We start from the raw sequence: 56,118 nt of genomic DNA on the forward strand, positions 1-56,118 counted from the left end.
CACAAACCAAAACCAGATGGCCTTCCAATGGCCGCAAATTTAAACCGGACAGTAGTGGGACAAGCCCGAGGATGACGTCGAATATGGGGCTAAACGTCAAATCGGCGGGATTCTCCCAAGCGGAATAAAGCCGCTGACCGTGGCGCGGCCACGATCCACAACGAGATCGACGGATGCCCGGTCGCCGCCGCCGGCGAGCGCGCCGAGCAGTTTGCGGGCCGTATCGATGGTGGACTGCAGCTGCGGGAAGACCTGCTTGGCATTGTCCGACCATGCGCCGAGCTTTTCGATTTCCAGCTTGAACTGGCCGGAGAGATAGCCCTCATTGTCGAAGGAGAAGGGGCCGCTGATGCGCATGGTGCGGCCCTCGCCAATATCGGCCACCAGCCGGCGAAGCTCGCCGCTCGCGCCATACAGGCCCGAACTGTCGCTGCCATCCACCATGCCCGCCTTGCCGGCAAGGGTGACATCGGCGATGGCGTTGAGGCGCGGCAGAAGCTGCGGCCAGTCCTTGATGACGGTTGTGGAGTCGGTGAGCGTGATGGCCCCGTCGAGATCCGCGCCGTTCTGGCGCAGATGCATTTCCGTTTTGACTGCATCGAAATCGATGGTCTGGCCGGTGACGGAAGAAACCGCCTGTGCCTTCAGCCCGTCGATGACGAGCGAGCTGCGGTCGATGCCCTTCAACTTGGTGACGATGCTGGACTGCATGTTCTGCCAGGCGGCCGAAATTGTCAGGCCATGGGCGGAACGGATTTCCGCCGGCGAATCGAGTTCCCAGACGATGTGGCCGGGATTATAGACCTGCGCTGCCGAGCGAAGTTCGCCGAAGGAAGCGGAAACACCGTTCTCCTTGTCATCCACCGTCACTCTGGAGCAGAAGAGGCCGATGCGGAAGGGATAACCCTTGAAGGCGATATCGCCGCATTCGCCGCTGACGCTGCGGGCCTGCGAGGGGGCAATGACGTTCAGAACCGTCCGCTTCAGCCTGTCGGCAGCGTAAAACCACCCGGCGGTATAAAGTCCGATGACCACGAGGATGGCGATGGCGAGCCAGAGGAATTTTTTGGCGGTGCCGGATTGGCTTGACGCTGCCATATTGATCTCCGATGAACAGACTTCAGACAATTTCGATTTGGCTTGGGATATGGACGATTTTTGGGTCTTTGGCTACGGTTCGTTGATGTGGAACCCCGGCTTCGCCTTTGAAGAGCGGCAGCAGGCGCGGCTGCACGGGTATCGGCGCTCGCTTTGTATCAGTTCCAACTTTTATAGAGGCACCGAAGAAAAGCCCGGTCTCGTTCTCGGCCTGGAGCGCGGCGGCTCCTGCCTTGGCGTCGCTTTCCGCGTGCGCGGACAGGACCGCGACCCGGTCATGATCTATCTGCGCGAGCGCGAACTGGTGACGAATGTCTATAAGGAGCGGCTGGTTTCCATCGCGCTTTCCGATGGCAGGCGCAGCAGCGCCGTAACCTATGTGGCCGATCCCGCGCATGAACAATATATCGGCGGTCTCGGCGTTGCCGAATCGGCGACCATCGTCGCAGCCGCATCGGGCCGGTCCGGGCCGAATACGGATTATGTCTTCAACACCGTGCAGCACCTGCAGGAGATGGGCATTCGCGATTCCTTGTTGGAGAGCATCGCCAAAAATGTCGGCGCGCTCGCCGCTCAGCCGGCGGCGGTTTCCTTGCCCTGAAGTTCGGCGATCCGCTTCACGGCGGTCGGCGGCAGCGGCAAATGCGGGTTGTTGCGCACGGTTTCCAGCAGCAACTCGTCGCTCGCCTTTTCCGTTACATCGATCAGGCGCTTGAAAAACACATCGGGGTCGAGCCCCGGCTCGATGGCCGGCAGGATACGCACCTTGAAATGGCCGGGATAGCGCATGGTGGAACGGCGCGGCCAGAAGAGGCCGGGATGCATGGCGACGGGAATGACCGGAACCTGCAGATCGCGGTAAAGCCTTGCGATGCCGTAGCGATATTCGGGTTCGGCCCCCGGTGGGCGGCGCGTGCCCTCGGGATAAATGATGAGTTCGCGGCCGGCGGCCATTTCCTCTTTCGCCCGCTCCATCACCTTCAGCATCACCTTGCCGCGTGCGGCGCGGTTGACCGGGATCATGCGCTGTTTCATGGCGTACCAGCCGAACAGCGGAATCCACAAAAGCTCGCGCTTCAGAATATAGACCGGATCGGGAAGATTGGGCAGCAGAGCATAGGTGTCCCAGAAGGACTGGTGCTTGGGTGCGAAGATGCAGCCGGTTTCGGGAATGTTTTCCAGCCCTTCGACTTCGAAGGTGGTGCCGACGATGGTCTTCATCAGCCAGTGGTTGGATCGCGCCCAGTTCTTGGGAATTTCATAGGCGATCTTGCGCGGCAGGATGAAATAGATCGGCGTCAGCACGATCATGCGGACAATCAGGTTGAGATAAAACAGCGTATTGAAAAGAAAAGAGCGCAGCTTGAGCATCAACAGCCTTCCCGGAGCGCAGCCGTTCCGAAGCCCTGGACAGGTCTCGATGCCGGATGCCGATGCCAGACGCCTACACGAAAACAAGGGGCCGCAGCAAGCGCGTTCTCGCCGGTCAGGAAGAAGCGCTTGTCGTCTTTATCCGGGAATGATCGGCGGCGGCCTTGCGCAGACCGTCACCCTTGCCGAAGCCGGTGAGGTCGCGTCCCGCTGCCGCCACGAACTTCAGATATTCGTAAAGCATGGTTCTCACCACATCCGGCTCCACGAACCAGTTGGTGCGGGCAAGATCGGCGCTGATGACGGGATAGGCGATGAATTGCGTCTGCGGGCTGGCGCTGCGCAATTCATGCAGGCTGCGATGCATGTGATAATTATTGGTGACGACGACGATGGAGGAATAATTGTGGTCGCGTATCCAGCTTGCCGCCTCACTGGCGTTGCCGATTGTGTCTATCGCCTTGTAGCCCATATCCACGCAGCAGGAAAACATGTCGGATGACCCTTGCGTCATCTTGCGGATCTGCGAGCGGGTGGTGGCCGGGTTGACGCCGGAAATCAGAAGCCGCTTGCCCACGCCGTCTCTCAGCAGGCCGACCGCCTGTTCGATGCGCTGATAACCGCCGGTAAGCACGATGATGGCATCGCCTCTTGCCCCCTCCGGCGGACGCATGGAGGCGACGGAATCGGCAAACCACAGGAAACCGCCGGAAAATGCGCCGAGCACAATGACGCAAAGCAGGATGATGGCGCGAATAAAACGGCGCAGAGGACCGCGCCGCGACAACAGGCCCTTTCTGGCCGGTCGCGCTGTCGCCTGATCCTGGTCCATCCGACTCACAAACATTCCTCCTGAATACTCGCCGATTAAGGCAAGGAACAGGCATTTTTGTCCACCGTCTGCAGGTTACATCCGGCTTGTGACGCTTTCAGTCTCACCGCAGGATTCCGGGGTGTTCTCACGATGCAAGACCGTCACTTTTCGATGGATCGGAGCGGACGCGGTCGATATCGTCGATGGTGCGGATGACGGTCACGCGGGCCGTAATGGTGGTCAAAAGCGCGATGATGATCATCGTCATGGCAATGCCGAAATAGCCGCCGAGACCGACCGAAAACGAGCCGAAAAGCGCGCTCGCCTGATCGCTCTGCGGCGTGGCGACCGTGCTCGATTGCCAGAAACCGGCGACAAGGAAAACCGCCGCGGCCAGGGCGCTGCCCGCCGCCGCCCCCTTGAGACTGATCTTCAGGAAATGTTTCTGGAATTCGCGCGCTACAAAACTGCTTTCCGCGCCAACGAAGTGCAGCACCTCGACGATATGCCGGTTGCCGGAAAGCGCGCCGCGCGTCGCAAACACCACCGTCAGCACCATGGCGGTGAAGACGAGGATAAGAACGCCGACCCCAATCATAACGGTGGTTCTGGCCATGGAGACCAGCCTGTCGACCCAGGTGCGGTGGTCGTCCAGAAACGCCTGCGGAATCTCCGCCTTCAGCATATCGCGCATCGCCTGGAAATCGGGCGGATTGTTTTCGTCGATGGTGATGACGACGAGACGCGGCACCGGCAATTCGGAAAGATCGAGACCGCTGCCGAGCCAAGGCTCCAAAAGGCGCGATGTCGCCGCATCGTCGAGGATGGTGCCATCCCGCGTGCCGACGAAGGTGAGCGCCAGGTTGCGCGCCTTATTCAGCGCCGCATCCATATCCAGCCCGTCCTCGGGCTTGATCTGGATGGTGATCTCACGGGAAATCTGGCTCTGCCAGGTGGCGGCGGTGGCGCGCACCATGGAGACGGCGCCCAGCGTCAGGCAGGCGAGAAAGGCCATGATGGCGATGACCACCATCAGCGCATTGCCCTGAATATTGGAGGGCGGCAGGATGGGCGCCATCGGGCGAATGCGCATGGGCGGGCGCTTCGGCTGCGCCGTTTCCGGCTTCAATTGTTTGCGGTTGATCTCATTCATAGATGTCGAGCCGCCCTTCGGTCAGGATCATTCGGCGCGCATCGATCTGGTCCATCAGGCCGAAATCATGGGTGGCGATGACGACGGCCGTGCCCAGCCGGTTGAGTTCCAGAAACAGGTTGAGAAGGCGCTTGGCCATCGGCGGATCGACGTTGCCGGTCGGCTCGTCGGCAAGCAGTATTTCGGGCTGGTCCATCAAGGCGCGGGCAATGGCGGCGCGCTGCTTTTCCCCGCCGGAAAGAATGGCCGGCAACACATTGATGCGTTCGCCGAGCCCCACCCACTTCAGCAGCTCGATCACATCGTTGCGATAGGCGCTCTCTTCCTTGCCGCGCACACGCAGCGGCAGGGCGACGTTCTCATAGGTCGTCAGATGATCGAGCAGCCGGAAATCCTGAAATACGATGCCGACGCGGCGGCGCAGCATCGGCAACTCGCTGCGCGGAATGCGCGACACATCGCGGTTGAACATGCGGATATTGCCGCGTGTCGGCTGCAGCGACATTAAAAGCAGGCGGAGCAGCGTCGTCTTGCCGGCGCCCGACGGGCCGGTCAGAAACTGGAACGAACCCTTGGGGATATCGAAGGTCATGTCCCTCAGGATCTCGGGTCCCATGCCGTAACGCAACCCGACATTTTCGAAATGGATCAACGGACTTCCAGTCTCTTCGTTTCGTGGTGGTTCGCAAGCCGCCGGCGCGTGGGGTTCGGATGTCGGGGTTTAACCCGGATCCGGCAGCCTGTGCGAGCCGTTTTTGCGAAGCATTAACCAATTAAACTTAAAACTTGGCAGGATTCGTTGCAATGCCCAGTTTTGCGGGCCGGAAAACCTCACCCAGGGAATTCTATGGCTATGTTCCGTTCATCTCGCCGGCAAGCGGCATTCGATTTCGACCTCCTGATGCCGGAAACGCCGGTGCGCCGCACGGCGCGGGCGGCAAATCCCGACCGCGATGTGGTAGACGCGGAATTTGTCACCATCAAGGAAAACCGTTCGCGGCAACACGGAAACGACAATCGCGGTGCTGCGCGCCGGCAGGCGGCAAAACCACCCGTCACCATCGGTGTGCTCGGCCTCGCTTTCATCGGCTGGCTGGACCGTAGATTGTCCCGTCTTTCGGCGGATGCCTATTCGGCGCTAGTGGCGGGGCTTGCGATTTTCGTCTTCGTCTGTTCGGGCGGTCTTTCGGTGGTCGTGCCTGAAAAGCCGGCTGTTGCCGCTTCGGTGAACCCGCTCGCCATTTCCCATGTCACCGTGACCCCGATGGAGGCGGATGGCATGGATACTCTGCTCATCAACGGCATTGTCGAAAACAATGGCGGCAATCTCGAAGAGGTGCCGGCCCTCCGCGCCGATCTCTTCGCCGCCAAGGGACAACTGGTGGCCAGCATGGTCATCGAACCGCCGGTGAAGGAGATGCAGCCCGGTTTCAGCCACGGTTTTTCGGCAAAGTTGCGCCATCCCGGTGGAAAAACGCCTGAGATCAAGCTTTCCTTCGTCGAGGCGGGTGCGTCCGAACGCTGATTGTGCTAACGCGTGGTCTTCGTATTTTTACTGAAAGGTAAAATCGGCAAGGCGCAGCACAGGAGTAAGAATGCCCGTCGTCCGTGGAAAAAACATCGAGCCGCTTTATACCGCCGAGCAGATCGCCGAGCGCAATCGCGACATGGCCAAGCACATCGCCAGCGGCCCGACCAAGGATTTACTGGTCATTGCCGTGCTCAAGGGATCGTTCATTTTCGCGGCCGATCTTATCCGCGCGCTGCATGACAGCGGCCTTGCCCCTGAAGTCGAGTTCATCACGCTTTCGAGCTATGGCACCGGCACGGTTTCGCAAGGCGTCAGGATCGTCAAGGATATCGACAGCGACGTGAAGGACCGCGATGTCCTCCTGATCGACGATATTCTCGAATCCGGCCGCACGCTGCGTTTCGCCAAGGAACTGCTTTACGAGCGTGGCGCCCGCAACGTCACCATCGCCGTGCTGCTCGACAAGAAGGTCAAGCGCAAGGAAAATCTGGAGGCCGATTATGTCGGTTTCGAATGTCCGGATTATTTCGTCGTGGGTTACGGCATGGATGTCGCTTATGCCTTCCGCGAACTGCCCTTTGTCGGCGTCGTGACCGGCGACGCCTGAGCATATCTGCCGTGCCGGAACGGCACAGGACGGAGACGCCTCATTAACCATTCACCCAGCGAAGGGCTGGGTGTTTACCTCTTGAAAAGAGGAGCCTGCGATGTTGCTCACGGCTGGAAATGATGCCCAGGAGCAATGAGTAATGGCGAAGATTCTGATTACCGAAGACGAGGATGCATTGCGGGCTTTCGTCGCTCGCGCGCTGCGTCTCGACGGTCACGAGACCCATGAGGCGGCGGATGGCGAGCAGGGGCTGGAAAAGCTTCAGGAAACCAGTTTCGATCTTCTTCTCTCGGATATCCGCATGCCGGTCATGGATGGCATCGAGCTGGCGCACCGCGCCGCCGAACGCTTCCCGGCCATGCGCATTTTGCTGATGACGGGTTATGCCGAGCAGCGCGAACGGGCTGACGATCTGGCGACGAAGATTGTGGACGTGGTTTCCAAACCCTTTGCGCTTCCCGATATTCGCAAGGCCGTGGCGCGGGCGCTTGCGGCCTGAGCTACAGGATTGCAGAGATTAAAGGGCGGCCGTCGGGCCGCCTTTTTTGTTGATCAGCCCCCTGGCTCAGCGCAGTTCCTGCCTCCGTCATTCCGGCCTTGAGCCGGAATCCAGCCAGCCCAAGTCCTTGGGCTGAAAGAACTCTTTCCGCCGCGCAGACGCGCGTCTGCTGGATGCCGGATCAAGTCCGGCATGACGGAAACTTTAGCTTCTGAAACAGGATGTGACGAGGCGCACCATTACCTGTGCGAACCCTCACCGAATATCCAGCAACCGCTCCAGATAACGCCGCTCCACCTCGCCCGGCGGATTGTTGCCGAGCTTGTCGCGGATCGCCTCGAGGATTTCGCGGGCGCGCTGCACGTCGATTTCGTCCGGCACCTTCACCTGATCGCCGAAATCCGGGCCGGTGGTGCTGCGCGGACGGCCAAGCGGATCACGGCCGTTCTGGCCGCCCTGGCCCGCCATGCCCTCCTGACCTTGCCCCGGCTGCTGGCCCTGCTGGCGCATGGCCTGCATGATCTGGCCCATCATGTCCTGTGCGCCCTGCCGCAGCGCATTCAACGCATTGCCCTGTCCTTCGACAGCCTGTTCGCCCTGGCCCTTGCCCAGCGCCTCGCCGGCGCCTTGCATTTCCTGTTGCGCCTTGCCGAAGTTTTCGCCTGGTTCCATACCGAGATCGCGAAGGCCATGCTGCAATTCGCCGAGCTGCTTGCCGAGCGCATCCTGCTGCGCCCGCAGGTTTTTCAGCGCCTCGCGTAGCTGTTCAGCGGTCATCTGGTCGCTCGGCTGTTGTCCGCCCTGCTGACCATTTTGACCCTGTTCGCCTTGCTGACCCTGCTGCGGCTGCTGGCCGTTTTCGCCCATCTGCTGGTCGTTTTCGCCTTCGCCGCCCTGTTGCGGGTCGCCGCGCTGCATCCGGTCGCGCAGCGCCTGATCCAGCTTGAAGGTCTCATCCATCAGCTTCTGCTGCTGTTGCAGGATTTCGCCCAGCTTGTCGATCTGCTGGCGCATCTTGCTGCTCTGCTGCTGCCCCTGCTGGCCCTGACGCTGCGGGCGGCCCGCCTGCAGATTGTTCATCATGCGCTGTAGCTGCGAGAGCATTTCCTGCGCGGCGTCGCGATTACCGGAGCGGGCGAGGTTCTCGATCTGGTTCATCATGTTTTCCAGATCGCGCTGGCGCAACACGTTCTGCGTCTGCTGGTTCATGTTGGCCTGCGGCGCATTCTGCATGCGCTGGGCAAGCTCGCTCATGAACTGCTGCATGGCCTCGCGCAGTTCCTGCATCAGCTTGGCGATTTCCTCGTCGGAGGCATTGCGCTGAAGCGCTTCGGAAAGCGCAGTCTGCGCATCGCGCAGGCGCCTTTCGGCCTGTGAAAGATCGCCATCCTCGATGCCGAGCGCGATCTCCCAGAGGTAATCGGCCGTATCCTTCAGCATTTCCTCATTATAGGCGAGGCGCATGCGGGTCTGCGCCGACTGCAACAGGAGATAATGCGTGGTGTTGGGAATGGTCTCTTCCGGGCGCAGACCGACCGCCTCGTTATAGGCAATCGCCTTCGGCATCTGGCGCGTATCGAGCGAGAAGATCTGCCGCTGCTCGGCAATGGAGGCTGCCAGCGGTTCGGAGAAATTGCGGCCCGGCAGCACCATTTCATGCGCGGGGCTGCGGCCGGTCTGGCCGGCGCCGTCCGTCGCCACCAGCGTGATGCGCACGCGTTTTCCCGCCATCGGATGTTCGGTCAGGTTGCGGCTGGTCAGGCCCTTGATCTCGCGATTGTTCTGCCGCGGCAGATCGAGCTTGAATTCCGGCGGCGGATAAAGCGCGGTCGCACCTTCCGCAACGCCAATCGGCTCGATGATGGCGTGGGCTTCCTTCAGCCCATAATCGTCCTTGGCGGTAAAGCCCACTTCCAGCGCGCCATTGACTGCGCGTCGCGGCATGTTGTCGAAGGCGATGCTGGGCGGCTGGTCGGGAATGACGTTGAACACCCATTGTTCGCCATTCGCGGTGATCATGCCACTCTCGGTAACATCCAAAGCGAAAGTGCGCGGCGCGACGGGCTGATCCGCCGAACGAACCGGCGTTTGAACGGCGACATCGCCGCTTGCGCTGTCGGCACGTGCCGCTTCCGGCGCAAGCTTTTGCAGCGCGCCCGCCATTTCAGGCTCGAAGGTCACTTCCTCGCCGCCATCGCCGCCGGTCATGCGGATCGTCAGCTTGGAGGATTGCGGCACGGAAACCGCATCACGGTTGGTTGCATCGCGTCCGGTCAGGAAAATCGGCGCGCGGCCGGTATAGGATGGCGGCGTGACCCAGGCATCGAGACGGATATCCGGATTGAGCGGACCGACAGCCGGTCGGCTGCGGAAGGCATCGGCAATCGTGCCCGCGCCGTTGGAATAGGAGAAACCGAAGGCGGCGGCCACAAGAAGGGCGGGGACGGCGCGCAGCGCCAGACGGTCATAACGGGCGATATCGGGTTTCGGCAGGCCGGCATTCAGCGCGGCGATGCGCTCCGCCATGCGGATCTGATGTTCTTTCCACAGCGTTCGGGAAAAAGGCGTGTCGAAGGCCGGTTCGTCCTCCTGCACGCCAACCGGCTGGTGCGCGAGACCGTTGCGGTCTTCAAGCAGGCGGGAGGCATCATTATCCGTCGGCCATTTCAGCCGCAGGATTGGCAAAAGCGTGGCGATGAAACTGAAAACAAGCACGAAAACAACGCCGAGCCGCAGGAAATCCGGCATCTGCCGGTAAAGACCGAACCAGGCAAGCGCCAGAAACACGGCGGCGATGGAGAGCGGCCACAGCGTTTTCGGCGCAATTTTTTCCGAAAGCAGTACGATTTTAGCGAAGAAGCGCTTGGCGGCAACCCGGCGGGCAAGGTCCGGCCGCTGCGCGAACGCGCCGGTCGGGCGCTTTCTGCCTGTCCTGTCCTCTCCGGCTGTGGTCATCAATCCGTTCTCCCGGTTCTGGCCACGTCGAACGCCATTCCCGGAACGGCGAGCTGTTTCATGTCACGGAGCAAGGATAACATTCTTTGTGGCGAAGACGAGGGCACCCAAGCCCTCACCCCCATTTTTTAGGCAGCTTCGCTTGATTGTGATCGACCAACCGGCGATGCAGGCGAGATCAATCGAGCCAGGCGGGCACGGAATCGAGCGCGATCAGCTCTTCATAGGTGCCGCGCGGACGGATGACGTGGAACTTGTCTTCCTTCACCAGCACTTCCGGCACCAGCAGGCGCGAGTTGTAGGTGCCGGCCTGCACCGCGCCGTAAGCACCTGCGGAACTGACGGCGATCAGGTCGCCCGGCTGCGGCGCAGCCATCTCGCGGTCGAGCGCCAGATAGTCGCCGGTCTCGCAAACGGGGCCGACGATATCGGCCTTGATGCGTGGCGTGTTCTCTGCCGGCTGCACCACCGGGCGGATGCCATGATAGGCCTCATAAAGCGTCGGGCGGATGAGGTCGTTCATCGCGCCGTCGACGATTACGAAGGTCTTTTCGCCGCCGTCCTTCACATAAATCACCTCCGTCACCAGAATGCCGGCATTGCCGACAATCAGGCGGCCGGGCTCGGTGACGATCTTGCAGTTGAGGCTCTTCAGTTCGTTCTTGACGATATGCGCATAGGCATCCGGCAGCGGCGGCGGATTATTGTCATCGCGATAGGGGATGCCAAGACCGCCGCCAATATCGACGTGGCTGATCGTGTGGCCGTCAGTGCGCAGCGCCTCGACAAGTTCGCGCAGCAGCCGGAAAGCATCCTCGAAAGGCTGCAATTCGGTGATCTGGCTGCCGATATGCATGTCGATGCCGGTCACTTCGATGCCCGGTAAGGTGGCGGCATGGGCATAGACCGCGCGGGCGCGCTCATAGGAAATGCCGAACTTGTTCTCTTTCTTGCCGGTGGAAATCTTGGCGTGGGTGCGCGCATCGACATCCGGATTGATACGGAAGGAGACATGCGCCCGCTTGCCGACTTTCACGGCGCGCAGGTTGAGGACTTCCAGTTCCGGCTCGGATTCGATGTTGAAACAGTAGATGCCAGCTTCCAGCGCATAATCCATTTCCGCAACCGTCTTGCCAACGCCGGAAAACATGATGCGGCTTGCCGGAACGCCGGCTGCGAGTGCGCGGCGCAATTCGCCGCCCGAGACGACGTCGATGCCCGCGCCGAGCTTTGCCAGCGTCTTCAAAACCGCCTGATTGGAATTGGCCTTCATGGCGTAACAGACCATGGCGTCCACATCCGCAAAAGCTCCGGAAAACACCTTGTAATGGCGCTCCAGCGTCGCGGTCGAATAGATGTAGAATGGCGTGCCGACCGCCTTGGCGATCTCGGGCACAGGCACGTTTTCGGCGTGCAGCACGCCGTCGATATAGCCAAAATGGTTCACAGGCTTTTATCCGTCAGAGAAGCTTGTCGAGAATGAACGGCCGTTCCGCCGTCGCCGGCTTTGTCTCCGTTCCGTCGGCATTGCGCTTGTTGCGCATTTCGACCGGCGTGCTCGGCGGGTCGATGTCGCCCTTACGCCCGCAGGCGCTGAGAACAAGGCTGACGGCGAGCGTCATGCCGATGGGAACGATGAGTTTGCGCGCGGTTTTTGAAAGCATGGGCCTGTCCAAAGGAAATATGTGCCTCTCTGATAACGAAAAACAGGGCGCTTGTGCACCCTGTTTCTTGTGATCACAGCGTAACGCGATTTTATCAGTTGCGTCCGCGCCACCAGGCGATCTGCTTCTTCACTTCGGAAGGGGCCGTGCCGCCGAAGCTCACGCGGCTGGCGACCGATGCCTCGACGGAAAGAACGTCGAAAACGCCCTTGGTGATGCCGGGGTGGATGGCCTGCAATTCCTCCAGCGAAAGATCGGCAAGATCGCAGCCCTTCTTCTCCGCCAGCGCCACGGCATTGCCGGTCACGTGGTGGGCATCGCGGAAGGGCAGGCCCGCTTCGCGCACCAGCCAGTCGGCAAGATCGGTAGCGGTGGAATAGCCTGAACCGGCGGCGGCGCGCATGCGGTCCTTGCGCACTTCAAGGTCGCGGATCATGCCGGTCATGGCGGCAATCGCCAGTTCCAGGCTCTCGGCGGCATCGAAAACCTGTTCCTTGTCTTCCTGCATGTCCTTGGAATAGGCGAGCGGCAGGCCCTTCATCACTGTCAGAAGAGCGATCAGCGAGCCGTTGATGCGGCCGGTCTTGGCGCGCACCAGCTCGGCGGCATCAGGGTTCTTCTTCTGCGGCATGATCGAGGAGCCGGTGGAGAAGGCATCCGACAGGCGGATAAAGCCGAATTGCGGCGTCGACCAGATGACGATTTCTTCGGCGAGACGCGACAGGTGCGTCGCGCAGATGGAAGCGATAGACAGGAATTCCAGCGCGAAATCGCGGTCGGAGACGGTGTCGATGGAGTTGCGGGTCGGCTCGCGGAAACCGAGCGCCGTGGCCGTCATGTGGCGGTCGATGGGATAGCCGGTGCCGGCGAGTGCGGCCGCGCCGATCGGGCTTTCATCCATATGCTCGATGGCGTGGCGCACGCGGGCGCGGTCACGGCCGAACATTTCAACATAGGCCATGCAATGATGGCCGAAGGTGACGGGCTGCGCTGTCTGCAAATGGGTGAAGCCAGGCATGACCGTATCGGCATTTTCTTCGGCGCGGTCGAGGAAGGCGGCGATGAGGGCCGTCAGCATACCCTCGGTCTTCTGCAGTTCTTCCTTGACCCACAGGCGGAAATCGAGCGCCACCTGGTCGTTGCGCGAGCGGGCGGTGTGCAGGCGGCCGGCGGCGGGGCCGATCAGCGTCGCAAGCCGCGCTTCGATGTTCATGTGAATGTCTTCGAGCTTGCGCGAGAATTCGAATCTGCCGGATTCGATCTCTGACAGGATCGTGTTCAGGCCATCGGTGATCTTGTCTTTATCTTCCGGCGAAATAATGCCTTTAGATGCCAGCATGGCGGCATGCGCCATAGAGCCGCGGATATCCTGGGCGTAAAGCTTCTTGTCGAAGCCGATGGAGGCATTTATTTCTTCCATGATGGCAGATGGCCCGGAAGCGAAGCGTCCGCCCCACATCTGGTTGGAGGATTTCTGATCTGTGCCGTCAGCCATGTTCGCAGTGCCCTGGAGTATTCGATGACAGAAAAAAGGCCGTTCAGGCTTCCTTCCGCCAAATTGGTTGCAATTGCTGCCGTTGCCGGTGTCTTAAGCGGCGCGGGCGCGGTCTGGTTCAGGCATATTGGGTCTGAGAGCCCGGTTCAAGGGGCAGCGGTGACTGACGCCGGTTTATGTGAGGGGGCGGCGAACCGCATCGCCTCGCTGAAGCCGTTTCTGAAGGGGCAGGTGGCGGCCATGTCGGCCACGGACACGCCGCGCATCATTCCCCTCTCCTTCAAGGGGCCGCAGGCGCAGGATATGACGCTTGCCGATCTCAAGGGTAAGGCGGTTCTTCTCAACCTCTGGGCCACATGGTGCGTGCCCTGCCGCGAAGAGATGCCGGCTCTGAACGCGCTTGAAAAGGAAAAGGGCGGTAACGCTTTCGAGGTCGTGGCCGTCAACATCGATACCGGCGCGGATGAAAAACCGAAAGCCTTCATGGATGAATACAAGATCGATGCCCTGAAGCACTACCGCGACAGTTCCATGGGCGTCTTCAACGTTCTGAAAAAGGAAGGTCTCGCCTTCGGCCTGCCGGCAACCCTGCTGCTGGACGAAAACGGCTGCCTGCTTGCGGCCATGAACGGTCCGGCGGCGTGGGACAGCGAGGATGCCAAGGCGCTGGTATCGGCGGTGAAGGCTAAATAATTTTTAAATCCGTGCGGGAGGGTTTTCCCTCCCTCATCCGGCATTCGGTCAGCGCGTCGGAACCGGCGTCTCGCCGCGATAATCGTAGAAGCCGCGGCCTGATTTGCGGCCGAGCCAGCCGGCCTCGACATATTTGACCAGCAGCGGGCAGGGGCGGTATTTGCTGTCGGAGAGGCCGTCATGCAGCACCTGCATGATTGACAAACAGGTGTCGAGACCGATGAAATCGGCAAGCTGCAGCGGTCCCATCGGGTGGTTCGCGCCGAGCCGCATGGCGGTGTCGATGGCTTCCACCGAGCCGACGCCCTCATAAAGCGTATAGATTGCCTCGTTGATCATCGGCAGCAGGATGCGGTTGACGATGAAGGCCGGGAAATCCTCGGCGACGGTGATCGCCTTTTCCAGCGTCCGCACATAATCCTTTGCCGCATCGAAGGTCTTTTCATTGGTGGCGATGCCGCGCACCAGTTCCACCAGCTTCATGACCGGCACCGGATTCATGAAGTGAATGCCCATGAACTGTTCGGGACGGTCGGTGGCGGATGCAAGCCGGGTGATGGAGAGGGACGAGGTATTGGTGGCGAGCAGCGCCTCGGGCTTCAGGATCGGGCAGACCTGCGCATAAATCTTGCGCTTGATCTCTTCGTTTTCCGTCGCGGCCTCGATGACGAGGTCCATGGCTGCCAGATCGTTGATGTCGGTCGAGCCGCTGATGAGCGCCAGCGCCTGCTTGCGGGCGTCGTCGGAAAGCTTGCCGTTGGTGACCTGGCGGGCGAGATTGCCGTTGATCGTGGCAAGACCGGCCTCGATGCCTTCCTTGGAAAGATCGTAGATATGGACCTTGTAGCCGGCAATTGCGGAGACATGCGCAATGCCGCATCCCATTTGACCGGCTCCGATGACACCGATGTTCTTAAAGGGGGCGGTCATAGGCTGGTCTCCTCTCAGGGATTTTGTCTGCGTTATTGCCGGCGATGTTACGCATATCGCCGAAAAAGAGAAGGCGGCGCGTTTAAAAAACGCGCCGCCTCCAATTTATGCTTAAATTACAGCGATTTTTCGAGTTCCGGCAGCGCCTCGAACAGATCGGCGACGAGGCCGTAGTCAGCCACCTGGAAGATCGGCGCTTCCTCGTCCTTGTTGATGGCAACGATGACCTTCGAGTCCTTCATGCCGGCCAGATGCTGGATGGCACCCGAGATGCCCGCAGCGATATAAAGCTGCGGCGCAACCACCTTGCCGGTCTGGCCAACCTGCCAGTCGTTCGGCGCATAACCGGCATCGACAGCCGCACGGCTGGCGCCAACGGCAGCACCCAGCTTGTCGGCGACGGGAAGGATGACTTCCTTGAACTTCTCCGAAGAGCCGAGCGCGCGGCCACCCGAGATGATGATCTTGGCCGATGTCAGTTCCGGACGGTCGGACGAGGCCAGAGCATCGGAAACGAAGCTGGAAAGGCCGGGGTTTGCGGCCGCGCCGATGGTTTCAACCGCTGCCGAACCGCCTTCGGCCGCTGCTGCAAAGGCGGTTGGACGCACGGTGATGACCTTCTTCGCATCGGTCGCCTGCACCGTCTGGATGGCGTTACCGGCATAGATCGGCCGCTTGAAGGTGTCAGGGCTGACAACTTCGATGATTTCCGAGACCTGCGCAACATCGAGAAGGGCGGCCACGCGCGGCGTCACGTTCTTGGCCGAGGCGGTGGCCGGGGCGATGATGACGTCATAAGAAGGGGCGAGCGAGACGATCAGCGCCGCCAGCGGTTCTGCCAGCGCATTGGCATAGGACGCGTCGTCGGCGAGCAGCACCTTGGATACGCCGGAGAGTTTCGCGGCAGCGTCGGCGGCACCCTTGGCGCCTGAGCCAGCGACCAGCACATGGACGTCGCCGCCGATTTGCGTTGCCGCCGTCAGCGTCTTTGCCGTCAGGTCGGAAAGGGTTGCGTTGTCGTGTTCTGCCAGAAGAAGAATGGCCATAAGAATATCTCCCTTTTCCGAAACCTTAGAGGACGCCGTCGGCTTTGAGCTTTTCGACCAGCTCGGCAACCGAGCCGACCTTGATGCCGGCCTTGCGGCCTGCCGGCTCTTCGGTCTTCAGCACCTTCAGGCGCGGCGAAACATCGACGCCGAAATCGGCCGGCGCCTTTTTGTCGAGCGGCTTCTTCTTCGCCTTCATGATGTTCGGCAGCGATGCATAACGCGGCTCATTGAGACGAAGATCGGTGGTGACCACGGCGGGAAGCTTCAGCTCCACCGTCTGCAAACCGCCATCGACTTCACGGGTGACTGCGACCTTGCCATCTGCGGGCACGACCTTGGAGGCAAAGGTGCCCTGGCCCCAGCCGAGCAATGCGGCCAGCATCTGGCCGGTCTGGTTCGAATCGTCATCGATTGCCTGCTTGCCGACGATGACGAGGCCAGGCTGTTCGGCTTCCGCCACGCCCTTCAGAAGCTTGGCGACGGCGAGCGGCTCAACCGTTTCATCGGTCTCGATCAGGATGGCGCGGTCGGCGCCCATCGCGAGCGCGGTGCGCAGCGTTTCTTCCGCTTTGGCCGGGCCGATGGAGACGACCACAACCTCTTCGGCCTTGCCGGCTTCCTTCAGGCGCAGCGCCTCTTCCACCGAGATTTCGTCGAACGGGTTCATCGACATTTTCACATTGGCAAGCTCAACGCCAGAACCATCGGCTTTCACGCGGATCTTCACGTTGTAATCGACGACTCGTTTAACGGGGACAAGGATTTTCATCGGCGGCTTTCCTCAAACTCCTGTCCGCTTTGGCCAGTTGACCGCGCGGACCTCCAAAAACAGGTTGGCGACATGGATAAGCATTTTTCCCGCAATTACAACGGAGCAATCTTCATTATCACATGCACGTAAGGCATATCTTACGTTGACGTTCACGTAAATACTCTATCTCTTTCACAAGAGCTCATCTGCTCCCGTCATAGCCCCGTTCGATTTGCGACAACCCCGCCGTTTGCGACGGATTCTTGAACTGCGCCGCCCTCGGCGGAACAATGGTGCGGTCAAACAGGGGAACGCCCCGCCTGCGCATGAAAATCACCATGATTGCGCCCGCCATGATGCCACCCACATGCGCGCCCCAGGAAACGTTTTCCTCGAGCCCGAGCGCCAGCATCAGGAACTGCTGGCCGATCCACAGCGCCAGCGGAATGAAGGCGGGCAAAGGAAGCGGAATGCGCATGAGAACCAGCACCCAGACGCGCACCCTGGGATGCAGCAGGAAATAGGCCGCGACGACGCCCGAAACCGCACCCGAAGCGCCGATCAGCGGCCCTTCGGAGGTGGGGGCGACGAAACCGTGAAACAGCGCCCCGGCGATGGCGCAAACGATGTAGAAAATCAGAAAACGGAAATGGCCGAGCGCATCCTCGACATTGTCGCCGAAGACCCAGAGAAACAGCATGTTGCCGGCGAGATGCCAGAAATCGAGATGCAGGAAAGCATAGGTGACAACGGTCAGGTCATCAGGCACGACCTGCAGGGCGGGTTCCAGATAGGCGTAGTCGAACACCACTGCCGGAATGAAACCGAGGCCGAGGGCTGCGGCATTGGCCTGCGTGTCGCTGGCCAGCACCCCGGTAAACAGCCAGACCAGCACATTGACCGCGATCAGGCCGATTGTGACATATTGCAGCCGGATATGTTTGAGGGAATTCGCATCGTGCAGCGGTATGAACATCGAACGCCCTTTGGTTGCGTCATTGAAACGCTTTAGCGGTTCTTGCCGGGAACCCACAATATATCGGCCTTGCCGGCATCATTGGCGAAGCGGGCGGCGACGAACAGGAAGTCGGACAGGCGGTTGGCATATTTCAGCGCCGCCGGGCTGACGATCTCATTCTCAGTGACGGAAAGTTCCACCATCAGTCTTTCCGCGCGCCTGCAGACGGTGCGCGCCATATGCAGGCTGGCCGCCGCAGCACTGCCGCCCGGCAGCACGAAAGAGGTCAGCGGTTCAAGGGCGGCATTGAGATCGTCGATTTCGTTTTCCAGCCGCGTGACCTGGCTTTCGACGATGCGCAGCGGCTCGTAGGAAAGCGGTTCGCCGCTGTCCGGCGTGGCGAGATCGGCGCCGAGATCGAAAAGATCGTTCTGGATGCGGAAGAGCATGGCATCCAGCTTTTCCATCCCGCCCGTATGAAGCCGTGCGACACCGATGGCCGAATTGGTCTCATCCACCGTGCCATAGGCCTCGACGCGAAGATCGTGTTTCAGGCGGCGCGGGCCGGAAACCAGCGCCGTGGTGCCCTTGTCGCCGGTACGAGTGTAGATCTTGTTCAGCTTCACCATGTCAGCGGCCACCGCCGGTGAGCCAGAGGGTGAACATGATCAGCACAATCGCCACGGCCTGCAAAAGCAGGCGAAGCTGCATCAGCTTGTTGGAGCGGTTGGCGTCCTGTCCCTTCAGCATGTTGAAGAGGCCGCGTATCAGCACGATGACGACGAGGCCCATGAAGATAAGGGCCAGAACGGTGGTGAAGCCGGACATGCGGTATTACTCCTCCTCAATCGAATCTGCGCAGCAGACGATAGAAAAGTCCGGCAGGCAAGAGCCGTTTCAGCACAAGCCCCTGTTTGGCGGGCACGGTAACGGGATAATGCGGTTTCGGCCTTTTGGCGGTCAGGGCATGTTTCAACACGGCATAAACGGCGTCCGGGCCGAGCTTGTGGCGGTTGACGGGGCCGGAACCATCCATGCGCGCCAGCTGGCGTTTATATTCCGCCGCATGGGCGGAATTTTCGAGATCGATGTGCTCGTTGATATGGGCAAGCGCCGTCGCGGTGAATTTCGAGGTGATCGGCCCCGGTTCGATCAGGCTGACATGGATGCCGCTGCCCTGAAGCTCCATGCGCAGCGTGACGCCCAGCCCCTCAAGGGCGAATTTCGAGGCGGTGTAAGCGCCGCGATAGCGATAAGGCACAAGGCCGAGGATGGAGGAGCAATTCACGATGCGCCCCGCACCCCGGGCGCGCATGAAGGGAATGACCCGCCGTGTCAGATCGTGCCAGCCGAAGACATTGGTTTCGAACTGCGCCCGCAGCGCCTCGACAGGCAAATCCTCCACCGCGCCCGGCTGGCCATAGGCGCCGTTGTTGAAAAGCGCATCGATGCGGCCGCCGGTCCGGGCTGCGACGGTGTCCACCAGCGCGGCGATGGTTTCCGGCTTGGTGTAATCCATGATCAGGGTCTCGATGCCCTGGTTTTCAAGCGCCGCCATGTCGGCGATGCGCCGCACGGTGGCGAAAACCCGCCAGCCGTCCCGGTGGAGCGCGCCGGCGCAATGGGCGCCGATGCCCGAGGAGCATCCGGTGATGATGATGACGGGTTTTTCAGACATTTGCCGCTCCGGGAAACCGACTGTTGCTCTGGCCCGATTGCCCGGCCCGTTAAAATCCGATCGCGCGAAATCCGTGCCCTTCTGGAACCGAAAGGCCAGCTTGCGCGCTGTACAAAGCGAAGCTGATTTCCCATATTCGGCTCGAAGTTACAAATGAAATGCCGATGAATGGAGGTGACATGGTTGCCGCAGTGCGCCTGGCAGGCAAGGTTGCCTTCGATGCCTATTCCCATTTCGCCGAGGATGACGGCTGGGCGATGGCGAGCCATATGGCGCTGTCGATCCTGCTGGCCCTGTTTCCGTTCCTGATCTTCGGCACGGCTCTTGCCGGTTTTCTGGGGGCGGACCAGTTTTCCGAAACGGCGGTGCATCTGATTTTCGACACCTGGCCAGCGGCGATTGCCGGGCCGCTGGCGGCGCAGGTGCAGCAGGTGCTGACCATTCCGCGCGGCGGGCTGCTGACGATTTCGGTGCTGGCGGCGGCCTATTTTGCGTCCAATGGTGTCGAGGCGTTGCGCATTTCATTGAACCGCGCCTATCGTGTTACCGAAACGCGCTGGTGGTATGTCACCCGCCTGCTCAGCCTGCTTTATGTGCTTATCGCCGTCGTGGTCTTTGCCGGCATCAGCATCGTACTGGTCGCCGTGCCGGTCGCCACATCTTTTGCCGAGCAGCGGTTTCCGTGGCTGACGGATGTGCTGAACACCATCTCCAGCCTCGGTCTTTATGGCACCATCGTCGTGCTGACGGCGGGGCTGGTGGCGGCGCATCTGTGGCTTCCGGCCGGCAAGCGCCGCATCTGGGATGTCTGGCCGGGCATTCTCCTGACGATGATCTTCTGGGTCATCGGGGCCGCGATCTTCGCCTATTATCTCTCCACCTTCGCCAATTATGCCGCCACCTATGCCGGTCTCGCCTCGGTGATGGTGGTGCTGGTGTTTCTTTATATGGTCGGCGTCATCTTCATGCTGGGGGCTGAGGTGAATGCCGCGCTGATGAAATACAAGGTCCGCCAGATCATCCGCCGCAATATCGGTGGCAACGGCGCGCGCCGCGGGCAGGTACTAGACGAGACCGACAAGCCGGCGGATATCTGAGGGCGCAGCACCTTCCGAACGAAGGGCGGAAAGCCCGGTGCTGCCTTCGCTTTTCGAGAGCTTGCGCCCGTCCGCGCCCAGGATCAGCCGGTGATGGCGATAGGCCGGCTGCGGCAGGTTCAGCAGGTGTTGCAACAGCCGGTGAATGGCGGTGGCGTGATAGAGATCCATGCCGCGCACCACATGGGTGATGCCCTGCAACGCGTCATCCACCACAACGGAAAGATGATAGCTTGAAGGCGCGTCGGAGCGCGACAGCACCACATCGCCCCAAAGCGCTGGCAGGGCCTCGATCTGCCCCGTCTCGCCGTCGCCGCTCTCTTCCCAGAATAGAGGGATGCCGGCGGCGCGGATCGCCTTTTCCATGTCGAGCCGCCAGGCGTGCGGACGGCCGGAGGCGAGCAGCACATCCCGCTCCGCCCTTGGCCTCTCCCGGTCGATGGCCGGGTAAAGCGGCGCGCCATCGGGATCGCGGGGCCAGAGCCCGCCCTCCGCCTCGAAAGTACGAACGATCGCCCTGGTTTCTCCACGGCTTAGAAAAGCAGGGTAAGCAAGTCCTGCCTCGATCAGCCTGTCCAGCGCCACGCGGTACTCTTCGAAATGCTCCGATTGCCGCCGCACCGGTTTCTCCCAGTCGAGACCCAGCCAGCCAAGATCGTCATAGATCGCCTGTTCCAGCTCCGGGGTGCAGCGCGTCTGGTCGATATCCTCGATGCGAAGCAGAAAGCGGCCGCCATTGTCTCGCGCCATATCGTGGTTCAGGAAGGCGGAAAGCGCGTGGCCGAGATGCAGAAGGCCATTGGGGCTTGGCGCAAAACGGTAAACCGGTTTTTGACGGAGAGGCGAAGGCATGGTTTCTTCTGCCATGTTTTAAAGCACCCTACCAGCCGGCTGGCGGCATATGGAATGACGGACATGAAAATCATTACCGGGATGGACGACATCAGCGAAGGGCTGGAGCATCTCGCCCAACTCGATCCGGCTCTCGGCCTCGTCATCGAAAAAGCCGGCCCGCTGGAACTGCGCATTCATGAGCCCGGCTTTTCCGGCCTTGCCCATATCGTCGTCTCGCAGATGGTGTCGCGCGCCAGCGCCAATGCCATATGGGCGCGTATTTTTGCCGGCACCGGCGGCGCGGTCACGGCGGAAAATTATCTCGGCGCGTCGGCGGAATTGCGCGCCACTTTCGGCCTTTCGCGCGCCAAGGCGACGACACTGGAAGGACTGGCGCGCGCCGTCACGGAAGGGCAGATCGATCTTGACGGCGTGGTGCGCAAGGAGGGGCGTGTGGCCCTTTCCGAGCTTGTTGCGCTTCGCGGTATCGGCCCGTGGACGGCGGAGGTCTATCTGATGTTCTGCGGCGGGCATCCGGATATTTTTCCGGTTGGCGATGTGGCGCTGAGATCGGCGGTGGCTCATGCGCTTGCGCTGGAGGTGAGGCCGGAAGCGAAATGGCTGGCGGAGCGGGCAACAATCTGGTCGCCATGGCGCTCCGTGGCCGCGCGGCTTTTCTGGGGCTACTACGCCAACATCATGCGGCGCGCCATGGTACCGCTGCCCTGAGCGGGTTAAAAATCGGCGATACTGTAGGGCAGCACTCCGCGCGAGAGATGATCGAAATGCAGCTTGCGTTTCAGCGGCGGCACGGCGCGTTGCACGCAATCCACCCTCTCGCAGACCCGACAGGAAATGCCGATCGGTTTGAAGGAGGCCGCATTGCCGAGATCGAGCGTATCGGCATAAACGAAATTCTGCGCGTGTGAAATTTCGCAGCCAAGCGCGATGGCATAACGTGGTCTCTCCGTGTTGAAACCGGCGCCAGCCTTTTCGATCTGCGTGGCGATGGAAAGATAGCGCACGCCATCCGGCGTTTCCGCCAATTGCCTCACGATCCTGTCGGAGCTTTCGAAAGCCTGATGGATATTCCACAGCGGACAGGCCGCGCCGAAACGGGCAAATTGCAGCCGCGTGGCGCTGTGGCGTTTGGTGATGTTGCCGGCGCGGTCGATCTTGGCGAAAAAGATCGGCACACCTTTCATGCCCGGCCGTTGCAAGGTGCTCAGCCGGTGGGCCACCTGCTCAAGGCTCGCGCCGAAACGAACGGCCAGAAGCTCAAGATCGTGGCGCAGTTCCTGCGCCGCCCGGTGAAATTGCCCATAGGGCAGGATGAGGGCTGCGGCAAAATAATTGTGCAGCCCGATCCGACAGATTTCCGCGGCTTCCGCATTGCGGAAACCGGCGTCGGCCAGCACCCTGTCAACCGTTGGACCGGCGTGAAGCTGGGCGATCTGCAATGCAAGCTGAAAACAGCGGGTCGGCGCGGCCATGTAGGAGCTGAGGGCAAGGGTCTTGCCGGCAGGATCGAAGTGCCGGATCAGACCGCCTGCCGCCTCGGTTCGGGTGATATGGATGCCGTAACGGCTCTTCAGATGCGCCGCCAGAATGCCATAGGTCTCGCCGCCTTCAATCTCCAGTTCTTCCGCCAGCTCCTCGGCCAGAAGATCGATCTCGGCAACGTAATTGTCGACGAAGTGGAAGAAATCGCGCACCTCCTCATAGGGGGTTCTTTCCACCTGTGCGGTGCCGCGGCCCAGCCGGTCATCCAGCTGCACCAGCTGCTCGCTGTTCTGGCGATAGGCCTGATGGGCACGTAGCAGCGCATGGGCAAAACCCGGCGCGTTCTGGGCAATCAGCTTCAACTCCTGAAGCCCCGGTTCGTAATTCATGAACAGCGGGTCTTTCAGCGCCTCGCGCACGGCGGAAACCAGCCGGTCGCTTTCACCGGTCGCGAGTTCTGCCATTTCGAGCTGGAATTTTTCCACCAGCGTCACCAGAACGCTGGCCGAAACCGGGCGCTGGTTATTCTCGATCTGGTTCAGGTAACTCGCGGAAATGCCCAGCCGTTCGGCAAATTGCGCCTGCGTGGCGCGGGCGTTTTCGCGAAGGCCGCGAACCTTACGGCCGATAAAGAGTTTTTCCGTCGCCATGTTGCAACTTTGCAAAATTAAACATTGCAAATATTTATGGCACGCATACGCGCACGATCAAGGCTTCTTGGCGAATGTTTTCTGGGCTATTGATCGTGGCACAACGCATGGAGGAAACATGCCCGGCATTCTGGAGCAATTGGAAACGCGGCGCGCTGAGGCGCGGCTCGGCGGCGGCGTCAAGCGCATCGAGGCGCAGCATGGCAAAGGCAAGCTGACGGCGCGCGAGCGTATCGACGTGCTCCTGGATGAAGGTTCCTTCGAAGAGTATGACATGTACGTCACCCACCGCGCGGTGGATTTCGGCATGGCGGAGCAGAAGGTGGCGGGTGACGGTGTCGTCACCGGCTGGGGCACCATCAATGGCCGGCAGGTCTATGTGTTTTCGCAGGATTTCACCGTGCTTGGCGGTTCGCTCTCGGAAACCCATGCCCAGAAGATTTGCAAAATCATGGATATGGCGGTGCGCAACGGCGCGCCGGTGATCGGCCTCAACGACAGCGGCGGCGCGCGCATTCAGGAGGGCGTGGCCTCGCTCGGCGGTTATGCCGATGTGTTCAAGCGCAATGTCGTCGCCTCCGGCGTCGTGCCGCAAATCTCTGTCATCATGGGGCCTTGTGCGGGCGGTGCGGTTTATTCGCCGGCCATGACCGATTTCATCTTCATGGTGCGCGATACCTCCTACATGTTCGTGACCGGGCCGGATGTGGTCAAAACCGTGACCAACGAGATCGTTACGGCTGAGGAACTGGGCGGAGCCTCCACCCACACGAAAAAATCCTCCGTCGCCGACGGCGCTTATGAAAACGACATCGAAACGCTGGAACATGTGCGGCTGCTGTTCGATTTCCTGCCGCTCAACAACCGCGAAAAGCCGCCGGTGCGGCCGTTCCACGACGATCCGGCGCGGCTGGAAGCACGTCTTGATACGCTGATCCCTGATAGTTCCAACAAGCCCTATGACATGAAGGAACTGATCCACGCGCTGGCCGATGAGGGCGATTTCTTCGAGTTGCAGGAGGCCTTTGCCCGCAACATCATCACCGGCTTCATCCGCCTCGAAGGCCAGACGGTGGGCGTCGTCGCCAACCAGCCGATGGTGCTGGCCGGCTGCCTCGATATAGACAGTTCGCGCAAGGCGGCGCGTTTCGTGCGCTTTTGCGATGCCTTCAATATTCCGCTGCTGACGCTGGTGGATGTGCCGGGTTTCCTGCCGGGAACCGCGCAGGAATATGGCGGCGTCATCAAGCACGGCGCAAAACTTCTCTTCGCCTATTCGGAGACGACGGTGCCGATGGTGACGCTGATCACCCGCAAGGCCTATGGCGGCGCTTATGACGTGATGGCCTCGAAACATATCGGCGCGGATGTGAATTACGCCTGGCCGACGGCGGAAATCGCCGTGATGGGCGCGAAGGGGGCGGCGGAAATTCTCTATCGTTCCGAGCTTGCCGATCCGGAAAAGATCGCCGCGCGCACGAAGGAATACGAAGAGCGTTTCGCCAACCCCTTTGTGGCGGCGGAGCGCGGTTTCATCGATGAGGTCATCATGCCGCATTCCTCACGCCGCCGCATCGCCCGCGCGTTTGCGTCGCTGCGTAACAAGAACGTGGAAACCCGCTGGAAGAAACACGACACCATTCCGCTCTGATCTGCTGCAGGGCTGGAAAAATGCTTCGGCCACCTTACTATATGTTTGTTCAGGCGCCCGGATGTCCGGATGTCCTCCCGAAACGCACAAGGACACATTTTCATGGCCGAAAATTCCTCCGCAGATAATTTCCCCGCCGGATATGAACCGCCCAAGGTCTGGACCTGGGAAAAGGGCAATGGCGGCCAGTTCGCCAATATCAACCGGCCTATCGCCGGCCCGACCCACGAAAAGGAACTTCCCGTCGGCAAGCATCCACTGCAGCTTTATTCGCTGGCGACGCCGAATGGCCAGAAGGTCACCATCATGCTGGAAGAATTGCTGGCTGCCGGCCACAAGGGCGCAGACTATGATGCCTGGCTGATCAAGATCGGCGAAGGCGACCAGTTCGGTTCCGGTTTCGTCGGCGTCAATCCGAATTCCAAGATTCCGGCGCTGATGGATCATTCGACGCCTGAGCCGACGCGCGTTTTCGAAAGCGGCTCCATTCTCGTTTACCTCGCGGAAAAATTCGGCGCCTTCCTGCCGAAAGAGGGCAATGCCCGCACGCAGGCGCTGAACTGGCTGTTCTGGCAGATGGGCTCCGCCCCCTTCCTCGGCGGCGGTTTCGGCCATTTTTATGCCTATGCGCCGGTGAAGATCAAATACGCCATCGACCGCTACGCCATGGAAGTCAAACGCCAGCTCGACGTGCTGGACCGGCATCTGGCCGAGAACCGCTACCTGGCGGGTTCGGAATATACGATCGCCGACATGGCCGTCTGGCCGTGGTACGGCAAGATCGCGCTCGGTCAGGCCTATGGCGATGCCGGTGCTTTCCTTGAGGCGGACGGTTACAAAAACGTCATGCGCTGGACGCTCGAAATCGGCGAACGCCCGGCGGTCAAGCGTGGCGTGATCGTCAACAAGACCTCGGGCGATCCGTCCGAACAATTGCATGAACGCCACGATGCCTCCGACTTCGAGACGAAGACGCAGGACAAGATCGGCAGGGCGTAACGAAAGATTAGAGCGCCAAAAGCGCTCTAACTATTTGAATTGGCGCATTTCCGGACGTAAAAGCAAGGCAGCTTTCACTGGAAATGTTCTGGAAGGACAAAAGATGGCGAACCTGCCCGAAATGACCAAACACAAGGGATTTCCCTCCGGCATGCCGAGCACGGGTGTCCAGTTCACCATCCGCCGCGCCAACCCCAAAGGGGTAACGCCTATCAAGATGATACCCCGCCGGGCGCGCAACGACACCAAGGAGCATCGCATCGATGCCGCCTTCCTGCATTCGCTCTGGCACCATTTCGGTGCCGAGCCCTTCGAGCGCGGCAATCTCGACGCCGCCCGCCTCAACCTGCTCTTCGGCCGCGAGGTGGTGCCGGCGGAGAAGAATTTCGACCCGCTTTCCTATCAGGCGATGCTTGTCATTGACGAACGTGTCGCCCGGCAGAACTTCCCGGAATCCTTCGAGAATTTTTTCGAGATTTGAGTGTGCTGTCATCCGCCAACGGGGAATGAAATTCGATGTCGACAGCGACCAGCAAATTTCTGAGTTACGTTCTGCGCCATGCGCCTGAAAGCATCGGCCTGACCCTGGATGCTCAGGGTTGGGCGGATGTCGCAGATCTGTTGGCAAAAGCGAATGCGAGCGGCACGCCGCTCGATGAGGCAGGCCTCTTTTCGGTCGTCGCAGAAAGCGACAAGAAGCGCTTCACGTTGTCGGAAGACGGCCGCCGCATCCGGGCGGCGCAGGGGCATTCCGTTAAGGTCGATCTTGGCCGGCCGCCAGTCGAGCCGCCGCCGCAATTGTTTCACGGTACGGCAACCCGCTTTCTCGATTCCATTCTGCGGGAAGGCTTGCGTCCGGGGGAAAGGCAGCAGGTTCATCTTTCCGCTGACCGGAAGACTGCGATTACCGTCGGACAACGGCATGGAAAACCTGTGGTCCTGATTGTCGATGCCTGCCGGATGTTTGCGGATGGCTGCAATTTCTACCAAGCCGACAACGGCGTTTGGCTGACGGACGCCGTGCCCTTTGCCTATTTGACCCAGTTCGAGGATTCCTCAGCGGAGAGCGATGGGTGACGGGCTGACGTTTGGTAATGGAGGAGGGAGGCGAAATGGGTGTCGGCATATTTCAGATCGATATGGATTGGCTGCATCGCTGGCTAAGGCAGCGGCGTGGCGGCGGTGCTCGTAAGCCCGGCAACCGCAAGCTCAAACCCAGGATGACGCCGGAAGCCGCCCGGCTCGATCACCGGCAGATGTTGCGTTTCATGGCGCTCAATGCGGCAGTTGGCGTGCTGATCGGCGTCTGCGTCGGTGCAGCGCTGATCTTTCTCGACATTGGCGGTTTGGGCGCGCGCATCGGCCGTGCGGCAAATCCGGTCGTGCCCGTGCTGCTGGTCGTCATGCCCATTGCATCCCTGTTCGGCGCGGCCGCCACCGCCTCGGCGATCCTGATGATGCCCTATGAAAAGAAATTCCGCGACGACGATGACGATGCGAGGGGAGAATAACCGCATGATCAAGAAAATCCTCATCGCCAATCGCGGCGAGATTGCCTGCCGGGTCATCAAGACGGCAAGCAAGATGGGCATCGCCACTGTCGCGGTCTATTCGGATGCGGATGCCAATGCGCTGCATGTGAGACAAGCGGATGAGGCCGTTCATATCGGCCCGGCCCCCTCGTCTCAGTCCTATATCGTCATCGACAGGATTCTTGAGGCAATCGTGAAGACCGGGGCGGATGCTGTCCATCCCGGTTACGGTTTCCTGTCGGAAAATGCTGCCTTCGCCGAGGCGCTGGAAAAGGCGGGTGTCGCCTTCATCGGTCCGCCTGTTGGCGCCATCAAGGCCATGGGCGACAAGATCACCTCCAAGAAACTGGCCGCGGAAGCGGGTGTTTCCACCGTCCCCGGCCATATGGGGCTGATCGAGGATGCGGATGAGGCGGTGAGGATCGCCTCGCAGATCGGTTATCCCGTCATGATCAAGGCTTCGGCCGGCGGCGGCGGCAAGGGCATGCGCATCGCTTTCAACGATGCCGAGGCGCGCGAGGGTTTCCAGTCCTCGAAAAACGAGGCGAAATCCTCCTTTGGCGATGATCGTATCTTCATCGAGAAATTCGTCACCCAGCCGCGCCACATTGAAATTCAGGTGCTGGGCGACAAGCACGGCAACACACTTTATCTGGGTGAGCGTGAATGCTCGATCCAGCGCCGTAACCAGAAGGTCATCGAGGAAGCGCCATCGCCCTTTCTGGACGAAGCCACCCGCAAAGCCATGGGCGAGCAGGCCGTGGCGCTGGCGAGAGCCGTCGGTTACCATTCGGCCGGCACGGTGGAATTCATCGTCGATGGCGAGAGGAATTTCTACTTTCTGGAAATGAACACCCGCCTGCAGGTGGAGCATCCGGTAACGGAACTCATCACCGGCATCGATGTGGTCGAACAGATGATCCGTGTGGCATCAGGTGAAAAGCTTTCTTTCGGACAGGCGGATGTGAAACTGAACGGCTGGGCGATTGAAAGCCGGCTTTATGCCGAAGACCCCTATCGCAACTTCCTGCCCTCCATCGGCCGGCTGACGCGATATCGCCCGCCGCAGGAGGGTGCGCAGGAGAACGGAACGGTTATCCGCAACGATACCGGCGTTTTCGAAGGCGGCGAAATCTCGATGTATTACGATCCGATGATCGCCAAGCTGTGCACCTGGGGCAAGGATCGCGGGGCCGCCACCGACGCCATGGGGCAGGCGCTGGATCGTTTCGAGGTGGAAGGCATTGGCCATAATCTGCCCTTCCTGTCGGCTGTCATGCAGCATGAGCGTTTCCGCGCCGGCCGCCTGACGACGGGTTTTATCGCGGAAGAATTTCCGGAGGGATTTTCCGGCGTGGAACCGGATGAGGCCACGGCGCGCCAGCTTTCCGCCATCGCCGCCATCATCCATCAGCGGCTACAGCGCCGCGCAGTCGAAATTTCCGGCACCATCGGCAATCACCGCCGCATCGTCGGTCAGGAATGGGTGGTGTCGTTTGGCGCATCCCGCCACAGGGTTAGCGTTGAAACCGGCACGGATGGTACGGCGGTCCGTTTTGAAGACGGGGCGGCGTTCACCGTCGATACCAGCTGGCTTCCCGGCGAGAGCCTTGGCCTTTTCACGGTCGCGGGTGAGGTTATCGCCGCCAAGGTCGAGCTAGCAGGTGCTGCGATCCGCCTGCGCTGGCGCGGCATGGATATTCGTGCCCATGTGCGCAGCCCGCGTGTGGCGGAACTGGCGCTGCTAATGCCGGAAAAATTGCCGCCGGATACATCGAAACTGCTGCTTTGCCCTATGCCGGGCGTCATCACCGGCATTTCGGTGGGTGAGGGCGATGAGGTGGAGGCCGGGCAGGCGCTCGCGACGGTGGAGGCCATGAAGATGGAAAACATCCTGCGCGCGGAAAAACGCGGCCGCGTTGCCAGAGTGGCGGCAAAACCGGGCGACAGCCTCGCGGTGGATGAAGTCATCCTCGAATTCGAGTGATGCCGCTGCCGTTTTTCCGGAACGCATGTGGGCCGGAGCGGTTTACGGGGTCGGCCCGGCGGGCGGATCGTTCGATTTTTGTCACGATCACCGGCCACAGTGCTAAAATGAAATGCAGAAGGGGAGAGATGCATGTCGGGTGAAAAAACGGCGCGGGATTGGCTGCAGCTTGCCGAGAAAGAGCTGAAGCGTTCACCGGAAACGCTCGTCTGGCACACACCCGAAGGCATTGAGGTGAAGCCGCTCTATACCGCTGACGATCTTCAGAAGATTTCCCATCTGGACAGCCTGCCGGGCTTTGCGCCTTTCACGCGCGGCCCGCGCGCCACCATGTATGCCGGGCGGCCCTGGACCATCCGCCAATATGCCGGTTTTTCCACGGCCGAAGCCTCGAACGCCTTTTACCGCAAGGCGCTCGCCGCCGGTCAGCAGGGTGTTTCCGTTGCCTTCGATCTTGCCACCCACCGCGGTTATGACAGCGATCATCCGCGTGTGGAGGGCGATGTCGGCAAGGCGGGCGTGGCGATCGACAGCGTCGAGGACATGAAAATCCTGTTCGATGGCATTCCGCTCGAAAAAGTCTCGGTGTCGATGACCATGAATGGCGCGGTCATTCCGGTGCTCGCCAGTTTCATCGTTGCGGGGGAAGAGCAGGGTGTGCCCCGCGCCGCCCTTTCCGGCACCATTCAGAACGATATCCTCAAGGAGTTCATGGTCCGCAACACCTATATCTATCCGCCGGAACCTTCGATGCGGATCATTGCCGACATCATCGAATATACGGCGAAGGAGATGCCGAAATTCAATTCCATCTCCATTTCCGGCTATCACATGCAGGAAGCGGGCGCGACGCTTACGCAGGAGCTGGCCTTCACGCTGGCGGATGGCCGCGAATATGTGCGGGCGGCGCTGGCCAAGGGACTGAACGTCGATGATTTCGCCGGCCGCCTGTCGTTCTTTTTCGCCATCGGCATGAATTTCTTCATGGAGGCTGCCAAGCTGCGCGCCGCGCGCCTGCTCTGGTCGCGCATCATGGAGGAGTTCAAGCCGCAGAAGGCGTCGTCGCTGATGCTGCGCACCCATTGCCAGACGTCCGGCGTCTCGCTTCAGGAGCAGGACCCTTATAACAATATCGTCCGCACCGCTTTCGAGGCCATGTCCGCCGTGCTGGGCGGCACGCAGTCGCTGCACACGAATTCCTTCGATGAGGCGATTGCCCTGCCGACGGAGTTTTCCGCCCGCATCGCCCGCAATACCCAGCTTATCCTTCAGCACGAAACCGGCGTCACAAAAGTCGTCGATCCGCTGGCCGGCTCCTATTATGTCGAAAGCCTGACTGACGAACTGGCAGAGAAGGCCTGGGCGCTGATCGAGGAGGTCGAGGCGCTTGGCGGCATGACCAAGGCGGTGGCGGAAGGCTTGCCGAAACGGCTGATCGAAGAGGCGGCAACGCGACGGCAGGCGGCGGTGGACAAGGGCGAGGAGGTTATCGTTGGCGTCAACCGTTACCGTCTGGAAAATGAAGAGGATATCGATGTTCTCGATATCGACAACGCCGCCGTGCGGGCCGCACAAATCCGCCGCATCGAAGAAACGCGCCGCCGCCGCGATGGCAAGGACGTGACCGCCGCCTTGGCAGCACTTTCCGAGATCGCCCGCAGCGGCAAGGGCAATATTCTCGAGGCCGCCGTTGTCGCCGCCCGCGCCCGCGCGACGGTGGGAGAGATTTCCGATGCGCTGCGTGCGGCCTTCGGCGACCATGCCGCCGTGCCGGAGGTGGTGAGCGATATTTACGGCGAGGCCTATAAGGACGAGCCGGAACTTGCCACGCTCGCCGCCCGGCTTTCCGGTGTGGCTGAGAGGATCGGCACCAAGCCGCGCATCATGGTCGCCAAGCTCGGGCAGGATGGGCATGATCGCGGCGCGAAGGTCATTGCCTCCGCCTTCGGCGATATAGGTTTCGATGTGCTGGCCGGCCCCCTGTTTCAGACACCCGTTGAAGCGGCCGATCTTGCCGTCCAGAACAGGGTGCATGTGGTCGGCATGTCGTCGCTCGCCGCCGGTCACAAGACGCTGGCGCCGCAGCTGGTCGAGGCGCTGAAACAGAAGGGCGCGGAAGATATCATCGTCGTCGTCGGCGGCGTCATTCCACGGCAGGATTATCAGTTCCTGCTCGACCACGGTGTCTCGGCGATTTTCGGCCCCGGCACCAATGTCATGGATGCTGCGAACAAGGTGCTCGACCTGCTAGAAGGCATCAGGCGGAACGCGTGAGGGAAAGACGGCCATGTTCGGAAGATTGAATCACGTCGCCATCGCGGTGCCCGATCTCGAAGCCGCCATTGCCCGATACAGGCTGTTGGGCGCAGATGTCTCGGAACCGCAATCGCTACCCGAACACGGCGTGACGGTGGTTTTCATTCAGGCTGACAATACCAAGATCGAGCTTCTTTATCCGCTTGGCGAAAATTCGCCGATTGCCGCTTTTCTCGAGAGAAATCCGGGCGGCGGCACGCATCATCTCTGCTTTGAAGTGCCTGACATTGTCGCGGCGCGCGACGATCTCGTCAAAAAGGGCGTTCGAATTCTGGGGGACGGCGAGCCGAAGATCGGCGCGCATGGCAATCCCGTTCTTTTCCTGCATCCGAAGGATATGGGCGGCGTGCTCTATGAGCTTGAGCAGGTTTCCCAGACATACGGCTGAAACACAGACCCCGTAAGAGGCTGGCCATACGGAGGACGGCGCGCAGCGGCCGTTCGCCTTTGCCGGAACGTGTTTCGTTTGTTTTCTTTTGACATTCGTTTTGTTTTCGTTTTTATGGCAATTGTCTTTCAACGATGGGGGTGCGATCCCCCGACGCTGTCGTGGAGGCTCTATGTCCGGCGAGAATATTTTCGATCTTTTTGTCATCGGTGGCGGCATCAACGGCTGCGGCATTGCCCGCGATGCCGTCGGCAGGGGCTATTCCGTCGCGCTTGCGGAAAAGGGCGATTTCGCTTCCGGCACGTCTTCCGCCGCCACCAAGCTCATTCATGGCGGCCTGCGTTATCTCGAACATTACGAGTTTCGTCTGGTGCGCGAAGCGCTGATGGAGCGGGAAATCCTCTGGGCCATGGCCCCGCATGTCATCTGGCCCATGCGTTTCGTCCTGCCCATCCAGAAAGGCGGCGTGCGCCCGGCCTGGATGGTCCGGCTCGGCCTGTTTCTTTATGACAATCTCGGCGGCCGCAAGCTTCTGCCGGCGACCCGCACGCTTGATCTTCGCAAGGACCCGGCGGGAAAGCCGCTGAAGCCGGCTTTCGCCAGAGCTTTCGAATATTCCGACGGCTGGGTGGATGATGCCCGTTTCGTGGTCCTCAACGCGCGCGATGCGGCCAATCGCGGCGCGACGATCATGAACCACACACGCGTCGTTTCCGCACGGCGCGAAGGCGGGTTGTGGCTCATCGAGACGCTGGACGAAAAAACCGGACGCGCGGCCACGCACAAGGCGCGTATGCTGGTGAATGCCGCCGGTCCCTGGGTGGACAAGGTGCTTTCCGGCGTCTTCGGCCGCAACGACGTGCACAATGTCCGGCTCGTGCAGGGCAGCCATATCATCGTGCGCAGGAAGTTTTCCGATCCGCGCGCCTATTTCTTCCAGAACCCTGATAACCGCATCATCTTCGCCATTCCCTATGAGCGCGATTTCACGCTGATCGGCACCACGGACCGCGATTACAAGGGCGATCCGGCCAGCGTTCGCATCTCTGAGGAGGAGATTTCCTATCTCTGCAACGCGGCCAGCGACTATTTCAGCGAACCGGTCCGGCCGGAAGATATCGTCTGGACCTATTCCGGCGTTCGCCCGCTTTTTGATGACGGTGCATCGAAAGCGCAGGAGGCGACGCGCGATTATGTGCTGAAGGTTGAAGAGACAGCGGGTGAGGCGCCACTCCTCAATATTTTCGGCGGCAAGCTCACCACCTATCGGCGGCTGGCGGAACATGCGCTGGAAAAGATCGGTGCGGCGATTGGTGAAAAGGGCAAGCCGTGGACGGCGGGCTCTCACCTGCCGGGCGGCGATTTCGGCGCTGAGAGATATGAGACGCAGGTGCGGGCGCTCGTCTCCCTTTATCCCTTCCTTGACGGACGCCATGCCGAGCGACTTGTCAGAAACTACGGCACCAAGGCGGCGGAACTGTTGGGCAGCGCCACCGATGTCTCCGGCCTCGGCCGGCATTTCGGCGGCACGCTTTATGAATGCGAGGTGCGCTGGCTGGTTGAGCACGAATGGGCCTGCGCGGCCGAGGACATTCTATGGCGGCGCACGAAACAGGGCCTGCGCCTCAGCAAGGATGAGGCCGCTGATCTCGATGACTTCGTTGCTGTGCTGATTTGTGGCGGGCAAGAGGCCGAGGCCGTGGCGGAGCGGGCCTGAAAATCCGCCGGTTGCCCCGTCAGCTCCCGTAATTCCTCACCGGCCTCTCCGGGCCATCGGCGCTCAGGATATAATCGTCTGCAGCTGAAAGGGCGTGTTCCATGTGCCCTTCGAACACCAGTTCCGGTTCGTTAGGCGCTATGGCGATTTTCGGCATGCCGCCGAAACGCACCGCCTGCGATTGCGCCAGACCCTCGCGCAGGCCGCTTTCCAGAAGATCGAAATAGCGGGTGCCGGGGCCGGTGATGAAGACCGGCATATGGCCATGCAGGCTGAAGAGGCGTGAAAGACCGTTACCGAGCGCAAGTCCGGCGGTGCGGAAGGCGAACCGCGCCATGCGCGCGCCGTTGCGGGCCGAGGCGGCGATCTTGTCCACCTCGGCGATCGGTACGAATTTCGCCGGTTCCGCCTGCGGCGGGGCTTCGAAAGCAGAACGCAGGATGGCGTAAAACCCGGAATAGGCCTCGATGCAGCCTTTGGTGCCGCAACGGCACAGTGCGCCGTCGGCCAGATGCAGCATATGGCCGAAATTGGGGGCGCTGACATCGATTGCGTCGCCCGTCGAGCGGGCGATGCCAAGACCGATGCTGTGGCCGAGCGACAGGGTGACGAGGGCTTCCGGCGCTGAGTTTTCCCGTGCCTGCTCCCGCATCCAGATGGCTTTTGCGGCCAGCAGCGTCTCGTTGTTCAGCGTCACGCGAATGCGCCCATCCCCGGAAACGAGCCGGTGGAAATCAATCCTTTCGTCACCTAGAACCGGCGACCAGACAAGCGTTGCCGTGGCCGCATCCACCAGCCCCTTGCTGCTGATCGACACCTGGAGGATATCGTGACGGTCGATGCGCGAGCGATCGGCAAGTCTTGCGAGGCCAGCGAGGATCGCGCCGCCGAATGTGCCTTTTTCAGCTGTAATCCTCTGTTCGGTGAAGCGGTCCACCAGCTTGCCGGCATAATCGACCAGCGAATATTGCACGCTGTCGGAAGATATGATGACGATGGCGACATGGCAAAAAGCGCCGCGCGGGCCGAAGAGAATGCGTGGCCGGCCGCGGCCGGCAGTCGCGAGCTGCTCTTTCCGCAGAATGAGACCGGCCCGCTCAAGCTCGGTGGTGATGGCGGAGACGGTTGCGGAGGCAAGCCCGGTGAAGGACGACATGTCGGTATGGGAAAGGCTGCCGTGCAGGCGCAGCGCCGCCATCACCGACAGGCTGTTTTTCTGGCGCACCAGTTCCGTACTTGCAATGGCGGACATGGGCTGGGGCATGCTCCCTGAACGGCCTTTTTCCTGTCGTGCTGATCCACTCTGATGGCGCATGCCAGAGCGAAGATCAAGGCACCCGGATGCTGCCCGCAGCCGTTGTTGACAGCATGGGGAATCTCTGACATTAATTTTCTCGACTGTCGAGAAAATTGTGAAACCACAGAGACCGGCAGCTTTTTCCGGGCGTTTTTCCTGCATGGAGGTGTGGGGCTTCGCCCTTACCGGGAGGACATCATGAATTCTTTTGCCAAGCTTTTGGCGGGTACAGCCGTACTCGTTTCCCTGCATACTGCCGCTATTGCGGCCGATCTCGTCGTCGGCGTTTCCTGGTCGAATTTCCAGGAAGAACGCTGGAAAACGGATGAGGCAGCCATCAAGGCGGCGCTCGATAAGGCCGGCGCGAAATACATTTCCGCCGACGCGCAATCATCCGCCGCAAAGCAGTTGACCGACGTGGAATCGCTGATCTCGCAGGGCGCCAATGCGCTGATCATTCTGGCGCAGGACAGCGACGCGATTGGCCCGGCCGTTGAAAAGGCCGTTGCCGAGGGCATTCCGGTCGTGGGTTACGACCGCCTGATCGAAAACCAGAACGCCTTCTACATCACCTTCGATAACAAGGAAGTCGGCCGTCTGCAGGCTGCCGAAGTCTTCAAGGTGAAGCCGGAAGGCAATTACGTCTTCATCAAGGGCTCTTCTTCCGACCCGAATGCGGACTTCCTGTTCGCCGGTCAGCAGGAAGTGCTGAAGGCGGCCATTGACGGCGGCAAGATCAAAAATGTCGGCGAAGCCTATACCGATGGCTGGAAGCCGGAAAATGCCCAGAAGAACATGGAACAGTTCCTGACCAAGAATAACAACAAGGTCGATGCGGTCGTCGCCTCGAATGACGGCACGGCCGGCGGCGCAATCGCCGCTCTCGCCGCGCAGGGCATGGCAGGTTCGGTTCCCGTTTCCGGTCAGGATGCCGATTTCGCCGCGCTGAACCGCGTCGCGCTCGGGACGCAGACGGTGTCGGTCTGGAAGGACAGCCGTGAACTTGGCAAGGAAGCGGCTGGCATTGCGCTGGAACTGGCCGGCGGCAAGAAGATGACCGAGATCAAGGGTGTCTCCACCTTTGAAGGCGGTCCGAAAAAAGTGAAGATGCAGTCGGTCTTCCTCAAGCCTATCGCCATCACGAAGGACAATCTGAACGTCGTCATCGACGCTGGCTGGATCAAGAAGGAAACGGCCTGCCAGGGCGTGAAGGCTAAAACGGTCAAAGCCTGCGATTGATCGAATAGGTCCCGGTTCGGGCGCTGCGCCATGGTTCATGGCGCGGCGCCTTTAGAGCATTTCTAGGAAAAGTAGGCCCCGGTTTTCCGTCCGGAAATGCGCCAGAAAAAAGCGAAAACGCTCTAAGATGTGAGGAGCACCGGCAGTTCATGGCCGATATGACCCAGTCCAATACTACAGCGTCGCAAAAGACGGAAAAAACAGGCTCGATAACGCGCTTCATCAACGCCACCGAGCTGGATACCAGACTGCTCGGCATGGTCGGTGCGCTTCTTCTGATCTGGATCGGATTTCATATCCTGTCCGGCGGGCTGTTCCTGACGCCGCGAAACCTCTGGAACCTCTCCGTGCAGACCGCGTCCGTGGCCGTCATGGCGACCGGCATGGTGCTCGTCATCGTCACCCGCAATATCGACCTGTCGGTCGGGTCGATCCTCGGTTTTTCCGGCATGATCATGGGTGTCATGCAGGCGGAAATCCTGCCGCAGATCCTCGGCTTCGAACATTGGGCCACGTGGATCGTCACGCTTATGGTCGGCATTCTCGTCGGCGGCGCCATCGGCATGTTGCAGGGCTCCATCATCGCCTTCCTCAACGTGCCGTCCTTCATCGTCACGCTGGGCGGCCTGCTCGTTTGGCGCGGCGGTACCTGGTTCATCACCAGCGGCCGCACCGTGGCGCCGATGGATTCCACCTTCCGCCTGATGGGCGGCGGCACCAGCGGTTCGATCGGCGCGACATGGAGCTGGATCGCCGCTGTCATCGCCTGCGTCGCCATCATTGCGGCCATCCTGAACTCCCGCCATCAGCGCCGCCGTTTCGGCTTTCCGTTGCGGCCCGTCTGGGCGGAATATTTTCTGGCCGCGCTGGGCTGCCTTGTCGTCATCGGTTTCGTGGCGGTGGTCAACAGCTATCCATGGCCGGTCAACATCGCCCGCAACTATGCCGATGCCAATGGCATCGCCTGGCCTGAAGGCGGTCTGTTCATTTCGCATGGCATCGCCATTCCGGTGCTGATGGCGCTCGCCGTCGGTGCGGTCATGACTTTCATCGCCACACGGCTGCGTTTCGGCCGTTATGTCTTCGCCATCGGCGGCAATCCGGAAGCGGCCGAACTCGCCGGCATCAAGACCCGCTGGGTGACGGTGAAGATCTTCACGCTGATGGGCGTTCTGTGCGCCATCGCGGCGGCGATTTCGACCGCCCGCCTCAACGCGGCCACCAATGCCCAGGGCGAACTGGATGAGCTTTACACCATCGCGGCGGCCGTCATCGGCGGCACCTCGCTTGCCGGCGGTGTCGGAACCATAGCGGGTGCGATGCTCGGCGCGCTCGTCATGCAGTCGCTGCAATCCGGCATGGTGCTAGTGGGCATCGATACGCCCTTCCAGCGCATCGTCGTCGGTGTGGTCCTGGTCGTCGCCGTCTGGCTCGACACCATCTACCGCGCCCGCGCCAAGTAAGAACCGAGGAGAACTCCTATGACGGACCAAGTCACGCCCCTCGTGGAAATGCGCAATATTTCCATTTCCTTTGGCGGTATCCATGCGGTGGAAAACGCCTCTGTCGATCTTTTCCCCGGTGAGGTGGTCGCCCTTCTCGGCCACAACGGCGCGGGTAAATCGACCCTTATCAAAATCCTCTCCGGCGCTTACCGGCGCGATGGCGGCGATATTCTCATCAATGGCGAGGATGCCGATATCCGCAATCCACGCGATGCCAAGAAATATGGCATCGAAACCATCTACCAGACACTGGCCGTGGCCGATAACGTCGATGCGGCCGCCAATCTTTATCTCGGCCGCGAGCTGAAGACGAAATGGGGCACGCTTGACGATGTCGCCATGGAGGCTTCCGCCCGCGAAGTCATGGGGCGTCTCAACCCCAATTTCCGGCGGTTCAAGGAGCCGGTGAAGGCGTTGTCCGGCGGCCAGCGGCAATCCGTCGCCATCGCCCGCGCCATTCTGTTCGATGCCCGCATCCTCATCATGGACGAGCCGACCGCCGCACTCGGCCCGCAGGAAACGGCTCAGGTGGGGGATCTCGTCAAGGAGCTGAAACGGCAGGGCATCGGCATCTTCCTCATCAGCCACGATATTCACGATGTCTTCGATCTGGCCGACCGGGTCTTCGTGATGAAGAACGGCAAGGTAGTGGGCCATGCCCGCACGCAGGATGTCACCAAGGACGAGGTGCTTGGCATGATCATTCTGGGCAAGGTGCCGCCCGGTGCGGTGCCGGGGCCGGGTGCGGTGGCGCTCTAAACTTGGTGAAATAAAGATATAAAGATTTCTTTATGTCTATTGACATCGTGGCGCCCGTGGTGAGAAATGCGGGTGTCATGGTTCTCCGGGCTTGTTTGTTCGATCCCGGAGCTAAGAGGGAATCCGGTGCGCCGACGATCGGCAAGACCGGAGCTGCCCCCGCAACTGTAAGCGGCGAGCCTTTGTCCAACACGTCACTGGGGTAAACCCCGGGAAGACGGACAAAGGCGACGACCCGTAAGCCAGGAGACCTGCCAGGACAAAATAACGTCCACGGGCGGGGTGTCCCGGTGGTTGCTGCAATGGTCCGGCACAGGCAGGGCCTGCACGCGTCCGCTTTACCCATGCCCCCACAACCAAATGGGGTATGAAAATGCCAGACAAGACCATTCCAGTCGCATCGCTCGGTTTTCCGAGGATCGGACGCCATCGTGAACTGAAGTTCGCGCTTGAAGGCTTCTGGTCCGGCAAGATTTCCGAGACGGAACTGCTCGAAACCGCAGCCAGGCTGCGCGCCGAAAACTGGGCGCTTCAGCGTGGGAAGGGGATTACCCATATCCCGTCCAACGATTTTTCCCTTTACGATCATGTCCTAGATACAGCCGTGATGGTGGGCGCCATTCCATCCCTCTATGGATGGGCGGGTGGAGATGTTTCCCTCTCCACCTATTTCGCCATGGCGCGCGGCAGCCAGAGCGAAGGGCATGCAGGCTGCGGCCATGGGCATGAAGGACATTCGCATCATGGTCAGGGCGTTCCGGCACTGGAAATGACCAAATGGTTCGACACCAACTATCACTACATGGTGCCGGAGGTTTCAGAGGATCAGCACTTCGTGCTCACCTCGCAAAAGCCGGTCGACCACTTCCTTGAGGCGAAAGCGCTCGGTATCCATACGCGTCCGGTCATTCTCGGCCCGGTCACGTTCCTGAAACTCGCCAAGGCGCGCGAGGCAGCCTTCAAGCCGCTCGATCTGCTGGCGAGGCTGCTGCCCGTCTATGAAGAGCTGCTGCGTCGCCTGCGCGTGGCCGGTGCGGACTGGGTCCAGATCGACGAGCCGGTCGCCGTGCTTGATCTTTCCGAGGGGGAGCGTCACGCGCTGGCCGTGGCCTATCAGGCTTTGTCGAAGGCCGCGCCGGATCTGAAAGTCCTGCTCGCCACCTATTTCGGTGGGCTTGAGGACAATCTCGAAGCCGTCGCGTCGCTTCCGGTCGCGGGCCTTCATATCGATCTGGTGCGAGCACCCGATGCGCTGGAGGCGGCGTTAAAAGCGTTGCCGGAAAATCGCGTCCTGTCGCTGGGTGTCATAGACGGCCGCAACATCTGGCGCGCTGATCTCGCTGCAATCATTACCCGATTGGAACCCGCCATCGCGGCACGCGGTGCGGCGGCGTTTCAGATCGCGCCCTCCTGCTCGCTGCTGCATGTCCCGGTCGATCTCGAACTGGAAACCGGCCTCGATGCCGATCTCAAAAGCTGGCTTTCCTTCGCCACCCAGAAGCTCGGCGAACTTGCCACGCTCGGCAAGGCTCTCGGTGAGGGCAAGGTTGCTGTCGCGACGGAACTGGCGGCTGCCTCCAAGGCCGTTGCCGCGCGCGCATCCTCACCGAAGGTAACGGACGCCGCCGTGCAGAAGCGTATTGCGACGATTGGCGAGGCCGACAGGAAGCGGGCGAGCCGGTTTGCCGAGCGGCAGAAAGTGCAGTCGCAGGCCATCGCGCTGCCGCTTTTCCCGACGACGACCATCGGCTCCTTCCCGCAGACGCCGGAGGTGCGCAAGGCCAGATCGGCACATTCCAAGGGCGCGCTGACTGATGCGCAATATGAAAAATTCCTGGAGAAGGAAACCGAAGCGACCATTCGTTGGCAGGAGGAAATCGGTCTCGACGTTCTTGTGCATGGCGAGTTCGAGCGCAATGACATGGTGCAATATTTTGGCGAACAGCTTTCCGGCTTCGCTTTCACCCAGCATGCATGGGTGCAGAGTTACGGTTCGCGTTATGTGCGCCCGCCCATCATTTTCGGCGATGTGTCGCGTCCGAAAGCGATGACGGTTCGCTGGTGGGAATATTCGCAGTCGCTCACCGACAAACCCGTCAAGGGCATGCTGACCGGGCCGGTGACGATCCTCAACTGGTCCTTCGTGCGCGACGATATCGCCAGAAGCCTTACATGCCGCCAGATCGCGCTTGCCATCCGCGATGAGGTCAATGATCTCGAAGCAGCCGGCGCGCAGATGATCCAGATCGATGAGGCGGCTCTTCGTGAAGGACTGCCGCTTCGGCACCGGGACTGGCAGGATTATCTCGGCTGGGCGGTGGAATGCTTCCGCATTTGCTCCAGCGGCGTGCGCGACCGCACTCAGGTTCACACGCATATGTGCTATTCCGAATTCAACCAGATTATCGATGCCATTGCTGCCATGGACGCCGATGTGATCTCCATCGAGACCTCGCGTTCGAAGATGGAATTGCTGGATGCGTTTCGGACCTACAAATACCCGAACCAGATCGGTCCCGGCGTTTATGACATCCACTCGCCGCGCGTGCCGGCGGTTGGAGAAATGGTCGATCTTCTGGCGCTGGCGCGAGAGCAGCTTGACGACCGGCAGCTCTGGATCAATCCGGATTGCGGCTTGAAGACCCGTAAATGGGAAGAAGTGAGGCCCGCTCTGGTCAACATGGTCGCCGCCGCTGCCGAGCTTCGACGCGCGGTGCTTTGATATGAATGGAGGCCCGGCGAGAACCGGGCCTCCATCATGGCTTACGCCTGAAAAATTTGGGGGAGGGCATATGAATGCCTCTCCGGGAGGATGGAGCCAGCCGGACAGGCAGAGAGACCGTTTTCGGGCTGCGACTGGAGATCGGTATGGAAACGCTCAATCCCGGCCAATCTAGGCCGTTGCGAAAGCGCTCAATGCAGATCGGCCTGAGCGAAGGCGCCGACATTCAGCTCTGCGCTTACCGGCGGCAGACCCTGCTGATTGATGTCCTGGGCCAGCGACAACAATGCCATCTCAAGGAAATAGGTCGACATGCCCAGTTCCAGAGATTTCGAGCGCTGGCAAAGATAGGAAACCATCCGCCCGAGCGCCAGAATCTCGTCTGCATTGTCCTGTTCAAGTATATCTGTGGTAGACGCCGCCATGATTCCCTCTCGACAGTCGACAGTATGAAAACGCGATGATGTTGCGTTGTTCATTTTCGACCACATCGAGCGTCACGCGAGCGTCACACCTGCGTCAATCGTCGTTTTTGTCCGCCGGCGCGGCGGCATTTTCCGCCGCTTCAGTGGCGGCGAGCGATGTAACGAGAGCGACGATGCTTCTGCGCACAGCGGCGCTCTTGATGCGCGAAAAGGCCTGGTTGAGCGAGAAGCCTTCATTCGAGGCCACGAAGGTCTGCATGGCATTGATCGTGCCAAGGGCCGGATTGGCGGGGTCGCCATCGGGCGTGGCATTGGCGAACAGGGAGCTGACCTCAACGCCGAGAATCGACGCAATGGCCTGCAGACGGGACGCGCCGACACGATTGGCACCCTTTTCATACTTCTGGACCTGCTGGAAGGTGATGCCCAATCGCCCGGCCAGTGCACTCTGGCTCATGCCGAGCGACTTGCGGCGCATTCTGATTTGTGCGCCGACATGGACGTCGATCGGGCTGGGTAGTTTGGCGTGCATTACAAATTCCTCCGGTTGAGGTTCCTAAATCCGATGATCAATTAATATCGTTGAAGGTATACATTCAACACAATTTCCACGGGTATTATGACGCTTTATTGACGAGATTGCACGATTTTTCGTTCATAATCGCGTGTCCGGCCCGCGATTTATTATTTTTGTTGCACAACGCAACGCGCCGTTGCGGCTGGAAAGATGGTTCCATCCGGCCACGCCGATGGTCTGAAAGCCCATTCTGTCCCAAATTTCTCGGTTCATTGCATCGAATTCCTCCAGCGACTCGGTATCGCCGAAATGCGGAACCCAGACGAATGGCCGTTTCTGACCGGAACGTATGACATTTTCAAGAAGGACATTGTTGTAAAGTCTGGGCAGGCATTTGTTGGTGTCGATGGCCGGCGAAAGCGGGATGGGATTTCGTTCTATCGCAAAGCCCTGTCGCGCGAGCCAAAGTGCCGAGGCGTCCAGTTTTCGTTTCAGCTCGGTTGCGGCGCGGGCATTGCATCCGCCATGCGCGACAGGGTCGGCAACGAGCAATAGCGGCCGGCCGCCGCTTCTCAGACCGGTGACTGAAACGAACTGGTCAACGTGGAAGCCGCATTGGTGCATTTTTTTGCCGGCAATCTCCGCTCCGCAAGTTTGCATCGCGGAAAAATCGGAAGAGACCGGGACTTTGCCGAGATCTTCCGGCCGATATCCGAAACTGAAGATGTTTCTGCCGTCGAGAGCCTGAATTTTTCGCCACCGCTGCGAAGGGATGGCCGCATTCCTTCCTATCCCCCTGTCATCCTGCAGGCTGGCATGGCCCACCAGCCGAAAATCCGGGCCGACAAGCTGGTTGCCGCCTGCCAAGGCGACATCCGCATGCGTGGTTGCCGCTCCCAGATATTCGGCCAGGCTGACGCCGATGGCCTTCTCCGCCACCAGGACGAATTCTGTCGCGGGATCAACCGCACGCACATGGAAGATGTCCTGTATCCAAGGATGCGAAACGCTGTCATTTCCGGCAAGGGGTATCAGCTCGGTGCCGCAGGAGGCTGGCAGGCTGCCGAGCCAGTCTCGCGCTGACGCGAGACTGGCTTGATCGGTCACGATAAAAGCGGTGATATCTGCGGGCAGGGCCGAGAGCAGGTTTCCGATTGGAATGAGCGGTGAAACAGTGTCAGTGGCCCTGTTTTCCGCAAAAAAAGCGGCGGGTAGTGCGAGCGCAATCGTGCGGATCAGCCCGCCGCAATCGGGCATCAGAGGCAGGGGCTGGATGGCGCTCAAGACCTTTTGTCCCCTGCCGCCTGCCTTGCTGCCAATTGCTGGAAAAACATCGTATTCTGAAGCTTCCATGATGGCGGCGGTGGGGATGGCAACGTTTCTCCCGTGAGCGTTGCCAGAAGCCTTGCCGCATCGTTTCTTTTGATGGAAACCGCATTGGCCGCGAGCAGATTTGCCGTCTCGGAGCCGAGGCCCGCTTCCGCGGCGACGGCGCGCCATGTCCTGCGGGTAAAATGCAGATTGTTGGCAGCGCGGGTGAGCGCGTCATATTCCTCTGGAGCGACCGTATCGCGGCAGGCGGCAAGCGTCGCCTCGGCATCGACCAGCGCGACTGTCAGCGGGCGGTAATCGAGGGCGCCGGGTGCATGGCTCACCGCCACATCGGCATCGGAAAAACGCCGCCCGTCGCGATAGACCTCGAAAATCTCGCCGATGCCGATCATGCCGAAGGGGGCGCATTCCGCCGCCCTGAGCGCCCCCATGCTGGCGGCGCCGAAAACGGTAACGCCGCTCGCCAGTGCAAACAGGATTTCCTTGTGCCAGACGGCGGCGCAATCGCCGTAAAGCCCGTCGATCAGCCCGATTGTCCCCACACCTTGCCGAACCGCATCGAAAATATCGCCGCAGGCGGCCGGACCGCGAAGATCGAGACCGGATATATGCTCGACTGCGATGCCGTGGATGGACGGGCCTGCAAAAACCACCGGCTTCATCCGAGGCCTCCGACGGTCAGCAGGTGATCGAGGGTGCGCTGCGAGATGTGTTGCAGGCCGCCGCCGGCCGGAGCAAGGCCGCTTGCCAGAACCCGCACCACATGCAGGCCGGATACCTCCGTTTCCAGCGGAAAGACATAGATATCCTCGATGCCGGCGGCGAACAGGTGCGTCGCAAGCTGGTGCCATGGCGGCGAAGGCGCGTCATATATAAAATCGAGATTGGCCGGCACCCTTTCCATCGGCTGCACGCCGGAGGCCGAAGTCCCGGCCGCAACCATATCCCGCTGGTAGCGGAGAGGGGAAAGATCGTCCCTCGCGCCGCTGATATCGGTCAATCGCGACTGGATCGCCTCCAGCAAGGCTGCAATCGCAGCGCCATGGATATCAGGCCGGCAGGCGGCCCCGGCGGCGCTGCGGGTGGCTGGCCCGTCCTGCGCCTGAAGCGACCGGGGCAGGCTTGCCATCGCCACCGGCACGCCAAGCCCATTCGTCATGTCGAAGAAGGACGGCGGCAGGCCGATATCCGACAGGTGCTGAACAAGAACTTCGAAGGAAGGATCGACGCCCGCCGGAATGAGGACCGGTCGCGGTGCGATGGTGCGCGTCTCGAAAGTGTCGACGAGAAAGCAGGCATCGTTTTCAATGAGTTCGAGCAGGGCATGGAGGACCGCATGGTCATGGTCGAACCCCGCCGCGAGCCCTTGGGAACTCATGCGGAAGGCCTGCCGGTCCCATGGAAAATCCACCCGGAAATCCATGCCGACAAGTTCGTAAGGCGCAAAAACCTCCCCCTGCCGGCGAATGGATGTGCCCTTCACCCAGGCACGTTCTTTTCGCGGATCGAGCGCGTCGCAATCGACCCTGCCGACGGTTTCGAAGGGAATGAGAGGAGTTCCCTTATCCCGCATCTCCTGAACGGAGCTGAAGGCGGCGATATGTTTGCGGGTTTCTTCCGCGACCGCGCCTTCGATCGCCTCCATGATCGCCGATAGCCGGGCCTGTTCCGCGACAAGCCCCTTGCCCTGCGAGACGGACAGCCCGCGCGAATTGGGCCGGGCCGCGAACCAGACGGGAATGCCGATAATATCGAGGCCGGTCACGTCGCCGACACGGGTAATCCCGAACCGCCGAAGCAGTCCGGGATCGAAGAACGAAGCGTCGACATGCCTTGAAGCCGCTGTCGCTGATATGGGAGCATCGGCGCCGGTCAAGGCTGCGCGACCGCGATCAGGGCGCCGTGTTGCTGTCGTCGGCAAGGATGGCGTCGAACAGCTCGCCGGTGACGGAGCCGGCCGGGCCGACAGCCTTCAGGGCCGCTTCGATCGGCGCCTGTACCATGCGGTTGAAATCCCAGCCGGCGTCGTTCACTTCGCCGATGAAGGCGAAATCGGCTTCGGAAACCACTGCGCCGCCGGAGACGAGGGCTTCGATGCCCTGGATCTGAACCTGGTCCAGTTCCGCTTCCGGCTGGCCGTTCTGGCGAACGAGCATGGACTTTGCGGCGGCTGCCACGCGGGCATAACCATCCACGCCGGGATGGCTGGCTTCATAGGCGGCAATCGTCTCATGCGACACGGACGCGACCCTGAGCGGCGCCGTGCGAATGAAGAGAACGCCGAAACCCTTTTTTCCGACAATGAAGAAATGCGAGGACATAGTATCTCCTATTTAATCCCAGCTAATCGAAGTGCGTGATAGAATTTTTCATTCGCTATCGGGTCCCGGTCTGGAGACAGGCTGCTGATCTCCCTCGCCGTCATACCCGGATAGTTTTCCTGAAGCCTGTTGCCGGATTCCCGGGCGGAGGCCAGATCGCCATGCAGCGCGTGGCTTGCGGTGAGGACGCGCAGCGCAGGCTCGTCATTTTCCATCCGCCCGCACAGTTCCACCGCCGTGCCGTAGTCCTCGCGCTTGAAAGCGATGCTGGCGCCAGCCCACCAGTAGATGTCGGGCGCCAGCGGATTGAGGTCGATGGCCTGCTGGAACTTCTCCCAGGCGATTTCCGCATCGCCGAAATGAGCGAGCGCATCGGCATGCTGGAGCAGGAGGTCGGCCGAATTCGGCGCCAGCGCCTCCGCCTCAAAGAATTTTTCGGCGGAGATGTCGAAGTCCCGCTGGTAGAGCGCCACCACCGCGCACATCCAGTGGCCCACCCCGAGAGCGGGGTCGATCTCGACGGAAGAATCGGCCTCCGCCTTGGCGCGGTGCAGGAGATGGGGGTCATTGCCGCCCAGCATCAGCCATTCCAGTTGCAGGCTCTGTGCCACGCGGGCGCGGGCAACCGCCATGCTGTGGTCGAGATCGACGGCCTTGCGGAACATCGAACGGGCTCTTCTGAGAAGCGGCAGATCGCATTTGCCGCGCAGAAGCTGCTGACCTTCCAGCAATTGCCGGTAGGCCTCGCCGCTATGGTTGCGGTCGGGCTCCACTTGAAGCCGCTCGATTTCGCGGGCAAGCGCCGCCGCCACCTGTTTGGAGAGCAGCCGGAAGGCGGCGTGGATATGTCGTTCGGTCAGGACCGCTTCCAGTGACCAGACGATTTCACCGCTTGCATCCTCGATCAGTGCAACCGACATGCGGGTTTCGTCGAACACGGTCGAAATGATGCGGTAATCCGCCCGCAGCATGGCGTAGCCGTCATCGGCCCGGTCATGCGCCAGCGCAAAGGTGCTGTGCGGCGAAAGGACGGTGAAGGTGCGGTATCGGACAAGGCTGTTGGCGACATCCTCGACGAAGGCGTGCATGACCGGCGAGACCGGCTGCCCGTCGACCCGTGCCGGGCGGACGAATGCGACACGCGGTTTTGCCATTGATTTGCGGCGACTGCCTTCTTCCGGCTCGGCGGGGGCCGTTATCGTGGCGGCCAGACTTTGTATTCTCCGCCTTAGCGCCACGGTTTCCGCTTCCGGCGAACGACCCTCCTGACGAAGCTGCTCCATCAGAAGCTGGTACATGCCCTCGCAGGCGCTGATATTTCCGATCCGCGCATAGGCCGCCATGGCGGCGCGGTAGGTTTCTTCGCGCTCCGGTTCGATCTTGCAGGCGCATTCGGCAAGTCTGGCGATGTCGTTCGAGCTGGCGCGGCCGAAGCGGGTCAATTCCTCCAGAAGCTGGGTGTAGCTCGAAAAGAACAGGTCCCTGAGACGGCGGCGCTCCGAAAGCAGCCAGAGATAAAGATGGTCCTGCCCGGCCTCCAGCCCCTCCAGCAACTCGCCGCCGAATTCGAGCAGCGCATTGAGCCGCCGCATGGGGTCTTCCGCCCTTGCGCCGGCAAGGAAGATGGCAAGGTCGGTGCGCTGCGCCAGCTTGCCGGCCTTCAGGTCGTTTCCTTCGGTCAGAAGGATGGCATCGTCCTCATTGGGCAGTTTCTGCAGGCGGAGAATGAGCTGCCGCAAATTGCCGAGAGCCCTTTTCTGCTCGACATTTTCCCACAAAAGCGATGCGGCATGCTGGCGGGAAAGGGACTGGTTCGGCGCAAGGATGAGGGCGGCGGTGAGGGCGAAGCCCTTGGACGGGAAAAATGCCTCCCGCACCGCATCACAGCGCGGGGTGCCAAAAAGCCGGATCGGTATCAGTTCAGCGTTCCCAGCCACTTTCGTCCCCTCATGAATCATCATCTAACAACGTGTCCGGGAAATTGAAAGTCATCATAGCGTTCCATTTGACGCTGGTGTGACGCGGCCTGCCTATTGTCGCAGACAGAAGCATGAATGACGGGTGGAAAACAGCGGACATGCGACGGGCAGGCATCGGGAATTTTCGACAGTGATAGCGTTTAACGGAAGCTACATGGCCTTCGAGCCGCGTATCGAGCCTTACCAGCGTGCCGACGATGTCGGATATGCGGTCAGTGAATTCATGTGGTTCAAGGGCCGTCCGTTCTATCCGGTCTCGGCGCTGGTCCATGCGAAGGTCGCGCATGCCAGGCTGTCGGCGGAAAAGGGCGACGAAGAGGACGAGGATAATCTCGATATTCTCTTTCGGATGCCGTTGGTGGCGGGCGGGCACTTTTTCGAGATCGTGCTGCGTTCGAATGAGGGGACGTCCTACGGCGGCTGGGTGTGGGGAGAAGAACTGGAAATCCTGAATGAATTCGTCAACGGCTATCGCGTTCTGGCGGGCAAGTTCGACGACAGGCTCATCCGGTTCGAATATTCCAGGCGGTTTCAGCGTTACCGGACGATCGAGCCGCTGCCGGTGGAAAAATCCGTCTTCCTGATCCAGCGGGAGGCAAAACCCTATGCGGGCAGGCGTGGTCTGCCGGGAGTCCCGGTGGCCTGACCGCGGGGGCGCTCTTTGGGTCAACGGGCGGAAGGCATGGATGCGCGTATTGCGGCATGTCCGGTAAAGCACGGCTTTATCGGAAGTCACCCGGGAATATTTTTATTTTTATTGTGTGGAACATTATGATGCCCAATAGAGGTCAAGTGCGTAACGGGGGGATGTCATCGCAGCTTGTGGCGGTGAATTGCGTTTCCGACGACGATACGCTTTCCGATGCGGAGAGCGTTGAGGACGAGCCGCGCCCGCTTCTGCGCAGCGACAGGCTCTATGTTGTCAGCGAGCCCGTTTTCCAGACATTGCCCGCATCCGCCGTCGGCGATGATCGAGCCGTAAAAGAAGCGTCGGGCGGGGCCGAAATCCGAAACAGGGTTGTCGATGCCGATATCAGGGCCGCAAAATGGGCCTGGGCGATATTGGCCATCGCGCATTGCTGGCTGATTTATTTCATGGTGCACAATCTCGGTTAGCACCTCCCGCCGGAAGACATCCGGTGTCGACGTTCTGGCGCACAGGCCTATCGCCGCAATTTGCGGCCATTTCGCCGTTTGAGCGGACCCAAGCGTCCGCAACCTGACCTTCTGACAGCCTCCCGCGCACTTCTTCACGATGCCGCCGCCTGTCCGGCCGCGAACGCCCGCTCTCCCTGCTGTTTGCCTGCGGAAATGTCATAAAGCTGTAAATGAAGAAACTTAATTGAGTGATCGGTTTCAACGGAAACAGATCACCCTGTCCCGGTCGCTTTTTTATCAACACGGCGGCGGCCTCGGACTTTTTTTACGACATCGCATCGCCCGGGATAAACAACGTCAATATCGACCGCCCGGACCTGTTTGAAGTGGCGTCGCATGTGCGGCGTCTGAACTCCCATGACCTTTCTAGCCCTGGAGATGACGAAGTGAGCAATCTTATAGGTACCGGCTTCAACGCCGGCTCGGATGATGGCGAACTGGCCACCCTCGAAAACGATCTGCGCGCGCTTGCCGAAATTGGCTGCGATACCGTGGAAATCGCCGCAACAAGCCTCGACATGATCGCCGGCGGCCGGATCATCGAAGAGCGCGCCGACCGTTTTGTGTCGCTCGCGAAGCAGTTCGACTTCCGCTACACCGTGCACGGTCTCGTCTCTTCGAATTTCATGGATCCGGTGACATGCCGTTACCAGATCGATGCGGCCAAGGCGCTTGCCGTTCTATGCGACCGTATCGGCGCGGGCATTCTCGTCCAGCATAGCGGCGCGCTGCGTGCCGACCAGATCGCCGAACGGGCCGATGCAGACAGCCGCGAGCGGGAAGCGCTTTTCGAACTGGCGGAATTTTGCCGGCCCTATGGCGTGCGCATCGCGCTTGAGAATATCTTCTCCACCGAACCCGGCCAATATCGGCAGACGCCGGCCGAAGTGGCAGCGACCGTGAGGGCTGTCGGTCACGACAATCTTGTTGCGCTGATCGACTTCAGCCATGCCTATCTCGAATCCACCTATCGTGGCCTCGATTTCCGCGATGAGCTTCGCGCCATGGCGCCGGTTGCCGGCCATCTGCATGTGCACGATTCCTTCGGCCGCCCGCAGGGCTTCTATCAGCCCTATTTCCCGCAGGAAAACACAGCACTCGGCATCGGCGATCTGCACATGCCGCTCGGCTGGGGCGATATCGACTGGCAGGACATCTTCTCGGAACTTTCCTTCCTGCCCGATACCGTACTGATGATGGAAATCGGCCGCCGTTATCGCGCCGAGCAGCCGGCAAGCCTGGAAACGGCGCGGCACCTGATCTCGCTAAATAGCGCCCGGACCCAGCTCGCGGCCGAGTGATGGGCCTGAACGAGGCGTAAGCCGACAGGCTGATGTTTGAAACACCGGCAGTCCCGATGCGACTGCCGGTGTTTTTAATTCATGCGGCCCAGTCGGAGAGTGAATAGGCCCTGATATAATCGATCATCATCTGCGAGCCGTCGCTGAAATCCGCGTCCGATGGCGTTCCCGCAGTACCGCCGACGGCAAGGTTGACGACCATATACATGGGGTCATGCATATCATCGGGCGTATCCGTCTGCGCCACGGCGACATCGTCGAAATACCAGGTTATGTGCTCGGCATCCCACAACAGGCCGTAAGTGTGGAACCCTTCGGTGCTCGGCACGCTGACATTGTTGATGACTGAGGTCTGTTCACCGGTGGCGTTGGAATGAGCGGACATGATGAGCGTATTGGGGTTCTGACCGCGCATTTCGATGACATCGAGTTCAGGCGGCCACGAGCCGTCTTCGGGCAGGAGCCAGAAGGCAGGCCAGGCGCCCCGGTCGGTCGGCATATCGGCGCGGATTTCGAAATAGCCATAGGTCTGGCTGAAGGAGGAATAGGTGTTCAGCATCCCCGAGGTGTAATCATAACCTTCGACCTCGTCGGCAATCGACTGTGGGGTCTCCTCGGCGGTAATGGTCAAGACGCCGTTTTCGACGCTGAATGGGTTGACCTCCGACGTGCCGGCATAGGCCGGGTTGATGTACCATTGCGCCTCGCCATTCGTCGTCAGCGAGCTTCCCTTTTCCGGCGCCCACCAATATTTGGCGTCCCAGGTGCCCTGATCGCCGCTGCGCAGCGACAGCGTATCGAATTCATCGGCAAAGGTCTGAGTAAGTGACGATCGGTCGAGGCTGAGTTCGAACTGGTCGGCCTGAAGGTCGTCTATGGTCGTTCCAGCAAGAACGATGGCCTCGCCATTCGAAAAATTGAGCCACAGGTCGCTGCCTTGCTGCGTCGCGCTGCCGACAAGCTGATCGAAAGATGTGATGCCGTAGCCATTGAGCCGGATCGTGTCATTGGCGCTGAAATCCGTGATGAGATCGGTGCCGTTGCCGCTCGTGAAAACAAAGGTGTCGGCTCCGCCGCCGCCGATCAGCACGTCGTTGCCGGCCCCGCCATCGATCGTCTGGCTGCCCGACCCGCCGGTGATGATATTGTCGAGCGAATTGCCGAAGGCATAACGCCCGTCACCCGTTACCCGCAAATTCTCGAAATTGTCGGGCAGGGTGTAACTCATCCAGGTATCGATGGTGTCGATACCTTCCCCGGCATTTTCGGCGGCGCGATTGATGCTGGAATAGAGATAATAAATATCGTCGCCCGTGCCGCCCGCCATGGTCACGTTGACGGAACTGTCGCCCCACATGGAATCATTGCCTGCGGTGCCGGTGAGCAGCGGGCCGGAACCCGTGGCGGAGAAAAATCCCGTGGAACTGCCGCTGTAATGGAGTGTATCTCCAAGCGCATTCACTACTGTCCGGGCCATGAACCGTCTCCTGTCCGTTAGCGTTGGTGTCTCCTCACTCCTCCTGCTGCACACCCTAACAGGGCAAAAAGCCTCCTGTTAGGCCGAAATATGAGGGGTATGTTCCGTTGCGGTTGCATTCAGCTGTTGAACGGGCGCGTTGTCATGACCCGCTTCCGCCTGTTACATATTCCTTTTTGAACCGGCGCAGCACGGTCTTGCGGTGCTCATGCGGGCGATGGCAGGATTGGGCGGATCGCAGATGTCCGCGGGGCATATCGGGAATGGAGTGTCAGGATTGAGCGTAGCCTTTACCAAGGAAGACAGTGCGGAAACCGCAGCCGAAACCGTTCTGCCGGATCGGGTAATCTCGTCTCATCCCAATCTGGTAACGCAGTCCGGGCTGAAGGCGCTGGAAGAGCAGTTGCGGGCGGCGCGCGAAGCCTGCGAGGCGGCCAATGCCATTGAAGACATCAATGAAAGACGACGCATTTCCGCCAACCCGCTGCGCGATCTGCGATATTTCTCCGAGCGGGTCCGCACCGCGCAGTTGATGCCTGATCCGCCAGCGGATGGCGTCGTCGCTTTCGGCAGCCTGGTGACATTCAGCCGCGATGACGGGCGAACGCAACGGTTCCGGATCGTCGGCGAGGATGAGGCCGATCCCGCTGCGGGAACGATGTCCTATGTTTCCCCGGTTGCAAGGGTGCTGATGGGAAAAGCGGCCGGCGATCTCGTCAGTTTGGGCGGGAGGGAGATCGAGATCCTCGACGTCGCCTGAAACGTTCGGTCAGAACATAGGTGTACTTAGACCAGGCCTGTTGCCGATGAGATTTGCCTCTTCCCGGTTGCGGGCATTGTCTGCCGTTCCGAGCATCCGCATCATCGTGTTTTTTAGGAAAAGCCTGAAGTCCAGATCAATGGCGGCATAGGCAAGCGCAAGTCCCACATGGGCCATGAAGACGGGGTTGAAATTCAGCTCTTCAAATTGATAGCCGATAATGACGCCGATTGCCGAATAGGCGAAAAAGCCGATTTTCCGTTTCCGGAAAATTACATAAAAGAGCGCGAAGGCGCTCATGATGCAAAATCCCAATCCGGAAGCATAGGCGGTGGCCATAAAACCATTATGTGGCGTGCCGATCCTCGATATCTGCGCAAGTTCTTCATATCGCGCGGTAAATCCTATGCCCAAAGGATGTTGGAACATGACCTGAAAGCCGCCGGTGATCGTCTCCCACCGCTCATGCAAGTTGTTGCTGCTATTGCTGTCTTCCAGAAAACGTTTCGAAAAGGCCTGTTCCGCAAAGTCGAAAGCGCCGAGCGGCAACACGGCGGCGATGACGAGGGCACACAAGGCAAAACCGAAATAGGTGCTGAGCAGCATTTTGACCGAAAAATTCCGGACGTAGAAATAGAGTCCGATGGCAAGGACGGCAAACACCCCCGAGCGGTTAAGCGTAAGGGTAAAGCTGGCAAGATATACGAGCAGAAACACGGCAAACAGCGCCGGGCGCTTGTGGCGTTCGGCGACATAGGCCGCTGCTGATCCGGCCAGCGCGAAGGCCGGTCCAGCCGTGTTGCCAACGGGCCAGATGCCGCCTGCCTTTTCGACGCGCAAAAGCAGCGGCGTTATCTCACCTTTTGCCGCAAGCTCCAGCACGCCCGCCTCATCGAACATGAAGGACAATCCGAGGGAGGCGAGCTGGTCATGGATGACGATGTCCAGGAAAAGCAGGATCGTCACCGCTATGAAGCCCGCAAATACGCCCCAGCAGAACAGTTCGAGCAGGTTTTCCTTGAACAGCATATAGGCAAAGAACAGAAAATAGACCGCATAAAAATAGGTCATCGCCGTCGTGTAAAACTCGCCATCGCCGCGCGCATCGGCAAAGAGCGTCGTGAGAACAAACAGCACCGTCAGCGGGAGAAGATAAAACAGGATAATCGACGGCGTCAGGCAGCGAATGTAAAGCAGAGCGATGACGGGCAGCGTCATCAGCACCAGCATGTCGGTTATGTTGAGGAAACGCAGGCCAATATTGCTGGTCGCCACATTGCATTGAATGAAGAAACCAATAGCGAAAACGAATGTCGTCAGAAAGATGCCGGGAATATTGATTGTCTTTGAAGGATAAAGCGGCATTGCCAAAACAAAACCCGGTATAGCGGGCTGGCGCGATGCCGCATGATTTGCTGGTCTTTTCATCCGCGGTCTCAATCTTTTGTAAGCGGATTTCGACTGTCCACAGGACAGCGCTACCGCGTGGCAATCAATATAATATGGCGACCATTAGTGGGCTCGATGACGTCGCCGCGCAAGCTATTTTATCGTTTCTTCATGAGATCAGATTGCCTTTCGGCAAATCCCCTTCGACCGCGATGATCCGCTGAATGTGAACTGGTTCATTCGAGGTGGGCGCGCTGGTGCCGAATGCCGGCAGGATTCGCAGATAGAAACTATACCCCGCCGGGTTGATGTCGGGGTCTATGGCGATGCCGTTGGCGATCGCCCACATCCAGCCGCTATTACCGGAGGTGTTGGCGCCTCCGAATTGCAGGGCGGCGCAAACAATGGTTCGCACTGCGCCGCCGCTTTTCGCAACCAGCGTGATGTAGGGGAGGCGTTGCCTCTCGTTGTTTTTATAAAGCACGGCGAAGGAAATGGTCTTACCGATCATCGCGGTGGCCTCCGCGTTGCGGAAGTAGCGTGTGAGTCCGGCCGTCTGGCTGCCATTGGCATAGAGTGCTAGGCCGCTTGCGAAGGACGGGGAGAAGGTGATGTCGGTAGCTTTGGTGGCGGAACCTGGCGAGGTCATGCCCCAACCTGTCGGAACGGAACCAGTCCAATCGGTGAAATCGCCATTGCCGATGAGATTGGCAGCAGGCAGCTTTGGCCAGCAAGGTGTCTGGAAGTTGTTATCGCGTGCCGATCCCAGATAGGAATCGAACAGGGTACGGGCGATCAGCCGGGAGCCCGCCTCGTTCGGGTGAATATTGTCCCGATAAAGGGCGGCGTCCTTGCCCTTCGCCAGAAATGCGGCATGCGTATCCACCAGCGTGAGGTTCGGATGGGCTCGGGCCAGGTCGAGGATTGCCTGATAGACCCTGTCGTAACCCGTTCCATCCCGCCACGGGTTCTGCGTGGTGATGAGTTGTGGAGCGTTTGGCCACTGCCATTCAGTCATTCCCTGCGGTCCGAGCAGGGTGGATCGTCCGGAACTCAAAATGCCGCCGGACGCTTCGAAGGTCTGCATATTGTGGCCCTGATGCATGATGCAGAGATCGGGACGGGGAATCTTCAGCGCTGCTGCGCGCTGTTCCGCAAGCATGTAACCCGCCATGCCGCCGGGCAGCGTCGCAAGATAGAGCGTCAGCGTCGCCTCCTTGCCGGCGCGCAGCGTGACTGGGGCTGCATAGGTTTTTGGCCCGGTGGCGGCGCTCGTCTCCCATTCCGCCCAACGGTATAAAACAACAGTCGTATCGTGCAGATCGCCAAGCATCATCGCAAATTGTTGAAATGGTCCGGCTTCGGCATGGGCGGTGCTGTCGCCGTTCACGAAGATCGTGGCATTCTGGCCGGCCGCCAGACGGGCCCGCAAGGGCGAGAACGCGGTCAGGGAAAAACCGATGTCACCCATGTTTCCGGGACGTATGCCGAGCGTTAAGCCGATCATGCCACCACCTCTTCCGTTCGCGCCGTATATATGCATATGTTGTGTTCGGGCGGTGTCATCGTTCGTTCTCCTGGTCTGGCTTCAGAATAGTTCCGCCACGAGGACCGGGGAAAAATGCCGGGCGCGAAACAGAAAACAGCGCATAAAAACGAGCGTCAGGAATTTTTCTCTGATTTCGCTTGAAGTATAAAAATAGAATATTATTCTAGAATTATTGTTATTATTGAATTTTATTACGAGAAAAGGTTTAAGGCTGGTGTTTTTATCTGGCGACATGCGGTTCCACGCAGCTTTCGATGAAGATATTCACGTCGCTTTCGGGCAGGTTCGTTCTTTTTGCCGGCCGGCTGTTCATGCCCGCAATCACAGACAGGTGCATCGTCGGTCCTCTCATCCGGCAGGAGAGACGCCATGACATCTGCTCTTTTCGTCAGCCATACCGGAGAGAAGGGCGGCGCCGAACTTTTTCTGACGGACCTCGTCAAGGCGGGCCCGCACTTCTGGCGC

General features: G+C 60.3%; 54 protein-coding genes and 1 riboswitch (1 of these 55 only partly in view). Of the genes, 25 read left to right on the forward strand and 29 right to left on the reverse strand.

All coding sequences use genetic code 11. The features are described from left to right. Window positions 1-96 precede the first annotated feature (96 nt). Window positions 97-1,098 carry a DUF2125 domain-containing protein gene (locus BTE54_RS17445; protein ID WP_078053331.1) on the reverse strand — a complete coding sequence of 334 codons (1,002 nt, stop codon included), beginning with the start codon at window positions 1,096-1,098 and terminating at the stop codon, window positions 97-99. Between the two features lie 49 nt (window positions 1,099-1,147). Here BTE54_RS17445 and BTE54_RS17450 point away from each other — a divergent pair, with 49 nt between their 5' ends. Next, the gene (locus BTE54_RS17450; protein ID WP_065657279.1) at window positions 1,148-1,699 is read left to right on the forward strand and encodes a gamma-glutamylcyclotransferase; all 552 of its coding nucleotides are present in this window, start codon (window positions 1,148-1,150) and stop codon (window positions 1,697-1,699) included. Here the strand turns inward: BTE54_RS17450 and BTE54_RS17455 are convergent. The 4 genes from BTE54_RS17455 to ftsE all read right to left on the reverse strand — a co-directional run bounded on the left by BTE54_RS17455 (window position 1,672) and on the right by ftsE (window position 5,088). Then, window positions 1,672-2,469 (reverse strand): 1-acyl-sn-glycerol-3-phosphate acyltransferase, encoded by a 798-nt coding sequence (locus BTE54_RS17455; protein ID WP_065657055.1) that lies wholly within the window; start codon window positions 2,467-2,469, stop codon window positions 1,672-1,674. The two genes, BTE54_RS17450 and BTE54_RS17455, sit on opposite strands and share 28 nt — an antisense overlap. 115 nt (window positions 2,470-2,584) lie before the next feature. Continuing rightward, the gene (locus tag BTE54_RS17460) at window positions 2,585-3,301 is read right to left on the reverse strand and encodes a YdcF family protein (protein WP_174014332.1); all 717 of its coding nucleotides are present in this window, start codon (window positions 3,299-3,301) and stop codon (window positions 2,585-2,587) included. A 127-nt stretch (window positions 3,302-3,428) separates the two neighbouring features. Continuing rightward, window positions 3,429-4,436 carry an ABC transporter permease gene (locus BTE54_RS17465; RefSeq protein ID WP_078053333.1) on the reverse strand — a complete coding sequence of 336 codons (1,008 nt, stop codon included), beginning with the start codon at window positions 4,434-4,436 and terminating at the stop codon, window positions 3,429-3,431. Then, window positions 4,429-5,088, reverse strand: coding sequence for a cell division ATP-binding protein FtsE (ftsE, locus tag BTE54_RS17470; RefSeq protein WP_003497447.1), 660 nt, complete (start codon window positions 5,086-5,088; stop codon window positions 4,429-4,431). Before ftsE ends, BTE54_RS17465 begins: the two co-directional genes overlap by 8 nt. A gap of 201 nt (window positions 5,089-5,289) precedes the next feature. On the opposite strand from ftsE, the gene BTE54_RS17475 reads away from it, so the two are divergent. The 3 genes from BTE54_RS17475 to BTE54_RS17485 all read left to right on the forward strand — a co-directional run bounded on the left by BTE54_RS17475 (window position 5,290) and on the right by BTE54_RS17485 (window position 7,076). Further along, entirely contained in the window at window positions 5,290-5,961 is a 672-nt protein-coding gene (locus BTE54_RS17475) for a hypothetical protein (protein WP_078053334.1), read from the forward strand. 70 nt (window positions 5,962-6,031) lie between these two features. Continuing rightward, window positions 6,032-6,574 carry a hypoxanthine phosphoribosyltransferase gene (hpt, locus tag BTE54_RS17480; RefSeq protein ID WP_078053335.1) on the forward strand — a complete coding sequence of 181 codons (543 nt, stop codon included), beginning with the start codon at window positions 6,032-6,034 and terminating at the stop codon, window positions 6,572-6,574. 142 nt (window positions 6,575-6,716) lie between these two features. Further along, window positions 6,717-7,076 (forward strand): response regulator, encoded by a 360-nt coding sequence (locus BTE54_RS17485; protein ID WP_046799828.1) that lies wholly within the window; start codon window positions 6,717-6,719, stop codon window positions 7,074-7,076. A 255-nt stretch (window positions 7,077-7,331) separates the two neighbouring features. Here the strand turns inward: BTE54_RS17485 and BTE54_RS17490 are convergent, their stop codons facing one another. From BTE54_RS17490 to argH, 4 genes are all read right to left on the reverse strand, one after another. Beyond that, entirely contained in the window at window positions 7,332-10,031 is a 2,700-nt protein-coding gene (locus BTE54_RS17490) for a TIGR02302 family protein (protein ID WP_078053336.1), read from the reverse strand. 178 nt (window positions 10,032-10,209) lie between these two features. Then, window positions 10,210-11,478, reverse strand: coding sequence for a diaminopimelate decarboxylase (gene lysA / locus BTE54_RS17495; RefSeq protein WP_078053337.1), 1,269 nt, complete (start codon window positions 11,476-11,478; stop codon window positions 10,210-10,212). A 13-nt stretch (window positions 11,479-11,491) separates the two neighbouring features. Beyond that, entirely contained in the window at window positions 11,492-11,695 is a 204-nt protein-coding gene (locus tag BTE54_RS17500) for a lipoprotein (RefSeq protein ID WP_003497438.1), read from the reverse strand. Between the two features lie 94 nt (window positions 11,696-11,789). Next, window positions 11,790-13,190 (reverse strand): argininosuccinate lyase, encoded by a 1,401-nt coding sequence (gene argH, locus BTE54_RS17505; protein WP_078053339.1) that lies wholly within the window; start codon window positions 13,188-13,190, stop codon window positions 11,790-11,792. A gap of 24 nt (window positions 13,191-13,214) precedes the next feature. Between argH and BTE54_RS17510 the strand changes: the two genes are divergently transcribed. After that, the gene (locus BTE54_RS17510) at window positions 13,215-13,883 is read left to right on the forward strand and encodes a TlpA disulfide reductase family protein (RefSeq protein ID WP_078053340.1); all 669 of its coding nucleotides are present in this window, start codon (window positions 13,215-13,217) and stop codon (window positions 13,881-13,883) included. Window positions 13,884-13,931: 48 nt separating this feature from the next. Here BTE54_RS17510 and BTE54_RS17515 read toward each other — a convergent pair whose 3' ends face one another. From BTE54_RS17515 to BTE54_RS17545, 7 genes are all read right to left on the reverse strand, one after another. Next, complete coding sequence (locus tag BTE54_RS17515) at window positions 13,932-14,813, reverse strand: 3-hydroxybutyryl-CoA dehydrogenase (RefSeq protein ID WP_003523331.1); 882 nt, start codon at window positions 14,811-14,813, stop codon at window positions 13,932-13,934. A gap of 116 nt (window positions 14,814-14,929) precedes the next feature. Beyond that, window positions 14,930-15,859 carry an electron transfer flavoprotein subunit alpha/FixB family protein gene (locus tag BTE54_RS17520; RefSeq protein WP_078053341.1) on the reverse strand — a complete coding sequence of 310 codons (930 nt, stop codon included), beginning with the start codon at window positions 15,857-15,859 and terminating at the stop codon, window positions 14,930-14,932. Window positions 15,860-15,884: 25 nt separating this feature from the next. Next, entirely contained in the window at window positions 15,885-16,631 is a 747-nt protein-coding gene (locus BTE54_RS17525; protein WP_022563006.1) for an electron transfer flavoprotein subunit beta/FixA family protein, read from the reverse strand. Between the two features lie 184 nt (window positions 16,632-16,815). Then, a complete protein-coding gene (locus tag BTE54_RS17530) occupies window positions 16,816-17,589 on the reverse strand; it encodes a rhomboid family intramembrane serine protease (protein WP_078053511.1) in 774 nt (257 codons plus the stop codon). A gap of 32 nt (window positions 17,590-17,621) precedes the next feature. After that, window positions 17,622-18,200 (reverse strand): cob(I)yrinic acid a,c-diamide adenosyltransferase, encoded by a 579-nt coding sequence (locus BTE54_RS17535; protein WP_020813416.1) that lies wholly within the window; start codon window positions 18,198-18,200, stop codon window positions 17,622-17,624. A 1-nt stretch (window position 18,201) separates the two neighbouring features. Next, entirely contained in the window at window positions 18,202-18,399 is a 198-nt protein-coding gene (locus BTE54_RS17540) for a twin transmembrane helix small protein (protein WP_065657065.1), read from the reverse strand. Between the two features lie 16 nt (window positions 18,400-18,415). Next, the gene (locus tag BTE54_RS17545) at window positions 18,416-19,249 is read right to left on the reverse strand and encodes an SDR family oxidoreductase (protein WP_078053342.1); all 834 of its coding nucleotides are present in this window, start codon (window positions 19,247-19,249) and stop codon (window positions 18,416-18,418) included. Window positions 19,250-19,428: 179 nt separating this feature from the next. On the opposite strand from BTE54_RS17545, the gene BTE54_RS17550 reads away from it, so the two are divergent. Then, window positions 19,429-20,346 carry a YihY/virulence factor BrkB family protein gene (locus tag BTE54_RS17550; RefSeq protein WP_078053512.1) on the forward strand — a complete coding sequence of 306 codons (918 nt, stop codon included), beginning with the start codon at window positions 19,429-19,431 and terminating at the stop codon, window positions 20,344-20,346. Here BTE54_RS17550 and gluQRS read toward each other — a convergent pair. Further along, on the reverse strand, window positions 20,314-21,213 hold the full coding sequence (gluQRS, locus tag BTE54_RS17555) for a tRNA glutamyl-Q(34) synthetase GluQRS (protein WP_078053343.1): 900 nt from the start codon (window positions 21,211-21,213) through the stop codon (window positions 20,314-20,316). The genes BTE54_RS17550 and gluQRS overlap by 33 nt on opposite strands. Before the next feature lie 39 nt (window positions 21,214-21,252). On the opposite strand from gluQRS, the gene BTE54_RS17560 reads away from it, so the two are divergent. After that, window positions 21,253-21,909: a DNA-3-methyladenine glycosylase gene (locus BTE54_RS17560; RefSeq protein ID WP_198939179.1), complete on the forward strand. Its 657-nt coding sequence runs from the start codon at window positions 21,253-21,255 to the stop codon at window positions 21,907-21,909. A gap of 5 nt (window positions 21,910-21,914) precedes the next feature. On the opposite strand, the gene BTE54_RS17565 is transcribed toward BTE54_RS17560, so the two are convergent. Beyond that, window positions 21,915-23,333 (reverse strand): XRE family transcriptional regulator, encoded by a 1,419-nt coding sequence (locus tag BTE54_RS17565; RefSeq protein ID WP_078053344.1) that lies wholly within the window; start codon window positions 23,331-23,333, stop codon window positions 21,915-21,917. A gap of 118 nt (window positions 23,334-23,451) precedes the next feature. Between BTE54_RS17565 and BTE54_RS17570 the strand changes: the two genes are divergently transcribed. The 9 genes from BTE54_RS17570 (at window position 23,452) to BTE54_RS17610 (ending at window position 33,923) form a co-directional block, all read left to right on the forward strand. Further along, window positions 23,452-24,984, forward strand: coding sequence for an acyl-CoA carboxylase subunit beta (locus tag BTE54_RS17570; protein WP_078053345.1), 1,533 nt, complete (start codon window positions 23,452-23,454; stop codon window positions 24,982-24,984). A 102-nt stretch (window positions 24,985-25,086) separates the two neighbouring features. Next, window positions 25,087-25,983: a glutathione-dependent disulfide-bond oxidoreductase gene (gene yghU / locus BTE54_RS17575; RefSeq protein WP_078053346.1), complete on the forward strand. Its 897-nt coding sequence runs from the start codon at window positions 25,087-25,089 to the stop codon at window positions 25,981-25,983. 103 nt (window positions 25,984-26,086) lie between these two features. Then, window positions 26,087-26,464 (forward strand): hypothetical protein, encoded by a 378-nt coding sequence (locus BTE54_RS17580; protein ID WP_003520841.1) that lies wholly within the window; start codon window positions 26,087-26,089, stop codon window positions 26,462-26,464. Between the two features lie 35 nt (window positions 26,465-26,499). After that, window positions 26,500-27,060, forward strand: coding sequence for an RNA 2'-phosphotransferase (locus BTE54_RS17585; protein WP_078053347.1), 561 nt, complete (start codon window positions 26,500-26,502; stop codon window positions 27,058-27,060). A gap of 35 nt (window positions 27,061-27,095) precedes the next feature. Continuing rightward, a complete protein-coding gene (locus tag BTE54_RS17590; protein WP_174036970.1) occupies window positions 27,096-27,494 on the forward strand; it encodes a hypothetical protein in 399 nt (132 codons plus the stop codon). A gap of 4 nt (window positions 27,495-27,498) precedes the next feature. Then, a complete protein-coding gene (locus tag BTE54_RS17595; protein ID WP_078053349.1) occupies window positions 27,499-29,502 on the forward strand; it encodes an acetyl/propionyl/methylcrotonyl-CoA carboxylase subunit alpha in 2,004 nt (667 codons plus the stop codon). A 132-nt stretch (window positions 29,503-29,634) separates the two neighbouring features. Further along, a complete protein-coding gene (scpA, locus tag BTE54_RS17600; RefSeq protein WP_065657073.1) occupies window positions 29,635-31,776 on the forward strand; it encodes a methylmalonyl-CoA mutase in 2,142 nt (713 codons plus the stop codon). Between the two features lie 13 nt (window positions 31,777-31,789). Next, the gene (mce, locus tag BTE54_RS17605; RefSeq protein WP_078053350.1) at window positions 31,790-32,206 is read left to right on the forward strand and encodes a methylmalonyl-CoA epimerase; all 417 of its coding nucleotides are present in this window, start codon (window positions 31,790-31,792) and stop codon (window positions 32,204-32,206) included. A gap of 172 nt (window positions 32,207-32,378) precedes the next feature. After that, window positions 32,379-33,923: a glycerol-3-phosphate dehydrogenase gene (locus BTE54_RS17610; protein ID WP_078053351.1), complete on the forward strand. Its 1,545-nt coding sequence runs from the start codon at window positions 32,379-32,381 to the stop codon at window positions 33,921-33,923. 19 nt (window positions 33,924-33,942) lie between these two features. Here BTE54_RS17610 and BTE54_RS17615 read toward each other — a convergent pair whose 3' ends face one another. Then, entirely contained in the window at window positions 33,943-35,175 is a 1,233-nt protein-coding gene (locus BTE54_RS17615) for an ROK family transcriptional regulator (protein WP_198939180.1), read from the reverse strand. Between the two features lie 243 nt (window positions 35,176-35,418). Here BTE54_RS17615 and xylF point away from each other — a divergent pair, with 243 nt between their 5' ends. The 4 genes from xylF to metE all read left to right on the forward strand — a co-directional run bounded on the left by xylF (window position 35,419) and on the right by metE (window position 41,445). Then, window positions 35,419-36,459: a D-xylose ABC transporter substrate-binding protein gene (xylF, locus tag BTE54_RS17620; protein ID WP_065657077.1), complete on the forward strand. Its 1,041-nt coding sequence runs from the start codon at window positions 35,419-35,421 to the stop codon at window positions 36,457-36,459. 149 nt (window positions 36,460-36,608) lie between these two features. After that, window positions 36,609-37,922 (forward strand): sugar ABC transporter permease, encoded by a 1,314-nt coding sequence (locus BTE54_RS17625; RefSeq protein WP_078053353.1) that lies wholly within the window; start codon window positions 36,609-36,611, stop codon window positions 37,920-37,922. Between the two features lie 18 nt (window positions 37,923-37,940). Further along, the gene (locus BTE54_RS17630; RefSeq protein WP_078053354.1) at window positions 37,941-38,723 is read left to right on the forward strand and encodes an ATP-binding cassette domain-containing protein; all 783 of its coding nucleotides are present in this window, start codon (window positions 37,941-37,943) and stop codon (window positions 38,721-38,723) included. A 61-nt stretch (window positions 38,724-38,784) separates the two neighbouring features. Next, a riboswitch (cobalamin riboswitch) is annotated at window positions 38,785-38,997 on the forward strand. A 99-nt stretch (window positions 38,998-39,096) separates the two neighbouring features. Then, window positions 39,097-41,445, forward strand: a complete 2,349-nt coding sequence (gene metE, locus BTE54_RS17635; protein WP_078053514.1) for a 5-methyltetrahydropteroyltriglutamate--homocysteine S-methyltransferase — start codon at window positions 39,097-39,099, stop codon at window positions 41,443-41,445. A gap of 191 nt (window positions 41,446-41,636) precedes the next feature. Here the strand turns inward: metE and BTE54_RS17640 are convergent, their stop codons facing one another. From BTE54_RS17640 to BTE54_RS17670, 7 genes are all read right to left on the reverse strand, one after another. Further along, window positions 41,637-41,870, reverse strand: a complete 234-nt coding sequence (locus tag BTE54_RS17640; RefSeq protein ID WP_065657079.1) for a hypothetical protein — start codon at window positions 41,868-41,870, stop codon at window positions 41,637-41,639. A gap of 94 nt (window positions 41,871-41,964) precedes the next feature. Beyond that, complete coding sequence (locus BTE54_RS17645; protein ID WP_003520859.1) at window positions 41,965-42,402, reverse strand: helix-turn-helix transcriptional regulator; 438 nt, start codon at window positions 42,400-42,402, stop codon at window positions 41,965-41,967. 123 nt (window positions 42,403-42,525) lie between these two features. Next, window positions 42,526-43,671 carry a hypothetical protein gene (locus tag BTE54_RS17650; protein ID WP_078053356.1) on the reverse strand — a complete coding sequence of 382 codons (1,146 nt, stop codon included), beginning with the start codon at window positions 43,669-43,671 and terminating at the stop codon, window positions 42,526-42,528. Next, window positions 43,668-44,381, reverse strand: coding sequence for a TfuA-like protein (locus tag BTE54_RS17655; protein WP_078053357.1), 714 nt, complete (start codon window positions 44,379-44,381; stop codon window positions 43,668-43,670). Before BTE54_RS17655 ends, BTE54_RS17650 begins: the two co-directional genes overlap by 4 nt. Next, complete coding sequence (locus tag BTE54_RS17660; protein ID WP_245316636.1) at window positions 44,378-45,595, reverse strand: YcaO-like family protein; 1,218 nt, start codon at window positions 45,593-45,595, stop codon at window positions 44,378-44,380. The genes BTE54_RS17655 and BTE54_RS17660 overlap by 4 nt, the downstream gene beginning before the upstream one ends. Before the next feature lie 16 nt (window positions 45,596-45,611). Then, window positions 45,612-46,040 (reverse strand): hypothetical protein, encoded by a 429-nt coding sequence (locus tag BTE54_RS17665; RefSeq protein ID WP_003520863.1) that lies wholly within the window; start codon window positions 46,038-46,040, stop codon window positions 45,612-45,614. An 8-nt stretch (window positions 46,041-46,048) separates the two neighbouring features. Further along, window positions 46,049-48,001: a BTAD domain-containing putative transcriptional regulator gene (locus tag BTE54_RS17670; protein ID WP_059753647.1), complete on the reverse strand. Its 1,953-nt coding sequence runs from the start codon at window positions 47,999-48,001 to the stop codon at window positions 46,049-46,051. Window positions 48,002-48,173: 172 nt separating this feature from the next. On the opposite strand from BTE54_RS17670, the gene BTE54_RS17675 reads away from it, so the two are divergent. The 3 genes from BTE54_RS17675 (at window position 48,174) to BTE54_RS17685 (ending at window position 50,478) form a co-directional block, all read left to right on the forward strand. Continuing rightward, entirely contained in the window at window positions 48,174-48,665 is a 492-nt protein-coding gene (locus BTE54_RS17675) for a hypothetical protein (RefSeq protein WP_065657082.1), read from the forward strand. A gap of 161 nt (window positions 48,666-48,826) precedes the next feature. Then, window positions 48,827-49,135 carry a hypothetical protein gene (locus BTE54_RS17680; RefSeq protein ID WP_158006758.1) on the forward strand — a complete coding sequence of 103 codons (309 nt, stop codon included), beginning with the start codon at window positions 48,827-48,829 and terminating at the stop codon, window positions 49,133-49,135. Window positions 49,136-49,563: 428 nt separating this feature from the next. Next, entirely contained in the window at window positions 49,564-50,478 is a 915-nt protein-coding gene (locus tag BTE54_RS17685) for a TIM barrel protein (protein ID WP_198939181.1), read from the forward strand. Window positions 50,479-50,557: 79 nt separating this feature from the next. Here BTE54_RS17685 and BTE54_RS17690 read toward each other — a convergent pair whose 3' ends face one another. After that, the gene (locus BTE54_RS17690) at window positions 50,558-51,955 is read right to left on the reverse strand and encodes a family 16 glycosylhydrolase (RefSeq protein WP_078053358.1); all 1,398 of its coding nucleotides are present in this window, start codon (window positions 51,953-51,955) and stop codon (window positions 50,558-50,560) included. A gap of 277 nt (window positions 51,956-52,232) precedes the next feature. On the opposite strand from BTE54_RS17690, the gene greA reads away from it, so the two are divergent. Further along, window positions 52,233-52,715 (forward strand): transcription elongation factor GreA, encoded by a 483-nt coding sequence (gene greA / locus BTE54_RS17695; protein WP_078053359.1) that lies wholly within the window; start codon window positions 52,233-52,235, stop codon window positions 52,713-52,715. A 9-nt stretch (window positions 52,716-52,724) separates the two neighbouring features. Here greA and BTE54_RS25125 read toward each other — a convergent pair whose 3' ends face one another. Further along, the gene (locus BTE54_RS25125; RefSeq protein WP_198939182.1) at window positions 52,725-54,143 is read right to left on the reverse strand and encodes an O-antigen ligase family protein; all 1,419 of its coding nucleotides are present in this window, start codon (window positions 54,141-54,143) and stop codon (window positions 52,725-52,727) included. Window positions 54,144-54,273: 130 nt separating this feature from the next. Further along, a complete protein-coding gene (locus tag BTE54_RS17705; protein WP_198939183.1) occupies window positions 54,274-55,611 on the reverse strand; it encodes an SGNH/GDSL hydrolase family protein in 1,338 nt (445 codons plus the stop codon). Between the two features lie 411 nt (window positions 55,612-56,022). On the opposite strand from BTE54_RS17705, the gene BTE54_RS17710 reads away from it, so the two are divergent. Beyond that, window positions 56,023-56,118, forward strand: the 5' portion of a protein-coding gene (locus tag BTE54_RS17710) for a glycosyltransferase family 4 protein (RefSeq protein ID WP_078053361.1). 1,053 nt of this gene lie beyond the right edge of the window; the window shows 96 of its 1,149 coding nt (coding positions 1-96); it begins with the start codon at window positions 56,023-56,025; its stop codon lies off the right edge, out of view.

Source organism: Agrobacterium sp. YIC 4121 (genome assembly GCF_002008205.1).
Taxonomy (GTDB): Bacteria; Pseudomonadota; Alphaproteobacteria; order Rhizobiales; family Rhizobiaceae; genus Agrobacterium; species Agrobacterium leguminum.

What these genes read in the sequence shown, in the direction of transcription:
- BTE54_RS17690 (WP_078053358.1), bottom strand. Translation starts at nt 51,955, where the DNA reads ATGGCCCGGACAGTAGTGAATGCGCTTGGAGATACACTCCATTACAGC.
- BTE54_RS17630 (WP_078053354.1), top strand. Translation starts at nt 37,941, where the DNA reads ATGACGGACCAAGTCACGCCCCTCGTGGAAATGCGCAATATTTCCATT.
- BTE54_RS17665 (WP_003520863.1), bottom strand. Translation starts at nt 46,040, where the DNA reads ATGTCCTCGCATTTCTTCATTGTCGGAAAAAAGGGTTTCGGCGTTCTC.
- BTE54_RS17570 (WP_078053345.1), top strand. Translation starts at nt 23,452, where the DNA reads ATGCCCGGCATTCTGGAGCAATTGGAAACGCGGCGCGCTGAGGCGCGG.
- BTE54_RS17585 (WP_078053347.1), top strand. Translation starts at nt 26,500, where the DNA reads ATGTCGACAGCGACCAGCAAATTTCTGAGTTACGTTCTGCGCCATGCG.
- BTE54_RS17565 (WP_078053344.1), bottom strand. Translation starts at nt 23,333, where the DNA reads ATGGCGACGGAAAAACTCTTTATCGGCCGTAAGGTTCGCGGCCTTCGC.
- BTE54_RS17670 (WP_059753647.1), bottom strand. Translation starts at nt 48,001, where the DNA reads ATGATGATTCATGAGGGGACGAAAGTGGCTGGGAACGCTGAACTGATA.
- BTE54_RS17445 (WP_078053331.1), bottom strand. Translation starts at nt 1,098, where the DNA reads ATGGCAGCGTCAAGCCAATCCGGCACCGCCAAAAAATTCCTCTGGCTC.
- xylF (WP_065657077.1), top strand. Translation starts at nt 35,419, where the DNA reads ATGAATTCTTTTGCCAAGCTTTTGGCGGGTACAGCCGTACTCGTTTCC.
- BTE54_RS17500 (WP_003497438.1), bottom strand. Translation starts at nt 11,695, where the DNA reads ATGCTTTCAAAAACCGCGCGCAAACTCATCGTTCCCATCGGCATGACG.
- BTE54_RS17615 (WP_198939180.1), bottom strand. Translation starts at nt 35,175, where the DNA reads ATGTCCGCCATTGCAAGTACGGAACTGGTGCGCCAGAAAAACAGCCTG.
- BTE54_RS17460 (WP_174014332.1), bottom strand. Translation starts at nt 3,301, where the DNA reads ATGGACCAGGATCAGGCGACAGCGCGACCGGCCAGAAAGGGCCTGTTG.
- BTE54_RS17640 (WP_065657079.1), bottom strand. Translation starts at nt 41,870, where the DNA reads ATGGCGGCGTCTACCACAGATATACTTGAACAGGACAATGCAGACGAG.
- BTE54_RS17535 (WP_020813416.1), bottom strand. Translation starts at nt 18,200, where the DNA reads ATGGTGAAGCTGAACAAGATCTACACTCGTACCGGCGACAAGGGCACC.
- BTE54_RS17550 (WP_078053512.1), top strand. Translation starts at nt 19,429, where the DNA reads ATGGTTGCCGCAGTGCGCCTGGCAGGCAAGGTTGCCTTCGATGCCTAT.
- mce (WP_078053350.1), top strand. Translation starts at nt 31,790, where the DNA reads ATGTTCGGAAGATTGAATCACGTCGCCATCGCGGTGCCCGATCTCGAA.
- BTE54_RS17625 (WP_078053353.1), top strand. Translation starts at nt 36,609, where the DNA reads ATGGCCGATATGACCCAGTCCAATACTACAGCGTCGCAAAAGACGGAA.
- BTE54_RS17645 (WP_003520859.1), bottom strand. Translation starts at nt 42,402, where the DNA reads ATGCACGCCAAACTACCCAGCCCGATCGACGTCCATGTCGGCGCACAA.
- BTE54_RS17515 (WP_003523331.1), bottom strand. Translation starts at nt 14,813, where the DNA reads ATGACCGCCCCCTTTAAGAACATCGGTGTCATCGGAGCCGGTCAAATG.
- BTE54_RS17595 (WP_078053349.1), top strand. Translation starts at nt 27,499, where the DNA reads ATGATCAAGAAAATCCTCATCGCCAATCGCGGCGAGATTGCCTGCCGG.
- BTE54_RS17680 (WP_158006758.1), top strand. Translation starts at nt 48,827, where the DNA reads ATGTCATCGCAGCTTGTGGCGGTGAATTGCGTTTCCGACGACGATACG.
- argH (WP_078053339.1), bottom strand. Translation starts at nt 13,190, where the DNA reads ATGGCTGACGGCACAGATCAGAAATCCTCCAACCAGATGTGGGGCGGA.
- scpA (WP_065657073.1), top strand. Translation starts at nt 29,635, where the DNA reads ATGTCGGGTGAAAAAACGGCGCGGGATTGGCTGCAGCTTGCCGAGAAA.
- BTE54_RS17485 (WP_046799828.1), top strand. Translation starts at nt 6,717, where the DNA reads ATGGCGAAGATTCTGATTACCGAAGACGAGGATGCATTGCGGGCTTTC.
- metE (WP_078053514.1), top strand. Translation starts at nt 39,097, where the DNA reads ATGCCAGACAAGACCATTCCAGTCGCATCGCTCGGTTTTCCGAGGATC.
- BTE54_RS17525 (WP_022563006.1), bottom strand. Translation starts at nt 16,631, where the DNA reads ATGAAAATCCTTGTCCCCGTTAAACGAGTCGTCGATTACAACGTGAAG.
- BTE54_RS17655 (WP_078053357.1), bottom strand. Translation starts at nt 44,381, where the DNA reads ATGAAGCCGGTGGTTTTTGCAGGCCCGTCCATCCACGGCATCGCAGTC.
- BTE54_RS17610 (WP_078053351.1), top strand. Translation starts at nt 32,379, where the DNA reads ATGTCCGGCGAGAATATTTTCGATCTTTTTGTCATCGGTGGCGGCATC.
- BTE54_RS17540 (WP_065657065.1), bottom strand. Translation starts at nt 18,399, where the DNA reads ATGTCCGGCTTCACCACCGTTCTGGCCCTTATCTTCATGGGCCTCGTC.
- BTE54_RS25125 (WP_198939182.1), bottom strand. Translation starts at nt 54,143, where the DNA reads ATGAAAAGACCAGCAAATCATGCGGCATCGCGCCAGCCCGCTATACCG.
- BTE54_RS17560 (WP_198939179.1), top strand. Translation starts at nt 21,253, where the DNA reads ATGACGGACATGAAAATCATTACCGGGATGGACGACATCAGCGAAGGG.
- BTE54_RS17580 (WP_003520841.1), top strand. Translation starts at nt 26,087, where the DNA reads ATGGCGAACCTGCCCGAAATGACCAAACACAAGGGATTTCCCTCCGGC.
- BTE54_RS17705 (WP_198939183.1), bottom strand. Translation starts at nt 55,611, where the DNA reads ATGATCGGCTTAACGCTCGGCATACGTCCCGGAAACATGGGTGACATC.
- BTE54_RS17465 (WP_078053333.1), bottom strand. Translation starts at nt 4,436, where the DNA reads ATGAATGAGATCAACCGCAAACAATTGAAGCCGGAAACGGCGCAGCCG.
- BTE54_RS17455 (WP_065657055.1), bottom strand. Translation starts at nt 2,469, where the DNA reads ATGCTCAAGCTGCGCTCTTTTCTTTTCAATACGCTGTTTTATCTCAAC.
- BTE54_RS17510 (WP_078053340.1), top strand. Translation starts at nt 13,215, where the DNA reads ATGACAGAAAAAAGGCCGTTCAGGCTTCCTTCCGCCAAATTGGTTGCA.
- BTE54_RS17675 (WP_065657082.1), top strand. Translation starts at nt 48,174, where the DNA reads ATGGCCTTCGAGCCGCGTATCGAGCCTTACCAGCGTGCCGACGATGTC.
- BTE54_RS17545 (WP_078053342.1), bottom strand. Translation starts at nt 19,249, where the DNA reads ATGTCTGAAAAACCCGTCATCATCATCACCGGATGCTCCTCGGGCATC.
- hpt (WP_078053335.1), top strand. Translation starts at nt 6,032, where the DNA reads ATGCCCGTCGTCCGTGGAAAAAACATCGAGCCGCTTTATACCGCCGAG.
- BTE54_RS17520 (WP_078053341.1), bottom strand. Translation starts at nt 15,859, where the DNA reads ATGGCCATTCTTCTTCTGGCAGAACACGACAACGCAACCCTTTCCGAC.
- gluQRS (WP_078053343.1), bottom strand. Translation starts at nt 21,213, where the DNA reads ATGGCAGAAGAAACCATGCCTTCGCCTCTCCGTCAAAAACCGGTTTAC.
- BTE54_RS17590 (WP_174036970.1), top strand. Translation starts at nt 27,096, where the DNA reads ATGGGTGTCGGCATATTTCAGATCGATATGGATTGGCTGCATCGCTGG.
- BTE54_RS17475 (WP_078053334.1), top strand. Translation starts at nt 5,290, where the DNA reads ATGTTCCGTTCATCTCGCCGGCAAGCGGCATTCGATTTCGACCTCCTG.
- BTE54_RS17530 (WP_078053511.1), bottom strand. Translation starts at nt 17,589, where the DNA reads ATGTTCATACCGCTGCACGATGCGAATTCCCTCAAACATATCCGGCTG.
- BTE54_RS17450 (WP_065657279.1), top strand. Translation starts at nt 1,148, where the DNA reads ATGGACGATTTTTGGGTCTTTGGCTACGGTTCGTTGATGTGGAACCCC.
- yghU (WP_078053346.1), top strand. Translation starts at nt 25,087, where the DNA reads ATGGCCGAAAATTCCTCCGCAGATAATTTCCCCGCCGGATATGAACCG.
- BTE54_RS17490 (WP_078053336.1), bottom strand. Translation starts at nt 10,031, where the DNA reads ATGACCACAGCCGGAGAGGACAGGACAGGCAGAAAGCGCCCGACCGGC.